The 57,357-nt window shown below is 38.8% G+C and carries 59 protein-coding genes and 2 tRNA genes (2 of these 61 only partly in view); 41 read left to right on the top strand and 20 right to left on the bottom strand.

What is annotated here, in order from left to right; translation table 11 throughout:
* Positions 1-265, top strand: the final stretch of a protein-coding gene (locus tag FGM01_RS09135; protein ID WP_143410867.1) for a M14 family metallopeptidase. The gene continues 1,487 nt to the left of window position 1, outside the view; the window shows 265 of its 1,752 coding nt (coding positions 1,488-1,752); its start codon lies off the left edge, out of view; its stop codon occupies positions 263-265.
* On the opposite strand, the gene FGM01_RS09140 is transcribed toward FGM01_RS09135, so the two are convergent.
* Complete coding sequence (locus tag FGM01_RS09140; protein ID WP_143410868.1) at positions 233-856, bottom strand: NUDIX hydrolase; 624 nt, start codon at positions 854-856, stop codon at positions 233-235. The genes FGM01_RS09135 and FGM01_RS09140 overlap by 33 nt on opposite strands.
* Positions 857-864: 8 nt before the next feature.
* On the opposite strand from FGM01_RS09140, the gene pyrE reads away from it, so the two are divergent.
* Together pyrE and FGM01_RS09150 are read left to right on the top strand one after the other, a co-directional pair.
* Positions 865-1,506 carry an orotate phosphoribosyltransferase gene (gene pyrE, locus FGM01_RS09145; protein WP_143410869.1) on the top strand — a complete coding sequence of 214 codons (642 nt, stop codon included), beginning with the start codon at positions 865-867 and terminating at the stop codon, positions 1,504-1,506.
* A gap of 2 nt (positions 1,507-1,508) precedes the next feature.
* Entirely contained in the window at positions 1,509-1,901 is a 393-nt protein-coding gene (locus tag FGM01_RS09150) for an SRPBCC family protein (RefSeq protein WP_143410870.1), read from the top strand.
* A 49-nt stretch (positions 1,902-1,950) separates the two neighbouring features.
* Here the strand turns inward: FGM01_RS09150 and FGM01_RS09155 are convergent, their stop codons facing one another.
* Entirely contained in the window at positions 1,951-2,682 is a 732-nt protein-coding gene (locus tag FGM01_RS09155; protein WP_143410871.1) for a biotin--[acetyl-CoA-carboxylase] ligase, read from the bottom strand.
* A gap of 92 nt (positions 2,683-2,774) precedes the next feature.
* On the opposite strand from FGM01_RS09155, the gene rsfS reads away from it, so the two are divergent.
* The 6 genes from rsfS to FGM01_RS09185 all read left to right on the top strand — a co-directional run bounded on the left by rsfS (position 2,775) and on the right by FGM01_RS09185 (position 7,700).
* Positions 2,775-3,146, top strand: a complete 372-nt coding sequence (rsfS, locus tag FGM01_RS09160) for a ribosome silencing factor (RefSeq protein WP_143410872.1) — start codon at positions 2,775-2,777, stop codon at positions 3,144-3,146.
* Positions 3,147-3,170: 24 nt separating this feature from the next.
* Complete coding sequence (ftsH, locus tag FGM01_RS09165) at positions 3,171-5,225, top strand: ATP-dependent zinc metalloprotease FtsH (protein ID WP_143410873.1); 2,055 nt, start codon at positions 3,171-3,173, stop codon at positions 5,223-5,225.
* Between the two features lie 96 nt (positions 5,226-5,321).
* Complete coding sequence (locus FGM01_RS09170; RefSeq protein WP_143410874.1) at positions 5,322-5,933, top strand: LUD domain-containing protein; 612 nt, start codon at positions 5,322-5,324, stop codon at positions 5,931-5,933.
* Positions 5,934-5,936: 3 nt separating this feature from the next.
* Entirely contained in the window at positions 5,937-6,773 is an 837-nt protein-coding gene (locus FGM01_RS09175) for a phosphatidate cytidylyltransferase (protein WP_143410875.1), read from the top strand.
* Positions 6,763-7,419: a phosphatidylserine decarboxylase family protein gene (locus tag FGM01_RS09180; RefSeq protein ID WP_143410876.1), complete on the top strand. Its 657-nt coding sequence runs from the start codon at positions 6,763-6,765 to the stop codon at positions 7,417-7,419. Before FGM01_RS09175 ends, FGM01_RS09180 begins: the two co-directional genes overlap by 11 nt.
* 8 nt (positions 7,420-7,427) lie before the next feature.
* The gene (locus FGM01_RS09185; protein WP_166435208.1) at positions 7,428-7,700 is read left to right on the top strand and encodes an acyl-CoA-binding protein; all 273 of its coding nucleotides are present in this window, start codon (positions 7,428-7,430) and stop codon (positions 7,698-7,700) included.
* Between the two features lie 73 nt (positions 7,701-7,773).
* On the opposite strand, the gene FGM01_RS09190 is transcribed toward FGM01_RS09185, so the two are convergent.
* Positions 7,774-10,404, bottom strand: a complete 2,631-nt coding sequence (locus tag FGM01_RS09190) for a valine--tRNA ligase (protein WP_143410878.1) — start codon at positions 10,402-10,404, stop codon at positions 7,774-7,776.
* Positions 10,405-10,538: 134 nt separating this feature from the next.
* Between FGM01_RS09190 and FGM01_RS09195 the strand changes: the two genes are divergently transcribed.
* From FGM01_RS09195 to murB, 3 genes are all read left to right on the top strand, one after another.
* Positions 10,539-10,940, top strand: a complete 402-nt coding sequence (locus tag FGM01_RS09195) for a DUF1573 domain-containing protein (RefSeq protein ID WP_143410879.1) — start codon at positions 10,539-10,541, stop codon at positions 10,938-10,940.
* 166 nt (positions 10,941-11,106) lie between these two features.
* Positions 11,107-12,303 (top strand): pyridoxal phosphate-dependent aminotransferase, encoded by a 1,197-nt coding sequence (locus FGM01_RS09200; RefSeq protein WP_143410880.1) that lies wholly within the window; start codon positions 11,107-11,109, stop codon positions 12,301-12,303.
* The gene (gene murB, locus FGM01_RS09205; RefSeq protein WP_143410881.1) at positions 12,303-13,316 is read left to right on the top strand and encodes a UDP-N-acetylmuramate dehydrogenase; all 1,014 of its coding nucleotides are present in this window, start codon (positions 12,303-12,305) and stop codon (positions 13,314-13,316) included. The genes FGM01_RS09200 and murB overlap by 1 nt, the downstream gene beginning before the upstream one ends.
* A gap of 58 nt (positions 13,317-13,374) precedes the next feature.
* Here murB and FGM01_RS09210 read toward each other — a convergent pair whose 3' ends face one another.
* Positions 13,375-13,998, bottom strand: a complete 624-nt coding sequence (locus FGM01_RS09210; RefSeq protein WP_143410882.1) for a fasciclin domain-containing protein — start codon at positions 13,996-13,998, stop codon at positions 13,375-13,377.
* A gap of 167 nt (positions 13,999-14,165) precedes the next feature.
* Here FGM01_RS09210 and FGM01_RS09215 point away from each other — a divergent pair, with 167 nt between their 5' ends.
* The 6 genes from FGM01_RS09215 (at position 14,166) to FGM01_RS09240 (ending at position 20,283) form a co-directional block, all read left to right on the top strand.
* Positions 14,166-14,372 (top strand): membrane or secreted protein, encoded by a 207-nt coding sequence (locus FGM01_RS09215; protein WP_143410883.1) that lies wholly within the window; start codon positions 14,166-14,168, stop codon positions 14,370-14,372.
* Positions 14,373-14,377: 5 nt separating this feature from the next.
* A complete protein-coding gene (locus FGM01_RS09220) occupies positions 14,378-15,481 on the top strand; it encodes a glycosyltransferase (protein ID WP_143410884.1) in 1,104 nt (367 codons plus the stop codon).
* Complete coding sequence (locus tag FGM01_RS09225; RefSeq protein ID WP_143410885.1) at positions 15,472-16,041, top strand: RNA polymerase sigma factor; 570 nt, start codon at positions 15,472-15,474, stop codon at positions 16,039-16,041. The genes FGM01_RS09220 and FGM01_RS09225 overlap by 10 nt, the downstream gene beginning before the upstream one ends.
* Before the next feature lie 77 nt (positions 16,042-16,118).
* Complete coding sequence (gene lipA, locus FGM01_RS09230) at positions 16,119-17,000, top strand: lipoyl synthase (RefSeq protein ID WP_143410886.1); 882 nt, start codon at positions 16,119-16,121, stop codon at positions 16,998-17,000.
* Between the two features lie 8 nt (positions 17,001-17,008).
* Positions 17,009-18,016: a type I glyceraldehyde-3-phosphate dehydrogenase gene (gene gap, locus FGM01_RS09235; RefSeq protein WP_143410887.1), complete on the top strand. Its 1,008-nt coding sequence runs from the start codon at positions 17,009-17,011 to the stop codon at positions 18,014-18,016.
* Positions 18,017-18,057: 41 nt separating this feature from the next.
* A complete protein-coding gene (locus FGM01_RS09240; protein WP_143410888.1) occupies positions 18,058-20,283 on the top strand; it encodes a tetratricopeptide repeat-containing hybrid sensor histidine kinase/response regulator in 2,226 nt (741 codons plus the stop codon).
* A 95-nt stretch (positions 20,284-20,378) separates the two neighbouring features.
* On the opposite strand, the gene lpxK is transcribed toward FGM01_RS09240, so the two are convergent.
* Positions 20,379-21,392 (bottom strand): tetraacyldisaccharide 4'-kinase, encoded by a 1,014-nt coding sequence (gene lpxK, locus FGM01_RS09245; RefSeq protein ID WP_143410889.1) that lies wholly within the window; start codon positions 21,390-21,392, stop codon positions 20,379-20,381.
* Positions 21,393-21,504: 112 nt separating this feature from the next.
* On the opposite strand from lpxK, the gene FGM01_RS09250 reads away from it, so the two are divergent.
* The 4 genes from FGM01_RS09250 (at position 21,505) to msrA (ending at position 24,820) form a co-directional block, all read left to right on the top strand.
* Positions 21,505-22,599 carry a Nif3-like dinuclear metal center hexameric protein gene (locus FGM01_RS09250; RefSeq protein WP_143410890.1) on the top strand — a complete coding sequence of 365 codons (1,095 nt, stop codon included), beginning with the start codon at positions 21,505-21,507 and terminating at the stop codon, positions 22,597-22,599.
* Position 22,600: 1 nt separating this feature from the next.
* The gene (locus FGM01_RS09255) at positions 22,601-23,380 is read left to right on the top strand and encodes a zinc ribbon domain-containing protein (RefSeq protein WP_143410891.1); all 780 of its coding nucleotides are present in this window, start codon (positions 22,601-22,603) and stop codon (positions 23,378-23,380) included.
* Between the two features lie 181 nt (positions 23,381-23,561).
* Entirely contained in the window at positions 23,562-24,137 is a 576-nt protein-coding gene (locus FGM01_RS09260) for a hypothetical protein (RefSeq protein WP_143410892.1), read from the top strand.
* A gap of 2 nt (positions 24,138-24,139) precedes the next feature.
* Positions 24,140-24,820, top strand: a complete 681-nt coding sequence (gene msrA / locus FGM01_RS09265) for a peptide-methionine (S)-S-oxide reductase MsrA (protein ID WP_143410893.1) — start codon at positions 24,140-24,142, stop codon at positions 24,818-24,820.
* A gap of 70 nt (positions 24,821-24,890) precedes the next feature.
* On the opposite strand, the gene FGM01_RS09270 is transcribed toward msrA, so the two are convergent.
* Complete coding sequence (locus FGM01_RS09270; RefSeq protein WP_143410894.1) at positions 24,891-26,234, bottom strand: FAD-dependent oxidoreductase; 1,344 nt, start codon at positions 26,232-26,234, stop codon at positions 24,891-24,893.
* A gap of 200 nt (positions 26,235-26,434) precedes the next feature.
* On the opposite strand from FGM01_RS09270, the gene FGM01_RS09275 reads away from it, so the two are divergent.
* The 9 genes from FGM01_RS09275 to FGM01_RS09315 all read left to right on the top strand — a co-directional run bounded on the left by FGM01_RS09275 (position 26,435) and on the right by FGM01_RS09315 (position 33,400).
* A complete protein-coding gene (locus FGM01_RS09275; protein WP_143410895.1) occupies positions 26,435-27,547 on the top strand; it encodes an alkene reductase in 1,113 nt (370 codons plus the stop codon).
* An 88-nt stretch (positions 27,548-27,635) separates the two neighbouring features.
* Positions 27,636-27,881: a hypothetical protein gene (locus tag FGM01_RS09280; RefSeq protein WP_143410896.1), complete on the top strand. Its 246-nt coding sequence runs from the start codon at positions 27,636-27,638 to the stop codon at positions 27,879-27,881.
* A 75-nt stretch (positions 27,882-27,956) separates the two neighbouring features.
* On the top strand, positions 27,957-28,598 hold the full coding sequence (locus tag FGM01_RS09285) for a flavin reductase family protein (RefSeq protein ID WP_143410897.1): 642 nt from the start codon (positions 27,957-27,959) through the stop codon (positions 28,596-28,598).
* Positions 28,599-28,603: 5 nt separating this feature from the next.
* Positions 28,604-28,735, top strand: a complete 132-nt coding sequence (locus FGM01_RS09290; RefSeq protein WP_143410898.1) for a DUF2256 domain-containing protein — start codon at positions 28,604-28,606, stop codon at positions 28,733-28,735.
* A complete protein-coding gene (locus FGM01_RS09295; protein WP_143410899.1) occupies positions 28,732-30,018 on the top strand; it encodes a DASH family cryptochrome in 1,287 nt (428 codons plus the stop codon). Before FGM01_RS09290 ends, FGM01_RS09295 begins: the two co-directional genes overlap by 4 nt.
* Positions 30,003-31,550 carry a cryptochrome/photolyase family protein gene (locus tag FGM01_RS09300; protein WP_143410900.1) on the top strand — a complete coding sequence of 516 codons (1,548 nt, stop codon included), beginning with the start codon at positions 30,003-30,005 and terminating at the stop codon, positions 31,548-31,550. The genes FGM01_RS09295 and FGM01_RS09300 overlap by 16 nt, the downstream gene beginning before the upstream one ends.
* 147 nt (positions 31,551-31,697) lie before the next feature.
* The gene (locus FGM01_RS09305; protein ID WP_011710576.1) at positions 31,698-31,853 is read left to right on the top strand and encodes a lmo0937 family membrane protein; all 156 of its coding nucleotides are present in this window, start codon (positions 31,698-31,700) and stop codon (positions 31,851-31,853) included.
* Positions 31,854-31,931: 78 nt separating this feature from the next.
* A complete protein-coding gene (locus tag FGM01_RS09310; RefSeq protein WP_143410901.1) occupies positions 31,932-32,690 on the top strand; it encodes an SDR family oxidoreductase in 759 nt (252 codons plus the stop codon).
* Between the two features lie 38 nt (positions 32,691-32,728).
* On the top strand, positions 32,729-33,400 hold the full coding sequence (locus FGM01_RS09315) for a hypothetical protein (RefSeq protein ID WP_143410902.1): 672 nt from the start codon (positions 32,729-32,731) through the stop codon (positions 33,398-33,400).
* 45 nt (positions 33,401-33,445) lie between these two features.
* On the opposite strand, the gene kynU is transcribed toward FGM01_RS09315, so the two are convergent.
* The gene (gene kynU / locus FGM01_RS09320) at positions 33,446-34,735 is read right to left on the bottom strand and encodes a kynureninase (protein WP_143410903.1); all 1,290 of its coding nucleotides are present in this window, start codon (positions 34,733-34,735) and stop codon (positions 33,446-33,448) included.
* Between the two features lie 94 nt (positions 34,736-34,829).
* Here kynU and FGM01_RS09325 point away from each other — a divergent pair, with 94 nt between their 5' ends.
* The gene (locus FGM01_RS09325) at positions 34,830-35,471 is read left to right on the top strand and encodes an O-methyltransferase (protein ID WP_143410904.1); all 642 of its coding nucleotides are present in this window, start codon (positions 34,830-34,832) and stop codon (positions 35,469-35,471) included.
* On the opposite strand, the gene FGM01_RS09330 is transcribed toward FGM01_RS09325, so the two are convergent.
* The 6 genes from FGM01_RS09330 to FGM01_RS09355 all read right to left on the bottom strand — a co-directional run bounded on the left by FGM01_RS09330 (position 35,472) and on the right by FGM01_RS09355 (position 41,012).
* Entirely contained in the window at positions 35,472-36,029 is a 558-nt protein-coding gene (locus tag FGM01_RS09330; RefSeq protein WP_143410905.1) for a phosphatase PAP2 family protein, read from the bottom strand.
* A gap of 13 nt (positions 36,030-36,042) precedes the next feature.
* A complete protein-coding gene (locus FGM01_RS09335; protein WP_143410906.1) occupies positions 36,043-36,324 on the bottom strand; it encodes a Sec-independent protein translocase subunit TatA/TatB in 282 nt (93 codons plus the stop codon).
* An 82-nt stretch (positions 36,325-36,406) separates the two neighbouring features.
* Positions 36,407-38,704 carry a M1 family metallopeptidase gene (locus tag FGM01_RS09340; RefSeq protein ID WP_143410907.1) on the bottom strand — a complete coding sequence of 766 codons (2,298 nt, stop codon included), beginning with the start codon at positions 38,702-38,704 and terminating at the stop codon, positions 36,407-36,409.
* A 63-nt stretch (positions 38,705-38,767) separates the two neighbouring features.
* A complete protein-coding gene (locus tag FGM01_RS09345) occupies positions 38,768-39,268 on the bottom strand; it encodes a DUF6702 family protein (RefSeq protein WP_143410908.1) in 501 nt (166 codons plus the stop codon).
* Positions 39,269-39,374: 106 nt separating this feature from the next.
* The gene (locus FGM01_RS09350) at positions 39,375-40,226 is read right to left on the bottom strand and encodes a carboxypeptidase-like regulatory domain-containing protein (RefSeq protein ID WP_143410909.1); all 852 of its coding nucleotides are present in this window, start codon (positions 40,224-40,226) and stop codon (positions 39,375-39,377) included.
* Between the two features lie 21 nt (positions 40,227-40,247).
* Positions 40,248-41,012, bottom strand: a complete 765-nt coding sequence (locus FGM01_RS09355) for a hypothetical protein (protein WP_143410910.1) — start codon at positions 41,010-41,012, stop codon at positions 40,248-40,250.
* 109 nt (positions 41,013-41,121) lie between these two features.
* Here FGM01_RS09355 and pepE point away from each other — a divergent pair, with 109 nt between their 5' ends.
* Together pepE and FGM01_RS09365 are read left to right on the top strand one after the other, a co-directional pair.
* On the top strand, positions 41,122-41,829 hold the full coding sequence (pepE, locus tag FGM01_RS09360) for a dipeptidase PepE (RefSeq protein ID WP_143410911.1): 708 nt from the start codon (positions 41,122-41,124) through the stop codon (positions 41,827-41,829).
* Position 41,830: 1 nt separating this feature from the next.
* Positions 41,831-42,745, top strand: a complete 915-nt coding sequence (locus tag FGM01_RS09365; protein WP_143410912.1) for a glutaminase — start codon at positions 41,831-41,833, stop codon at positions 42,743-42,745.
* Positions 42,746-42,814: 69 nt separating this feature from the next.
* Here FGM01_RS09365 and rpsT read toward each other — a convergent pair whose 3' ends face one another.
* From rpsT to proS, 4 genes are all read right to left on the bottom strand, one after another.
* A complete protein-coding gene (rpsT, locus tag FGM01_RS09370; protein ID WP_143410913.1) occupies positions 42,815-43,063 on the bottom strand; it encodes a 30S ribosomal protein S20 in 249 nt (82 codons plus the stop codon).
* 30 nt (positions 43,064-43,093) lie between these two features.
* A tRNA-Glu gene (locus FGM01_RS09375) sits at positions 43,094-43,165 on the bottom strand.
* A gap of 70 nt (positions 43,166-43,235) precedes the next feature.
* Positions 43,236-43,307, bottom strand: a tRNA-Glu gene (locus FGM01_RS09380).
* Between the two features lie 77 nt (positions 43,308-43,384).
* A complete protein-coding gene (proS, locus tag FGM01_RS09385; RefSeq protein WP_143410914.1) occupies positions 43,385-44,863 on the bottom strand; it encodes a proline--tRNA ligase in 1,479 nt (492 codons plus the stop codon).
* Between the two features lie 105 nt (positions 44,864-44,968).
* On the opposite strand from proS, the gene FGM01_RS09390 reads away from it, so the two are divergent.
* On the top strand, positions 44,969-46,060 hold the full coding sequence (locus tag FGM01_RS09390; RefSeq protein ID WP_143410915.1) for a hypothetical protein: 1,092 nt from the start codon (positions 44,969-44,971) through the stop codon (positions 46,058-46,060).
* A gap of 73 nt (positions 46,061-46,133) precedes the next feature.
* A complete protein-coding gene (locus tag FGM01_RS09395; RefSeq protein ID WP_143410916.1) occupies positions 46,134-47,624 on the top strand; it encodes an OmpP1/FadL family transporter in 1,491 nt (496 codons plus the stop codon).
* Positions 47,625-47,659: 35 nt separating this feature from the next.
* Here FGM01_RS09395 and FGM01_RS09400 read toward each other — a convergent pair whose 3' ends face one another.
* The gene (locus FGM01_RS09400) at positions 47,660-49,480 is read right to left on the bottom strand and encodes a T9SS type B sorting domain-containing protein (protein ID WP_208012721.1); all 1,821 of its coding nucleotides are present in this window, start codon (positions 49,478-49,480) and stop codon (positions 47,660-47,662) included.
* A gap of 169 nt (positions 49,481-49,649) precedes the next feature.
* Here FGM01_RS09400 and folE point away from each other — a divergent pair, with 169 nt between their 5' ends.
* The 5 genes from folE to FGM01_RS09425 are packed head-to-tail and all read left to right on the top strand — an operon-like array spanning position 49,650 to position 53,449.
* Positions 49,650-50,327 (top strand): GTP cyclohydrolase I FolE, encoded by a 678-nt coding sequence (gene folE / locus FGM01_RS09405; RefSeq protein WP_143410918.1) that lies wholly within the window; start codon positions 49,650-49,652, stop codon positions 50,325-50,327.
* A 21-nt stretch (positions 50,328-50,348) separates the two neighbouring features.
* Positions 50,349-51,833: a cysteine--tRNA ligase gene (cysS, locus tag FGM01_RS09410; protein ID WP_143410919.1), complete on the top strand. Its 1,485-nt coding sequence runs from the start codon at positions 50,349-50,351 to the stop codon at positions 51,831-51,833.
* Between the two features lie 8 nt (positions 51,834-51,841).
* The gene (yidD, locus tag FGM01_RS09415; RefSeq protein ID WP_208012722.1) at positions 51,842-52,090 is read left to right on the top strand and encodes a membrane protein insertion efficiency factor YidD; all 249 of its coding nucleotides are present in this window, start codon (positions 51,842-51,844) and stop codon (positions 52,088-52,090) included.
* Between the two features lie 46 nt (positions 52,091-52,136).
* A complete protein-coding gene (lgt, locus tag FGM01_RS09420) occupies positions 52,137-52,958 on the top strand; it encodes a prolipoprotein diacylglyceryl transferase (protein ID WP_208012723.1) in 822 nt (273 codons plus the stop codon).
* Entirely contained in the window at positions 52,955-53,449 is a 495-nt protein-coding gene (locus FGM01_RS09425; RefSeq protein ID WP_143410921.1) for a DUF192 domain-containing protein, read from the top strand. Before lgt ends, FGM01_RS09425 begins: the two co-directional genes overlap by 4 nt.
* On the opposite strand, the gene FGM01_RS09430 is transcribed toward FGM01_RS09425, so the two are convergent.
* Both FGM01_RS09430 and secDF read right to left on the bottom strand, forming a co-directional pair.
* On the bottom strand, positions 53,450-54,355 hold the full coding sequence (locus FGM01_RS09430) for a CPBP family intramembrane glutamic endopeptidase (protein ID WP_143410922.1): 906 nt from the start codon (positions 54,353-54,355) through the stop codon (positions 53,450-53,452).
* A 65-nt stretch (positions 54,356-54,420) separates the two neighbouring features.
* Positions 54,421-57,357: the 3' portion of a protein translocase subunit SecDF gene (gene secDF / locus FGM01_RS09435; RefSeq protein WP_143410923.1), read on the bottom strand. 63 nt of this gene lie beyond the right edge of the window; the window shows 2,937 of its 3,000 coding nt (coding positions 64-3,000); the start codon falls outside the window, past its right edge; the stop codon is at positions 54,421-54,423.

Raw genomic sequence — 57,357 nt, forward strand, 5'->3', positions numbered from 1 at the left:
GACCGCGGTGGATTCATTTTTTAACTGGAATTTCTTTGATACCGTCCTACAGCAAAAAGAAGGCTTTTCGCCATACGTTTTTGAAGATATCGCACAAAGAATGCTTGAAGAGGATACGCAGTTAAAAAAGGAATTCGAGGAAAAGAAACTTAAGGATTCAGGATTTAACGAAGATTGGTACGCACAGCTGGAATGGCTTCATAAAAGATCTGAGAATTACGAAGCAGCACATTTACGCTACCCGGTCTTCAGACTTCCCCGCTAAATACTTTTCAGGAAATAACATTTTAATATTGGCGTAGGATTTTTTGAGGGCTTTCTGGCTTTTCTCATAGTTCTTCCATTTCACCTTTTTAATGCCTTCACTATGCTCGGGAACAAGGTCGCCATCGAATTCGGTATACATTTCATACCAGTATGTTTCCTTGAGACGAAGCTTTCCCTTTCTTTTAAAAACATGATACGTCCGGGTAATAAACCTGGTAATTTCCAGATCCCTTACTCCGGTCTCCTCTTCAACTTCACGAATAGCTGACTCTTCAATGCTTTCATTTTTTTCTGTCTTCCCTTTTGGAAGATCCCAGCGATTATTTCTATAGATAAAAAGGATTTCTTTCTTATCGTTTACCACCATTCCTCCAGCAGCTACAACTACTTTCATTTTTTTGAAAAGGAATTTAAGAAGTTTGGTTTCATCTGGATGATATAAATTCACATAAAGCAATTCCCCAATGAGAATTTTCTTGATAACCTTTTTGAGACGAACTGACTTTAACGGGAAAGTGGTATAGTTTTCCCCAATTTCTTTCTTTGTTGAAACAATTATGGGAATATCATTCACAAAAACTTTATACATTTGCAGCTATGATTTTGAATAAAGAAACAGCAAAAAAGACTGCTGAGCTTTTGTTGCAAATTAAAGCAATAAAATTAGAACCACAAGAACCCTTCACCTGGGCTAGCGGTTGGAAGTCGCCAATATATTGCGATAACAGGATCATTCTTTCCTATCCAATGATTAGGAACTATGTACGGGAGAATTTCGCCAGGCAGATCGAGGAAGAATACGGTAAGCCAGATGTGATCGCTGCAGTTGCTACCGGAGCTATAGGAATAGGTATGCTGGTTGCAGAATATCTCAGTCTTCCTTTCGCCTATGTAAGGCCAGAACCTAAAGGGCATGGCAGACAGAACCAAATTGAAGGAAACCTGGAATATGGCCAGAGCGTTGTGGTTATAGAAGACTTAATTAGCACAGGTAACAGTAGCTTAAATGCCGTAAAGGCTTTGAAAGAAGCAGGAGCCCATGTCAAAGGAATGTTTGCAATTTTCACTTATGGATTTGATACTTCGGTGAAAAACTTTGAAGAACATCATATTAATCTGCATACGTTAAGTGATTACGAAAACCTTATAGAAACAGCCCAGAATACAAATTATATAAATACAGAAGAGGCGGCGATCCTGCGCAAATGGAGAGAGAATCCTGCCCACTGGAAACCATAAAGATGAAATTAGAAAGCCCAAAAGTAACCGCCGGAAGAAATCAACAGGAATTATTTGAATTTCTTACCAATGTGGAGAATTACGAAAAGATCATGCCTAGCAGTAAGGAGAAATTCGTTGTAACATCTGATGATACTTTCCTTTTTCAATTGAAGGGAATGCCGGAAATCAAATTAAAAATAGTAGAAACCAAGGAGCCGGAATTAGTGGTACTTGGGTCAACATCAGATAAATTTCCTTTCACCCTGAATACCCATATCGCAGATGCAGGAGAAGGGAAAAGCGAAGTAAATATGGATTTCGAAGGTAAATTTAATCCTATGATGAGTATGATGATCAAAGGACCACTTAAGAAATTCATAACAGCCCTTACCGAGAATATTGGGAAATTATAATTAGCCCTGAAATAAGAATATAAGCCGGATCCTTTCCGGCTTTTTTTATTTAGTACAGAAGCTTCAACTCTTTAAGGTCGTAAGTTTTGAATACTGAATCTTCAATTTCCAGCCTTAATTTACCTGCTGCAGTCACACCACGAATAATCCCGTTAAAATGTTCCCCCGCTGCAGAAGCAAAACTGGAAACCTCATTTAAGCGAAACATATTTTGCTCATACTCAGCTAATACCTCACCAGATACCCTGTAAGGTAATTCCTCCAAATTTGCTTCAATTTGAATTACCAGTTTTTCCAGTATTTCATCCAGATCGAAATGTTTATTGGAAACAGATTTTAAAGAACCAGCCTGTGGAAGATCATTAAATTCTGTTTGATTTACATTTAGTCCAATTCCAATAATACTTGCCACAATCCCTTCGGTCTTTACAATATTTTCTATAAGGATACCTCCAATCTTCCGTTTTGCTGACAGAATGTCGTTAGGCCATTTTACCTTTAAATCAGCGATTTCAAGAGATTTCAAGACCTCCAGAACCGCCATCGACACAGAGGCACTTAATAAAAAATGCTTTGAAATTTCAAGCTTGGTTTGTGGGTAGAGAATACTGAAGGTTAGGTTCTCACCTGCCTTTGTCACCCAGTCTGAACCTCGTTGACCACGGCCTGCCGTTTGGGTTATTGCTCTTACACATACAGGATCAAAATTTTTTCCACCCTCATAAAACTTCCGAACAAAGGAATTCGTACTGTCAATGGCATCAACTTTGATTATACGCATATAAAAGTATAAGAGATAAGGCGTTAATTCTTCTGCAAACAATCTCTTTAAAAGAGCAAAAAATGATAAATTTGCGTAAATAAATTAATTTAATGTCGAAAAAGGAAATAAACAGCGATCAACTTATTGCACATATTATTAAAGGGATAGAGGAAGTTAAGGGTAATGATATTGATATCCTGGACCTTAGAGAAATAGAAAATACAGTTTGTGATTACTTCATAATTTGCAACGGTACTTCCAATACACAGGTTAATGCCATAGTCAATTCCATACAAAAAACAGTTAGTAAAAACCTTAAAGATAAACCCTGGCATATTGAAGGTAGTGACAATGCCGAATGGGTACTTATGGATTACGTGAATGTAGTAGTACACGTATTCCAGAAGCATATCAGGGAATTTTACGATATTGAAAGCCTATGGGGTGATGCGAAGATCACTTCCATAGAAACCAGTTATTAAATCCAAATCATTTAGAACGACATAATGGCGAATCAAAAACCGAAGAAAAAATTAGATCCCAAAAAACCTAAATTCAGTGCCTACTGGATTTATGCGGCGATCATCATTATATTTTTAGGCCTTAATCTTTTTGGAGATGGTGGGTTCTCTGAGCCTGCCAAAACAAATCCGGCAGAATTCAAGGATTATCTGAGCAACGGTGATATAGAGAAAGTTGAGATCATTAACCGTAATCAAGCCAGAGTTTATCTTACCAGCGAAGCCAAGGAAAAAGAGATCCATAAGAAAAATATCGAACCTGGATTTTTGTCAACGGGTGACTCTCCAACCTATACTTTCCAATTTGGGGATCTCCAGAATTTCGAGAATGATATTAATGAGATAAAAAAGGAAAACAATCTTAATACAGTGGTTACCTATGACACCTCGAGTGATGTTATAGGGGAACTTTTCTGGGCATTGCTTCCCTTTATCCTAATCATTGGTGTCTGGATCTTTATAATGCGTAAAATGAGTTCAGGAGCCGGCGGTGGTGCGGGCGGACAGATTTTTAACATTGGTAAATCCAAAGCAAAATTATTCGATCAGAATACAGATGTAAAAACATCTTTTAAGGATGTTGCAGGACTGGAAGGCGCTAAAGAAGAAGTACAGGAAATAGTTGACTTTTTAAAACAGCCTGAAAAATATACCGCTCTTGGTGGGAAAATCCCAAAAGGAGCATTACTGGTAGGACCTCCGGGAACTGGTAAAACATTACTTGCAAAAGCTGTTGCCGGGGAAGCTAAAGTTCCTTTCTTCTCATTATCAGGATCAGATTTTGTTGAAATGTTCGTAGGGGTTGGTGCTTCCAGAGTACGTGACCTTTTTAAACAGGCTAAAGAGAAGTCTCCTTCGATCATATTTATCGATGAGATCGATGCGATTGGTAGAGCTAGAGGTAAAAGTAATTTCTCCGGATCTAATGATGAGCGTGAGAATACTTTAAACCAGTTATTAACCGAAATGGACGGTTTTGGCACCAATACCAATGTAATTGTAATCGCGGCTACCAACCGTGCAGATGTACTTGATAAGGCATTAATGCGTGCTGGTCGTTTTGACAGACAGATCTATGTTGACCTGCCAGACCTTAATGAGAGAAAAGAAATTTTTGAAGTTCATCTAGGTCCGCTTAAAAAAGTTGCCGATGAATTAGATACCGAATTTTTAGCGAAGCAAACTCCGGGATTCTCGGGGGCAGATATCGCTAATGTTTGTAATGAAGCTGCTCTTATCGCTGCCAGAAAAGGCAATAAAGCTGTTGGGAAGCAAGATTTCCTTGATGCTGTAGATCGTATTGTAGGTGGTTTGGAGAAGAAGAACAAAATTATTACTCCTTCAGAAAAGAAAGCCATTGCTTTTCATGAAGCCGGTCATGCTACAGTTAGCTGGATGCTGGAACATGCAGCTCCATTGGTCAAGGTTACTATCGTACCCCGTGGGCAATCTCTTGGTGCGGCCTGGTATTTACCTGAAGAACGACTTATTGTTAGGCCAGAACAGATGCTGGATGAGATGTGTGCTGCCTTAGGTGGACGTGCTGCTGAAAAAGTAATCTTTAATAAGATCTCTACCGGCGCACTTAGTGACCTGGAAAAAGTTACTAAGCAGGCCCGAGCTATGGTTACCATTTATGGTCTTAATGACGCAGTAGGGAATATTACTTATTATGATTCCTCAGGACAGAGCGAATATAATTTCACCAAACCTTATAGTGAAAAGACTTCTGAACTTATAGATAAGGAAATATCGAATCTTATTGAGGAGCAGTATAAACGTGCTATAGACCTCCTGGAACATAACAAGGATAAACTAAGCCAGTTAGCTGAAATTCTTCTGGATAAAGAAGTTATCTTTAAGGATGACCTTGAAAAGATCTTTGGAAAACGCCCTTTTGATAAGGAAATAGCAGAAACTAAACCTGTAAAGAAAAAGAATTCTTTACCTGTAGAAAATGGTCAGGACATTAAATCTTCTGATGGAAAAGATACAGACGAAGAAGGAGAATTAACTGAAAACGATTCGGTTAATAAGTAGTGTAGAAGTCGAAGTAAAAAATCTGAAATTAAACAATGGTTAATTTCAGATTTTTTAACTTTGATAAATTGACTGTAAGAATCACACCCAAACCCTATGAATCTATTCAAAAGGTTTCTTAATCCCAAATCTAAAGCCGATCAGGAGCAGGAAGCTCCGGAGAAAGCAGATAGAGGGAAATATATGCCGGAGGTAAAACTACCTACCGACGAGCGTTTTATGCTCAACTTTAAGAATAATGGGGGTAAATTCTTATACTGCGTGGATGATTCTGAGATCCGGGAAGCATTTGACAATATTCTGATGGAAAATGACTGGTATGAGAAACAATGTTGTTGCTTCGATGAAAAACTGATTAGCAAATTCAAAGGTTTCAACCTTGCTTTCAACAAATCGGCAGATGCTGAATTTTATCTTTCAACCTGTGAGTTTCTGGTAGCCAATGACGGTTCTATATTAATTTCTTCCAATCAGATAAAGGAGAGAAAACTTCACGAACTTCCCGCAAATTTTATTATCCTCGCCTCTACAAGTCAGTTAATTGACACGATTGGAGAAGGCTTAAGAGGCATCAAATTTAAAAACAAACAGCAGATCCCTTCCAATATTACCACGATTAAAAATTTTGAAACCCAAAAAGAAGGTGATTTCATGACTTATGGAAGTAGTACAAAAAACTTATATTTGCTGCTGCTGGAAGATCTGTAATTTATGAGGGAAACCATTATTCGTGCTGTTTCGGGATTATTGTATACCGCTATACTGGTTGCTTCAATCCTGTCTTCCGAAATCATATTCATAATTCTTTTTTATCTGTTAAGTCTGGTCTGCCTGGTGGAGATGCAAAAACTTCTAAGGCTTAAAAGCTATGCGCTATATATTGTACAGGCGCTATTCTTTTATCTTTTCAGCTTTTTAAAATTCAATCAGGATGCTACCATCCTGCTTCTTTTTATTACCATTTTCGTCAATTTATTTCTGGTAAAAGACCTTATTGTGGTGAAGAAGATCCCGGTCTTCGAAAAGAAGAAGTATATCATTATTATCTTTTATCTAATTTCCTCAACCATATTTCTCACCCTTATTCCAACAATTGAGGGGGTATTCATTCCAAAACTGGTTATAGGCATATTCTTCCTTATCTGGACGAATGACACCTTCGCCTACCTGGTGGGAAAGAATTTCGGTAAACGAAAATTATATGAAAAGATCTCACCTAATAAGACTATAGAAGGCTTTTTGGGAGGGCTTATCTTTAGTTTACTCATGGCATATGCTATCTGGTATTACAGCCCTTATTTACCCGCAAGTATCTCTGAACACAGTCGCTTTAACACGCCATTGATCTGGTTAGGCATGGCTATAATACTTAGTATTTTTGGTACGTTAGGAGATTTAATACAATCTAAATTCAAGCGACAGGCAGGAGTAAAAGATAGCGGAAAATTAATGCCAGGGCACGGGGGATTGTTTGATAGACTAGATAGTATTATCTTTGCAAGCCCATTTATTTATGCCTATTTATATATATTAAATTATGTTTCATAAAGAAGGATACAAGATAATGACGGTTACTGCGATCATTTTGATCGCAATTAACATGATAAGCTATAATTTAATAGATACCTACTGGATTAAATTTGCCATTCTGGTATTATCCATCCTGTTTTTTCTATTGATAATCCAGTTTTTCAGAAACCCAAAGAGAGCCGCAGTCCACAATAATGAGCACATAGTTTCTCCCGTAGATGGAAAGGTTGTAGCCATTGAAGAGGTTTACGAAAAGGAATACTTTAAGGACAAGAGACTTCAGATCTCCATTTTCATGTCACCTATCAATGTACACGTAACCCGTCATCCTGTTGGTGGAAAAGTGACCTATAGCAAATATCACCCCGGTAAGTTCCTTGTTGCGTGGCATCCAAAATCCAGCGAAGAGAATGAAAGAACAACGGTGGTGGTCAAAAATGAAGTGGCTGGTGAAATCCTATACCGCCAGATAGCCGGAGCACTGGCTAAAAGAATTGTAAATTATGCCGAAGTAGATACCGAAGTTGTTCAGGGAAGCGACAGTGGCTTTATAAAATTTGGTAGCCGTGTAGATGTGTTTGTTCCAATTGGAACAAAAGTGAAGGTTGAGATTAACCAAAAAGTAAAAGGTGCAGTTAGCGTGATCGCTGATGTAGCCTCATAATTAATATTATGGCAGAAGAAAATTCAAAATTTCTAAAGGCCTATGACATGGCAAGCAATACTGCGCAGCAGTTTCCGCCAGATGTGCTTTTACATTTTTACGCCCTTTATAAACGAGCGACAGAGAGAAATGGATTTTATATTCCTCCAACCAATGAAGGAGATCTTAGAAGCGCGTTTAAGATCAATGCCCTGGTACAGGTTAAAAACCTTAGCAAGGAAGAAGCTATGAATCGCTATATATCAATGGTCGAACAATATATTGGAGAGATCCCTGAGTAAAACTGAGGAAATTTCCATAAAAAAAAGAGGACTTGCTGTCCTCTTTTTTATGTCTTAACTATTTCAAGCTATATTAATTTAAACTTTTCAAGCTGGCCTTAAGGGCTTCTATTTTCGCCTCAGCATCGGCTTTTTTGGTTTTTTCCACCTCCACTACTTTTTCCGGGGCATTGTTTACAAAGCGCTCGTTAGAAAGTTTCTTATCTACAGTTTTTAAAAAGCCTTCAGTATAACTTAGTTCTTCCTGAATTTTCTTCTTTTCGGCATCAACGTCAATAGCTCCCACAATCGGTATAAAATATTCGTTTGATCTTACTCTAAAGGAAAGAGCTCCATCTACAGAACCATCCACATATTCAAGAGTTCCAACATTCCCCATTTTTACAATTACAGAATCAAATGTCTTTGAAGTATTCTCATTATTAAGAACGCTAAGATCTATTTCATTCTTGAAGGAAATATTCTTGTCTTTTCTAATTTTTCTTACACCAGCAATAACATCAGCCGCGTGAGAGAATTCTTTTATGATCTTTTCATCATAATCCAACTCTTCCGGCCAACGGGAAATAATCAAGGCCTCTTCAGGTGTCCGGGTAGTTATCTCCTGCCATATCTCTTCGGTTACAAAAGGCATAAAAGGATGTAGTATTTTGAGATTGTCTTCAAGAATATCGATGATCTCGTCAAAAGTCTTTTTATCCATTGGCTGACCGTAAGCCGGTTTTACCATTTCCAGAAACCAGCTACAGTAATCATCCCAGATCAATTTATAGGTTGCCATCAAAGCATCGCTTATCCTGTATTTAGAATAATGATCTTCGATCTCTCTAACAGTCATTTGAAACTTAGCCTTATACCAGTCTATAGCCATTCTTGCGGTCTCCGGCTGACTGATCTCCTCTGATATCTCCCAACCCTTTACAAGTTTAAAGGCATTCCATATCTTATTGGTAAAGCCGCTTCCCTGCTTACAAAGGTCTTCATCAAACATAAGATCATTTCCAGCAGGTGAACTCAAAAGCATACCTACCCGAACTCCGTCTGCACCGTACTGCTCAATAAGCAACAAAGGATCTGGAGAGTTCCCTAACGATTTTGACATTTTTCGTCTTTGCTTATCCCGAACTATACCCGTTAGATAAACATTTTTGAAAGGTCGTTCCCCCCTGTATTCATATCCGGCCATAATCATCCTGGCCACCCAGAAAAAAAGAATTTCCGGAGCGGTTACAAGATCATTGGTAGGATAGTAATATTGAATTTCTTTATTTTCCGGCTCAAGAATACCATTGAAGACACTCATAGGCCATAGCCAGGAGGAAAACCAGGTATCCAGCACATCCTTATCCTGAGTAAGATCTGATGCCTGTAAATCATCATTCCCACTTGCTTTTCTGGCTTCAGCTAAAGCCTCTTCCCCAGATGTCGCTACTACAAAATCGTTTTTCCCGGACCCATAGTAATAAGCTGGAATTTGATGTCCCCACCATAATTGACGGGATATATTCCAATCTCTTACATTCTCCATCCAGTGACGGTAGGTATTCAGGAATTTTTCCGGAACAAGATTAATATCATCTCCAATAACGGCGGCCAGTGCAGGCTCTGCCATTTCCTTCATTTTCAAAAACCATTGATCACTGAGTTTAGGTTCTATAACTGCCCCGGTACGTTCACTGGTTCCAACCTTGTTTAAGTGATCTTCCACCTTGTCCAGAAAACCGGAAAGTTCAAGCTCTTCAACTATTTCAGCACGAACTACAAATCGATCTTTACCTTCATAATGAAGCCCGTAATGATTCAGTGTAGCATCATCATTAAAAATGTCTATAACATCCAGAATGTGCTTATCCCCTAAATTCTTATCATTTTCGTCATGTGCCGGGGTTACCTTAAGACAACCTGTACCAAATTCCATATCCACGTATTCATCCTCAATAATGGGAATTGTACGGTTACAAATAGGCACGATCGCTTTTTTACCTTTAAGGTGCTCAAACCTTTCATCATTAGGGTTAATACAAATTGCCGTATCACCTAAAATAGTCTCTGGTCTGGTAGTGGCAATCGTTAGATCCTCATTGGTTCCATCGATCTTATATTTAAGGTAATAGAGCTTACCATTTCTTTCTTCATAATTCACCTCTTCATCAGAAAGGGTGGTCTTTGCCTGGGGATCCCAGTTTACCATGCGGTAACCGCGGTAAACAAGGCCTTTCTTATAAAGATCAACAAAAACCTTTATTACAGATTCAGACATATCATCATCCATGGTGAATTTGGTTCTGTCCCAATCACATGAAGCACCTAGGGTTTTTAACTGTTGTAAAATAATTCCACCGTGCTTGTGTGTCCAGTCCCACGCGTGTTGTAGAAATTCCTCACGGGTAAGATCATTTTTATCTATTCCCTCAGATTTTAATTTTGCAACCACTTTTGCTTCAGTAGCAATAGAAGCGTGATCTGTCCCCGGCACCCAACAGGCATTATAGCCTTTTAACCTTGCTCTTCTAACCAGTACATCCTGAATAGTATTATTCAGCATATGCCCCATATGAAGAACTCCGGTGACGTTAGGCGGAGGGATCACGATAGTATAAGGCTCCCGTTCATCTACACTGGAATGAAAATATTTGTTCTTCATCCAGTAGTCGTACCACTTATCCTCTACTTTTTTCGCATTGTATTGTGAAGCAATTGCCATTTCTTGGTCTGATTTTTGAAATAATGGCAAAAGTAATTATTAATGAAGGATTATGAAAGCTGCTGAAATGATATAAATTTTGAGAAATGAAATATTTCAGCTTATCTTTACTATTCCGCTAAAATTTTAAAATTATGAAAAAACTAATCGCAATCGCCATATTCGTTTTTGCAGGAATGTCTGTCGCTCAGGCTCAGAAAGTAGCAAAAATGGAATTCAAGTCGGAGACCATCGACTACGGCGAAATAAAAAAAGGCAGTGATGGTGTTCGTGTATTCGAAGTGAAGAATATAGGCGATGCCCCGCTGATCATTGAGGATGTTAAATCCAGCTGTGGATGCACGGTGCCAAAAAAACCTGAGAACCCTATCATGCCGGGTGAAACCGGAGAGATCCAGGTTAAGTATGACACGAAACGCGTAGGTCCTATCAGGAAAACTGTAACTGTTTATTCGAATTCAAATGAACCGGTGAAAGCCCTTAAGATTAAAGGTGCTGTTATTGATGTTCCAGGTACTACCGACGGAGACAGCTAGGAAAATGCATATAATTTATAAAAAAGCCTTCCATACAGGAAGGCTTTTTTGTTTCTATTAATTTTTAAGCAGCATCCATTTTCGAAACAAAAACGCTGGATAATTAGCAGATAATTATTGAATGATAGTTTAATTTTGCAATTTTGCACTCCATAAATAATAAGCTATGCCTAAAATCTCAAATAAGGGGCTCAAAATGCCTGAATCACCTATACGAAAACTGGTTCCATTTGCAGAGGCCGCTAAGAAAAAAGGTCGCAAAATATACCAGCTTAACATTGGACAGCCAGACATAAAAACTCCTAAGGTTGCCCTGGATGCAGTTAGGAATCACAATATAGAAGTTTTATCCTATAGTCATTCTGCGGGATTTGAAGCTTACAGAGAAAAGCTTGCCGGCTACTACCAGAAAACTTCTTTACCGGTAGAAAAGGATGATATCATTATTACAACCGGCGGCTCTGAAGCTTTACTTTTTACCATGGGTAGTATAACAGATCCCGGAGATGAAGTGATCATTCCGGAACCATTCTATGCAAATTACAATGGTTTTGCTACTGCTTCAGGGGTTGAAATAAAGCCAATTCAGGCTAATATAGATGACGGGTTTGCCCTTCCTCCTATTGCTGAATTTGAAAAATTAATCACAGATAAAACAAAGGCTATTCTCATTTGCAATCCTGGAAATCCAACAGGATACTTATATACCAAGGAAGAGGTAAAACAACTGGCAGATCTTGCTTTAAAACATGACCTGTTCATAGTTTCAGACGAAGTTTATCGTGAGTTCGCTTATGAAGGAGCAGAACATCATTCCATTATGAGTATTCCGGAATTAGCCCAGAATGCGATTATGGTAGATTCTGTATCTAAGCGTTATAGCATGTGCGGCGCCCGCATTGGATGCCTGGTTTCAAAAAACAAAGAAGTGATCGCTACTGCCATGAAATTTGCTCAGGCCAGGTTAAGCCCTCCTACTTTCGCACAGATAGCGAGCGAAGCTGCTTTGGACACCCCACAGGAATATTTTGACGAGGTGATAGAGCAGTATACTTACCGTAGAAATTTATTAGTTGAGGGCCTGGAAAAGATCGACGGTGTAAAGGTCGCTAAGCCAAAAGGTGCTTTCTATTGCATCGCCGAACTACCCGTGGATGATGCCGATGATTTCGCAAGGTGGTTGCTGGAAGATTTTGAGGATGACAATGAAACAATCATGGTTGCACCTGCTGCCGGATTTTACTCTACTCCAGACACCGGTAAGAACCAGGTTAGGATCGCTTATGTATTGAAAAAAGAAAATCTGGAAAGAGCAATTATAATTCTGGATAAGGCACTAAAGCAATACAAGCAGCAAAATTAATGCAGATACTGCGCAATTATTCACTCCGGGAATACAACAGCTTTGGCATTGATGTAAAAGCTGATAAATTCATTTCTATTGAAAATGTTGCAGATCTGAAGGAAGTTCTCCGAAAAAACTATTCTTCAGAATTATTCGTTCTGGGTGGTGGCAGTAATATGCTATTAACTGGTGATATTCATAAAACCGTTGTGCATATTGCTCTAAAAGGGAAACGCATAATTTCTGAAACAGATGAGGAAGTTATTGTAGAAGCAGAGGCAGGTGAAAATTGGCATCAGTTTGTACTTTGGACGCTTGAACAGAATTTTGGCGGATTGGAAAACCTTTCTCTTATCCCTGGAAATGTGGGTACTGCACCCATTCAGAATATTGGAGCTTATGGTGTTGAGCTAAAGGACACATTTTATAGTTGCCGGGCAATGAATGTCCAGACGCTTGAGGAAAAAAAATTCAGCCTGGAGGATTGTGATTTCGAATACAGGAATTCAGTTTTTAAACATAAACTCAAGGGACAATATATAATTACTTCGGTTCAGTTCAGGTTAAGCAAGAAGGATCACCGGTTAAATACCGATTATGGCGCTATAACTTCTGAACTTGAAAAGAATAAAATTACCAGTCCCACTATTCAGGATATTTCTAAAGCGGTTATCGCTATAAGAAACTCGAAATTACCCGATCCCAAGAAGATAGGCAATAGCGGTAGTTTTTTCAAAAATCCGGTAGTCAATGCAGAAAAGTATAAGGAACTTATCACTGAATTTCCGGAGATGCCTTCCTATAAAATATCAGAAGATGTGGTAAAAATACCAGCTGGCTGGCTAATAGAAAAAGCAGGATTTAAAGGATATAGAAACGGGGATGCCGGAGTACATAAGAATCAGGCGCTTGTCCTTGTGAACTACGGCGCTGCTACCGGAGAAGAAATCTTCTATCTGTCCAGGAAAATACAAAGTGCTATTAAAGACAAATTCGATATTGAACTTGAAGCAGAAGTAAATATCATATAATAAAAAGGGAAATACTTAAAGTATTTCCCTTTCAAATTTTTATCTAAAACCTGTTAGTCTATGCTTTTTTCATTACTACGGCATCGATCACATGCACTACTCCATTAGAAGCATCAACATCTGTCATTACCACAGTTGCTTTTTTACCATTTTCATCGGTAAGAACCACTTTATCGCCCTCTAAAGAGGCAACAAGTTTTCCTCCACCTACAGTATCGATTTCAACTTTACCATTATTATCCTGAATCATTTGCATCAACTGCTGAGCTGTAACTTCTCCAGATACAACATGGTATTTCAATACATCTGCTAATTGACTTTTATTTTCTTCTTTCAACAGGCTTTCCAGGGTTGCCTTATCTACTTTGTTAAAAGCAGCATTGTGTGGAGCGAAAACCGTAAATGGTCCTTCTTCTGTTTTAAACATCTCAGCAAGTTCTGCCGCTTGTAATGCAGTAACCAGTGTGCTAAGAGTATCAGTTTGCATAGCTTTAGCTGCTATACTATTAGACTCCATCTCCATTTTTTCTTTTTCGGCTTTCATTTCAGCCTCTTTTTCGGCCTCCATTTGTTCCATTCTTTCCTTTTCAGCCGCCTCTTCTTCCTTCTTCTTTCCATCTTCACAAGCTGTGAATATAAAAGCAGAGAGAGCAAGCACTGTAAATAACATTCTAAATTTCATAATTGTAGTTTTTTTTGTCATTAACGATGCAAGATATTGTGCAAAAGCCAATTATACCCCACGATTCGATTAAAGTTTAGTTAAATATTGTAAACGTTATACTAATGACATTCGGGATTTTTAGTTGCTTTTATTTATTCTTATTTTTGCATCTGAATATTTAGATCATGAAGCTATTAATTTTAAGTATCATATTACTGGGTCTTGCTTTCGCGGGAATCGCAATTAAGATCTGGGGTAAAAAAGATGGTAAGTTTGCCGGCACCTGTGCCAGCCAAAACCCGTATCTGAATAAATCTGGTGAACCATGCAGTTTCTGCGGAAAATTACCGGATGAAATGGAAAATTGTTCCGAAACGCCTAAGACCACTTAGGCTAAATGGGGACAACATTTATAGGTTTATTCATACTGGTTAGTTTAGTTAACCTCTTATACTTTTTCTCCTTCTTCTCTTTCGCAACGACGAACTTTAAGAATAAACTACATCCTGAAGTTCCGGTATCGGTAATTATTTGCGCCAAAAACGAAGAAGAGAATCTTAGAAATTTTCTTCCTGCAATTCTGGACCAGGATTATCCCGATTTTGAAGTTATTGTGATCAACGATGCTTCTGCCGATAATACGTTGGAAGTAATAGAGAGTTTTCAAAAAATTGACCCGAGAGTCCAGCTGGTTAACGTGCAGAACAATGAAGCTTTCTGGGCCAATAAAAAATACGCCCTTACACTTGGGATCAAAAAGGCTGTAAATAAGCATCTATTATTTACCGATGCAGATTGTGCTCCACAATCCAGTAACTGGATTAAAGAAATGTCACGAAACTTCCAGCCCGGAAATTCGATTGTATTAGGCTATGGGGGATATTTTCAGCAATCGGGCTCCCTGCTAAATAAATTGATTCGCTTTGAAACCTTGCTCACAGCTATTCAGTACTTTTCTTACGCGAAACTTGGCACACCTTATATGGGGGTAGGTAGAAACCTGGCCTATACTTCCACTCAATTTTACGAAATGAAGGGATTCGCCAATCATTTACATTTAAGATCTGGCGATGACGACCTCTTTGTGAATGAAGCATCTACTTCAGATAATACTGCGATCTGTTTTCATCCAGATTCTATCACGAGAAGTGTTCCGAAGAAAAAGTTTTCAGAATGGTTTCACCAGAAAAGACGTCATGTCTCGGTAGCCGGGCATTATAAAACAAAGCATAAAGCACTTCTGGGTGCCTTTTATATCTTCAGAGTATTATTCTGGATAATGCTGGCGGGACTTCTAATATTTCAGGTATATCCGCAAATTGTTTTAAGCATTTTAGGCCTTAAACTTATTACGGAAGCCTTTGTTTATATTAAAGCCGGTAAGAAATTGAAAGAAACAGATGTTATCTGGTTATTCCCATTTTTTGACCTGTTTTTAATATTCATGCAATTAGCTATCTTTATAGCTAACCTCATTTCAAAACCTAAGCATTGGAAATAAATCCGGACCATCTCCTGGAGAAGATCAGGGAGGCAAAAAAAGGAAGCCAGGCTGCTTTCAATTATCTTCTGGACAGGTACTGGAATGATGTTTATGGGTTTCAGCTTAAGAAAACCAGAAATGAGTATGAATCTGAGGATATTACGATCCAGACCTTTTCCAAGGCATTCAACAAAATAGATACTTTTGATGAAAATTACTCATTTTCTACCTGGTTAATTGCAATCTCCAAGAACATTCATATAGACCAGGTTCGCAAGAAAAATACCTCAATACGATCCAAAACTTCTATGCACGAAGAAAATCGCGTCTATGAGATCGTAGATGAAACCCCGGGAATAGAAGACAAACTGATAAAAGAGCAGAATTTAGAACAGTTACTTTCAGATATTAAGCAATTGAAACCACATTATCAAGAAGTGATCAATCTTCGGTTTTTTCAGGAAAAATCTTATAAAGAAATAGCCAGGTTCCTGGACGAACCCATGAATAATATAAAAGTAAAATTACTAAGGGCCAAGAAGTTACTGGCAGGTATCATCGAAGCCAGAAATATCTAAGTAAGGATAAGCATACTTGCGAGTCTAATTTATGCAATTCCCTATATTATTGTATCTTTGAACTTCAGATTTTTGCTATGAATACAGACGTTGCGCCCGTTAAATCAAAAACCGAAAGACAGCCAAAACCTAAATGGCTTCGTGTAAAACTTCCAACCGGTAAAAAATACACCGAATTAAGGAGCCTGGTAGACAAGTATGACTTACATACTATTTGTACTTCTGGGAGCTGCCCTAATATGGGTGAATGCTGGAGCGAAGGAACTGCTACCTTTATGATCCTGGGAAATATTTGTACACGATCATGTGGTTTTTGTGGCGTAAAAACCGGAAGACCGGAAACGGTAGATTGGGATGAACCTGAAAAAGTAGCCAGATCCATAAAACTAATGCAGATAAAACACGCCGTGGTAACGAGTGTGGATCGTGATGATCTAAAAGATATGGGATCGATCATCTGGGCTGAAACCGTAAAAGCAATCCGCAGGATGAACCCTGAGACTACTTTAGAAACCCTCATTCCAGATTTCCAGGGTAATGAAAGAAATATCGACCGTATTGTAGAAGTAATGCCAGAAGTTGTTTCTCATAATATGGAAACGGTAAAAAGACTTACCCGCGAAGTTAGAATTCAGGCAAAATACGACCGCAGCCTTGCTGTTTTAAAATATCTGAAGGACAGCGGTATTAGAAGAACCAAATCTGGTATCATGCTCGGCCTTGGCGAACAGGAAGAAGAAGTTATACAGACTTTGAATGATCTTCGTGATGCCGGCGTAGATGTGGTAACTATAGGGCAGTATCTGCAGCCAAGTAAAAAACACTTACCGGTAAAGCAATTTATCACTCCAGATCAATTTAAAAAGTACGAAGAGATAGGGCTGGATCTAGGTTTCAGACATGTTGAAAGCAGCGCCCTGGTTAGATCTTCTTACAAAGCACAAAAGCACATAAACTAGTCTCTTAAATGGCTAAAACAATTAATATTGCCATTAATGGTTTTGGCAGAATAGGACGAAATCTTTTCAGAATTCTCCTGCATCATCCAACCATTAGGGTGGTAGCGATCAATGATATTCATGATGCTAAAAGCCTCGCGCACCTCTTAAAGTACGATAGTATTCACCGCACATTAAAAGCCGAGGTTACCTCTACAGAATCTGCCATTGTGGTAAATGGAAATGAAATTCCTTTACTGAACTATGATCAACCCGCAGATATACCATGGAATGAACATAAGGTAGATTACGTAGTCGAGTCTTCCGGAAAATTTAAAACCGAAAGAGAACTGGAAGGCCATTTAAAAGAAGGAGTTAAGAAAGTAATTCTTTCTCTTCCGGCGCAGGATGACCATATTAAAATGGTGGTATTAGGAGTTAATGAACATATACTGGACGGTTCTGAAAGAATAATTTCCAATGCTTCCTGCACTACGAATAACGCCGCTCCTATGCTGAAGATAATCCATGATCACCTGGAAGTTACGCAAGCATATATCACTACAGTGCATTCTTATACCTCAGATCAAAGCTTACATGATAAACCTCACCGCGATCTGAGACGCAGCAGGGCTGCAGCTCAATCTATCATACCCACTACAACCGGTGCGGCTAAAGCCCTTACCAGTATATTTCCAGATCTGAGTGAAGTCATTGGCGGGTGTGGCATAAGAGTTCCTGTACCTAATGGATCTCTAACAGATATGACTCTTAATGTGAAAAAAGATACTAGTATTGAGGAGGTTAACGCACTTTTTAAAGAAGCATCTCACGGTAAAATGAAAAATATTATTCAATATACCGAGGATCCCATTGTATCCATAGATATTTTAGACAACCCTAACAGTTGTATTTTCGACGCCCAGATGACCTCTGTTATTGGGGGCAAACTTGTTAAATTAATTGGCTGGTATGATAATGAAATTGGCTATTCTAATCGTCTTATCGATTTAATTTCACTCATTAACGATAAATAGCTATATTTAACCGCATTAACAGCTTCTAGCTATTTTCCCGAATGAAGAACCTAAAGCTTTTCTTTTTATCAATCTGTTGTTTTATTCTATTTGGATTCCAGGATTCATCTATAAGCGAGACAGAACCTAAGCCTGAACAAATAAAGCAACTGCTAAAACAGGCAGAAAGCTCTATTGACCAGATGCTTTTTGACAAAGCACATAATCAGCTAAACAAATCTCTTGAACTGGCTAAGCGCATCAAGCATGATCGCTATGTGGCACTTTCCAGCAGTATTCTGGCCAGGATGTACAGCGTACGACATGAGTACGACAAGGGAATCACTCAACTGGAAAGAGCAATTTCCATTCAAAGAGAGATCGATGACCAGGAAGGTTTGAATTACTCATACATTATGTATGGTAAATTGTTGACCGCGAAGGAAGATAACGACAGGGCCCTCAAATACCTTAACCTGGCACAGAAATATTACCAAAAAAAGGATAATGAGGATAAGCTGGGAATAATTGCTCTGAACAAAGCGATTATTTTTCTAGACCAGGGTAATTTAGACCGGGCTAAAGCAGAATTAAGTAATGCTAAAATATATTTGGAAAGCACCACCAATGGATATGAGCTAACCAGACTATATTATTTTATTGCCCGTGTAAATGAAAGAGAAGGCGATTTTAGAAAAGCTGAAGAAGCTGCTCAAAAGTCTTTAAACATCGCCATCGAGGGAGGTTTCACCGGCATGTCGATGTATTCTTATGGAATTTTAAGTGAAATTGAAGAAAAAAGGAATAACCTGCCCATGGCCTTATTTTATCTTAAAAAGAAAAATGAGATAAGAGCTGCTGTATTTGATGTCAACAAGGAAGCTTTAGCCACAGAAATAGATGCCCGGATAGGAGTAAAAGCATTAAAGTCTACCGTAGAAGATCTAACACAGCAAAATGCTGAACAGGAACGCACCCTGAAGGTTAATAAACTTACCACTATACTAAGTGTCGCGTTAATTACCATACTATCATTATTAACCCTCTCCTTATACAAGAACAATAATTTAAGAGCACGAGCTAACGAATTACTTCAAAAAAAGAATACAGAACTGGTACTGGCCAAGGAAAATGCTGAGAAAGCATCAATGGCCAAGGCTCAATTCCTTACCACGATTACCCACGAACTAAGAACACCTTTGTATGCTGTGACCGGGTTGACGCATTTGCTATTAGAAGAAAGCCCTACCGAAAGTCAAAAGGAACATCTAAATTCCCTGAAATTTTCAGGGGAATACCTGCTTTCCCTTATTAACAACATTCTGGACCTTAACAAGCTTGAGGCTAACAAGGTCGAGATCGTAAACTCTAGTTTCGACCTTAAAAAGCGAATTTCAGATGTTTTGATAGCATTGAAAAATTCAGCTGATGAAAGGAACACCAAACTACACTTTGAATTCGATAATTCCATACCGGAGAAATTATCTGGCGACCCTCTTAAAATATCTCAGATCCTTATTAACCTGATAGGAAACTCCATCAAGTTTACCGAAGACGGTGACATCTGGATCGATGTTAAAAAAACCGGGCAGGTCGGTAAAAAAATTAAGCTGGAATTTCAGATCCGGGATAATGGAGAAGGAATTGGCAAGGAGAAACAGAAAGCTATTTTTGATAATTTCACCCAGGGCTCTACTCAGATCAACAGGAAGTTTGGAGGTACCGGTCTTGGACTTTCCATTGTTAAGAACCTGTTGAGCTTGCTAGGTAGTGAGATCGATTTGGAAAGTGAATTAGGCGAAGGATCAAAATTCACATTCGAACTGGAATTCGAAGCACCTGAGGCAGAATTCGCGAAAGCTAATGCAACTCCAAAAATTGACGAGGCGAAACTCACCAACGACATCATGGAGAATAAACGCATCCTGGTCGTGGAAGACAATAAGATCAACCAGATGATCACGCGCAAGATCCTGGAAAAAAACAAAGTGATCTGCGATGTTGCGGATAATGGAACCATTGCTATTGAAAAAGTTCAGAATAATGCATTCGACCTTATTCTTATGGACATCCACATGCCGGGAATTAGCGGAATTGAGGCGACCATAGAGATCAGGAAATTTGATGGTTCTATCCCAATTATTGCACTTACTGCCGTAACTCTGGATGATAATCTTGATGAATTTTACCTGAACGGTTTCAACGATATTATCCCTAAACCGTATAAAACTGAAGAATTCTTTCACAAGATCAATAAATATCTTGCTGCAAAAGAAGCTGCCGTTTAACTTCTGGCACGTGCTTTGTAAAAGAATTGGCAAATTGAATTATATACTAGACTTTTATATAATTTGAATTAGCCAGAAAGAAAAAGAGGTGTTTTTTACACCTCTTTTTTATTTACATATAATTTAATCTTCTCTGTAAACTGCTTCTCTCCCCGCTCCAGAAATTCTACTTCTATAGGCAGATAGTATAACTTCTCTGCTGGTATTTTGTCCCGTAACCTCATATAATCCTTTTCTGTAGTTAGTATCGCTGGTTCCTGCTGAAGCTGTTCCAGTTCACTTTTGGAAAAATTATGATGATCTGAGAATTTATAATGCTTAGGCTGAAAATTTTTAGACTTTAAAAATTCAAGTAAAGGAGCAGGATTAGCAATTCCGGTAACCAAGACAAAATCTCGGGATTTAAGACCCTCCAAAGATCTTTCACCCACTTTGGAAATCACATTATCTGAATATTTGATAGAACTAAAAAATACCGCCTGATGAGATTCGGGTTTGAGTCTATTACATATCTTTTTTTGCTCTGCTTCACTTAGATCATTTGGGCATTTGGTAACAATTATAACATCTGCTCTCCTGGCTCCTGAAGATGATTCCCTTAAATTACCTGCCGGTAAAATAAGATCATCCACAAACAGATCTCCATAAGCCGTAAGAAGTATATAGAACCCGGCTTTAACCTTTCTGTGTTGAAAAGCATCATCCAAGAGAATTACATCGGGTTTAAATTTCAACAATTCCCTGATTCCCTCCTGCCTGTCAGCATCCACAGCTACGATCACATCTGGATATTTATTTTTGAACTGTAAGGGTTCATCCCCGCTTTTCGATACCGAATCTGATTCTGCGACGAGTTGAAAGCCCTTACTTTCCCGCTTATAGCCACGACTTAAAGTAGCAACCTTTAAATGCTCATTTAAAATCCTCAAAAGAAATTCGATCATCGGTGATTTTCCTGTACCACCCATGTTAAGGTTCCCCACCGCAATAACCGGCAGGTCGTAAGATCTGAATTTCAGTATATTATTATCATATAGTTTATTCCGAACCCTGGTCACTCCATGGTATATTAGAGAAAATGGGTAAAGTAATTTTCTTGGATTCGGCATAAAAGGCTTAGTATTTTTATATTTGGATTGTTTGCAGATAAAATGCAAATTTTGCAGATTTCTACACAAATGGAGGAACTGCATCCAATCCCGGAAGCTAAAATATTAAATTATGATCATACAGGAAGTAATTGACCTTATAGAAGATTTTGCACCCACAAAATATGCTGAAAGCTTTGATAACGTGGGCCTTTTGGTAGGTAATCGTTCCGCAGAAATAACGGGTGCCCTTATTACCCTGGATACACTTGAGGCCACAGTGGACGAGGCCATAGCAAAAAACTGTAACCTGATCATTAGTTTTCATCCAATCATTTTCTCCGGGCTTAAAAAACTCACCGGAAGCAACTATGTTGAAAGAACAGTTCTAAAAGCGATTAAAAATGATATCGCGATCTATGCTATTCACACCGCCCTCGATAATCAGCATAAAGGAGTGAATGATATTATCTGCGAAAAATTAGGACTTATAAACCGCGAAATCCTCATTCCCAGAACCGATTCAATAAAAAAGCTTACGACCTTTGCACCTCTGGAGCAAGCTGATAAAATAAGAGAGGCATTATTTAATGCGGGAGCCGGAAATATTGGCAATTATGACAATTGCAGTTTCAATATCAATGGCAAGGGTAGTTTTAAAGGAAATGAGGCCTCCAACCCGGTAATTGGTAAAAAGGGAGAAATACATTATGAAGATGAAACACAAATAGGGGTCACTTATGCCGCTCATCTGGAATCTAAGATTTTGAAAGCATTATTCAGCAGTCATCCATATGAAGAAGTAGCTTACGAAATTCATAGTCTTGAAAATAAAAATCAGCAATTAGGCATGGGAATGATTGGTGAACTGGAAAATGAGACTGATGAACTCAACTTTTTAGAAAACCTCAAACAAACTTTCAAATCCGGTTGTGTGAGACATTCCCGGTTCCTGAACAAACCTATAAAAAAAGTGGCTGTTTTAGGTGGCAGCGGTGCCTTTGCGATCGATAATGCCAAAGCTGCGGGCGCTAATATCTTCATTACCGCAGATCTGAAATATCATGACTTCTATAAAGCCGAGCAAAAACTGGTGCTAGCAGATATTGGACACTATGAAAGTGAACAGTTTACAAAAAATTTACTATATTCTTTTCTTAGCAAAAAAATTAGTAGTTTTGCACTTATTTTAGCAGACACAAATACCAATCCAATACATTATTTATAATATGGCGAAAAAAAACGATGTTACTGTAGAAGAGAAGTTAAGATCACTGTACGATCTTCAGTTGGTGGATTCGCGAATCGATGAAATTAGAAACGTACGTGGTGAATTACCTCTGGAAGTTGAAGATCTGGAAGACGAAGTAGCAGGTTTGAACAGACGCCTGGAGAAACTGGATGCAGATATCGAAGTAATCGAGAATGACATCAAGAATAAGAAGAACCAGATTGAGGAGTCAAAGACTACCATCAAGAAATATTCTGAGCAGCAGAAAAATGTTCGTAACAACAGGGAATTCAACGCTCTAAGTAAAGAAGTAGAATTTCAGGAATTAGAAATAGAGCTTTCAGAAAAGCATATCAAAGAGTACAAGGTTAAGATCGAGCAGAAGAAAGAGATCATTGCTAAGACTAAAGAAAAGCTTGCGGAACGTGAAGCTCACCTTAAACACAAAAAGAGTGAACTTGACGAGATCCTTAAGGAAACTGAAAAAGAAGAGCAGGCTTTAATCGAAAAATCTCAGGAATATGAGAAAAATATCGAAGACAGGCTTGTTAAGGCTTATAAGAGAATCAGAAGTAATGTAAAGAATGGTTTAGCCGTAGTACCCGTAGAGCGTGGTGCCTCTGGTGGTTCATTCTTCACTATTCCTCCGCAGGTAATTATGGAAATTGCCGGTCGTAAGAAGATTATCACAGATGAACATAGCGGTAGAATCCTTGTAGACGAGGAGCTAGCCAAAGAAGAACAGGAAAAAATGGAAGGAATGTTCAAGAAGTTCTAAACTTCCTCCAATTTTAATTTTTAGACTGCCTGGAAAATAACAGTAAGATCTCCGGATCTGAAGCAAAAGTTTTTCAGGCAGTTTTTTTATGCCTTAAATTAAAGCCTCTGCCGGATTAACAAGTATTTCACATTAATCGATCATATATGGGCTATCTTTAGAGGACCCAATTCAAATGAATATGAGAACTTTGATAATCCTATTATGCTTCACCGCATGCCTAATGGCCTGCAACAATTCCGGCAAGGAGAAAGATGATTTTTCTGCTGAAAATGATTCTAAAGAATTTAAAAATGACCCCGGCTCTTCTATACAGGACCAACACATAGTTGCAGAGGAAAAGAAGAAAACTGAGATAGATCGAACTGAGAATTCTAATTCTGCTACGGCAATTCCCGGTACTTATTTTAATACGGAACATCAGGAAGATACTTCCTGCAAATGTTATTGTCTAGAGGTTGCAACCAATGGTACTTCAGAATTATGTCTCAAAGAAAACGAGATGTATATAAATGCCCGTTTTCAGCAAGATGGAAATAATATCAATATTTTCTATAACGGCAGAACTGCAAAAACAACTGCTGAAAAAATTCCGTGGGAAAAGTTTGAGACTGGTATGCCAATTGCAGTCTTAAGCCCGGAGACCAATGGTGATCTAAAGCTAGACTGGAAAGGATTTAGAATAGATGGCGAGATCGCGATAGACTACGCGTTACTTGGAAAGAAAACTCTCGAAGGAACTTATAAAAAGAAATAATTATGAAATTTTTACTATTAAACTTTATCAGTCTAATTTTCCTGGCGTGTGGAAATCAAACTAAAGATAATAATAGCAATCCTCAGAAAGAAATCGCCAATGCAGAGCCTGTAGAAGCTTCATCTCAAAATGGACTGGAGAAGGCTTATTTTGCCAGTGGTTGCTTTTGGTGTGTTGAAGCCATTTATGAAAGCGTTGAAGGTGTAGAAGAGGCTATTTCCGGGTATTCTGGAGGTCACACTAAGAACCCGACCTATAAATCCAGTAATACAGGCAGGACCGGTCATGCAGAAGCTGTAGAGGTAATTTACGATCCTGAAGTCGTAGATTTTAAAACACTGGTAGAAATATTTTTTGGATCCCAGGACCCTACACAGGTGAATGGTCAGGGTCCAGACAGGGGTTCACAATATCGATCGATCATCTTTTACCAGAATGAAGAACAGAAAAATATAATCGAGGAGGTAAAAGCTAAGGTTGCTGAGAAATATGATGAGCCAATCGCGGCCGAAATATTACCTTTTCAGAAATTTTGGAAAGCAGAGGACTACCATCAGAATTATGAAAAGAACAATCCTAATAATCCTTACATCAGGAATGTTTCGATCCCAAGACTTAACAGGTTCAAATCGAAATTTCCTGAGCTATTGAAAGAGAATCAACACTCTAATTCGAGCGAATAAAAAATGCATATTTAAATAAACATTAGCTCTTTAGAAGTAATATAATTATAAGCCTGCTTTTCAGCGGGCTTTATTTTTTGATGAGTTTTATAATCTCCTTTTCCACCTCTTCACTATCCCACTTTTCTTCTATCTGCGGAATTTCCATCACCTGATCCATGATCCCTCGCTGGTAATCTCCAATTTTCAGGGCATCTGCATAGGCTTTATCTGAAAAGGTAACTCTGGAATATAGAGGTGTCCATAGCTCCGGGTGATCCTGGGCAAATTTCTTTTCGATCTTTTTCCGGAGAAGGAATGAAGGATCTGCCGTTTTACTGCTCATCTCAACAAAATTTCTATAACTTAATTCTGCAATAGCATCGGCATTAGGTTTCCTTTCATTCTGATATTCCTCAAAGATCAATTGCCAGTCATTACCATATTTATTGATCTTATCATTTAATACTGAAATATCTTCAAAGCCGGCATTCATCCCCTGCCCGTAAAAAGGAACAATAGCGTGCGCAGAGTCTCCAACCAGGGTGATCTTATCGTAATAAGACCAGGGAAAACATTTTATAGTCACCATGGCACTTGTGGGATTCCTGAAAAAATCCTTTTTCAGATTAGAAATCTCATCCTTTATATCCGGAAAATATTTCTCAAAAAAGGTATCAGCTTCCTGTTCGGTTTTAATGGTTTCAAATGAAACTTCGCCTTCAAAAGGCATAAACAAGGTACATGTAAACGTACCATCAAGATTAGGCATCGCTATTAACATGAAATTACCCCTGGGCCATATATGGAATGATGAATTATCAAGTTTATGAGACCCATCCTCATTGGCGAGAATGGTTAATTCTTTGTATCCTACGTCGATAAAATGCTGGGAGTAATTAAATCTGCTCTGGCGTTGCATTTTATGCCTTACCCTTGAGAAGGCACCGTCTGCTCCAAATATGAGATCAAATTTATATTCTTTCCAGACACTTTTTTCAGATTCTCCGGTATAAAGTCTGGCTTCTTTCATATCCACATCCCAGATCTTTTCCTCGAATTTGAATTTTGCTCCGGCAGTTTCAGCCAGATCGATCATTTTCCGGTTCAGCACACCCCGGGAGATAGAATAAATCGCCTCACCTTCTTCTCCATATTTCTGAAAATAAACCGGCTGCCCTTCAACATGCATCGCTCTTTTATCCAATGGCAGTGCCAGCTCTCTTATCTCCTCCTCTATTCCGGCTTCACGCAAAGCTTTCCAGCCACGATTGGACATCGCCAAATTTATAGACCTGCCCGAGAACTGAACTTTACGAACGTCTGGCCTACGGTCAAAAACGGTAACTTTAAAACCTTGTTTTCTCAGGAAAATAGCCAGCAGGGATCCCACGAGTCCAGATCCTACAATTGCCACATCTTTTTCTTCTTGCATGTATCGGTTTGAAAAGTATATCCTATTAACAAGACCAAAATCTGCTAAAAGATGATACTTTATTCTTCCTGCGAAATTACTTAAATAATATGAAAATCACCTGTATAAGCTGATTTAACAGATATCAAGCCGACATTCATTTATCAGTTTCTTAACAGCAGAAACTAATGATATCAGGTATTTTTAGGCAAAAAAGGAATATGACAAAAGAAAACCAACCATTACTTCAGGAATATAAACTGGGTAACATTACTCTGAAGAACAGAGTTATAATGGCACCCATGACCCGGAGTAGAGCAGACAATCCTGATAATGCTCCAACAGAAATGCATGTAGAATATTACACCCAGCGTGCCGGCGCCGGATTGATCATCTCTGAAGGTTCACAAGTTTCCAAGCGTGCTGTAGGCTATGTGCACACCCCTGGCATATATACCAAAAAACAGGTGGAAGGATGGAAAAAAGTTACGGAAGCAGTTCACAACGAGGGCGGTAAAATTTTTATTCAGCTTTGGCATGTGGGCCGGATCTCACATCCAAAATTTCATGGGGGAGACAAACCACTGGCTCCAAGCGCAGTTAACCCGAACGCCAAAGTATATACACCCGATGGTTTTGAACAAACAACAGATCCTAAGGAAATGAGCATGCAGGAAATACAGGAAACTATCCAGGAATTCAGACATGCCGCTCAAATGGCCAAAGAAGCCGGCTTTGATGGTATCGAATTACATTCTTCAAACGGATATCTCTTTCATCAGTTTTTCAATAAAAACGCTAACCGTAGAACCGACGACTACGGAGGAAGTATACCCAACCGGGCAAGATTCTTTTTCGATGTCCTGGAAGCTGTAAGTGAGATCTGGCCTGAAAACCAAATAGGATGCAGGTTCAACCCTTCCCTGCACGAGTCCTTCGGAATAATTGCCACAGAAGATAGTATTGCCACCTTCGACTACATAATTGATAAATTAAATGCCTACGATCTGGCTTACGTCCACCTTTCAGAACCCTTTACAGATGTAAGTGATATACCTTATCTGGAAACACAGATCGCGAAACGATACAGAAAGATCTATAAAGGAACTTTAATGATCAATAACGAATTTGACCGTGAATCAGGTAACAAGGTGATCAAAGAAGGTGATGCAGATCTTGTAGCCTACGGGAAGCTGTTTATCTCTAACCCAGACCTGCCTAAGCGTTTTGAAAACGATTGGCCCATTGCAGATTATGATAAGGATACTTTTTATACCCAGGGAAAAGAAGGCTATATAGATTATCCGGCTTACGAAGCTGAAAAAGTTTCATAATATTATTATAAAGCTCTTTAAAATGCTGTTAAGAATTTTGGTTCAGATGATTGATGAGGTAACTTGTAGTAACTAAAAACTATAAATTATGGATCAGGAGAAACTTGACCACATGAGGTCTACGTTAAACAAGCTGGAAGATATCAAGAATACCCAGCACAGTCTCATTGATAAAATTAATCATGTGATTACAGACCTTTTTCAACATCCGGATAAGAATCTTGAAAAGGTTATGGAAGATGCTCACCAAAAAGCTTCAGATAATATTGATGCAGTACGTGAGGCCATGGAAGAATATGAGATGGCCATCAATAAAATGGAGAATCAGAATTAATTTAAAGGTACATTAACAGGCGTTTACGCAAGCATTTAATAAATTGAGGTCAGTCAAAAAAACTGACCTTTTTTTATGAAACATATTGATTCCACCGATATAAAAAAGATGGAAAAAATTTTCCGCCTGAACCTGATCAACAGTTGCACCGGTTTTAAATCTGCCAATCTTATCGCTACCAAATCCAGGGATGGAAATCCCAACGTGGCAGTCTTCAGCTCGGTTACTCACATGGGAAGCAATCCGGCGATGCTGGGTTTTGTTACCAGGCCTTTGAGCGTGGCCAGAAATACCTATAAGAATATAAAAGAAACCTCTTATTTCACAGTGAACCACGTTCATGAAAAAATGATAGAACAGGCTCATCATACCGCCGCCAAATATGAAGAAGATATATCTGAATTCAATAAAACAGGCCTTACTGAAGAATACCTGAATGATTTTCATGCGCCCTATGTAAAGCAATCTGAAATCAAATTAGGTTGTAAATTTCTTAATGAATACCATATAGAGGAAAATGACACATTACTGGTAGTTGCGGCAATAGAACATATCTATTTTGATGAGGGAATACAAATGCCTGATGGGTGGCTGCGCCTTGACGATGCCGGAACTGTAGCTATTAACGGGCTCGATGGTTATTCACTCCCAAGTCTCATTGACCGTTTTCATTATGCCAGGCCTAACCAGGTAGTTAAGTCTTTTTTCAGCAATTAAATTTAATGAAGAAAGAAAATCTTCCCGAAAAAATTTGTCCGGTTTGTGAGCGCCCTTTCAGGTGGCGTAAAAAATGGAAGAAGGATTGGGAAAATGTAAAATATTGTAGTGAGAAATGCAGAAAAAATAAAGGATGAATACAGGCCTGGTATGGTTTAGAAACGATTTGAGAGTAGAAGATCATGAAGCTTTAAAAATCGCATGTGAAAAGCATAAAAGAGTTATTGGTCTTTATTGCTTCGATCCCAGACAATTTCAGAAAACACCCTATGGCTTTCACAAAACCGGGAAATTCCGGGCTAAATTTCTAATAGAAACTATTGAAGATTTAAGGAATAACTTGCGAGATCTTCATATACCGCTGCTAGTCTACCATACGCAGCCTGAAAATATTTTTCCGGAACTGGTTTCAAATTATGAAATAAAAGCCGTTTACTTTCAGAAGGAATGGACGCAGGAAGAGAAAGAGGTGGAAAATGCAGTAAAAGGAAATTGCCGGGATTTAGAATTTAATTCTTTCTACCAGCAATTTTTATATCACCCTGAAGATATACCTTTCGACTCATTTAATGAAATACCAAAAGTATTTACCGAATTCAGAAAAGCCTGTGAAAAGAAATCTCAGGTAAGAGATCTAATTGACACACCCTCTGGGAACATACCAGATGATACTTTTGAAAACACCGAAATCCCTACTCTAAACGACCTCGGCTTTGAAAATTTTCAGCAGGATGAAAGATCTGCTTTTCCTTTTAAGGGTGGAGAAAATAATGCAATGAAGAGAGTACGGGAGTACTTCTGGGAATCCCGGAACCTTTTAGACTATAAAAATACCAGGAATGGACTTATAGGGACTGCATACAGCTCGAAGTTATCTGCCTGGCTGGCGAATGGCAGTATTTCACCTCGAACCATTTACCATGAAGTAAAAAAATTTGAAAAAGAACATACCAGTAATCAAAGTACATACTGGTTAATATTTGAGTTGATCTGGAGAGACTTTTTCAAATATGTATCCCTAAAGCATGGGAATAATATATTTAAACCGGGAGGTATACTGGAAAGATCTTATACATGGGAAAGCAATAAAGAAAGTTTGGAAAACTGGATTGCAGGAAATACAAAATATGACTTTGTAAATGCCAATATGAAAGAGATCGCTGCTACAGGATTTATGAGCAACCGTGGCCGGCAGAATGTAAATAGCTTCTGGGCAAAAGAACTAAAACAGGACTGGCGCATTGGAGCTGCCTATTTTGAAAGTCTCCTCATAGATTATGATGTGCACAGTAATTGGGGAAACTGGATGTATAATAGCGGGGTTGGTAATGATCCCCGGGACCGAAAATTCAATATAGAAAGTCAGGCAGATCGTTATGATCCTGACGGTGAATACCAAAATTTATGGCTGAAAAATTAAAAACGCTTAGACTTATCCTTGGAGACCAGTTAAATCACAAACATAGCTGGTATAATGGCGACCAGGATCACATCACTTACCTGATCATGGAAATGCGACAGGAAACAGACTACGTGACCCATCATATTCAAAAAGTGATTGGATTTTTTAGCGCCATGAGAAATTTTGCAGATTATTTATCTGAGCGTGACCATACTGTGATCTATTACCGAATTAACGATAAGGAAAACCAGCAGGACCTCAAAAAGAATATCAAAGAACTAATTTCAGATAAAGGCTTCGAAAAATTTGAGTATCAGTTACCTGATGAATATCGTCTTGATGAGCAATTAAAGGAACTTACAAAAGAGCTCGAAATTGAAACACAAAATTATGACACCGAACATTTCCTCACCGGCAGAGATGAACTTACTAAGATTTATGAGGGGAAAAAGCAGCTCACGATGGAATATTTTTACCGTCACCTTAGAAAGAAATTCAAGGTTCTTATGGAAACAGATTCCAATCCTGAAGGCGGCAAATGGAATTTTGATAAATCCAACCGCAAGAAATGGAAAGGTGAACCAGAAATTCCGCACGAAAGAGGCTTTAGAAAAGACGTAAGCGATCTGAACCGGGAATTAGAAAAAGCAGGTATTTCAACCATCGGTACAGTTGAAGAAAAAAATTTTAACTGGCCTACCTCCAGGGAAGATTCACTTTCTGTACTCAATTATTTTTGCAAAAACCTGTTGGTACATTTCGGGGATTATCAGGATGCACTTCATACAGACGAAGAATATCTGTTTCATTCCCGTTTATCATTCAGTATGAATACAAAAATGCTGTCGCCTAAAGAGGTCATAGATTCTGTGATTGATCATTATTATGAGAATAAGGATGAAATAGATATCTCCCAGGTAGAAGGTTTTGTAAGACAGATCCTGGGCTGGAGGGAGTATATGCGGGGTATATACTGGAAAGAAATGCCGGGCTATAGAAAATCTAATAAATTAAGAAACCAAAATGAACTTCCTCCATTTTACTGGGATGCCAAAACCAAAATGAATTGCCTGCACCATTCTATTAAAAACAGTCTTGAAAATGCTTACGCTCACCATATTCAGCGTTTAATGATTACAGGAAATTTTGCCTTGCTTACAGAAACCCACCCAGACGAAGTAGATAGATGGTACCTGGGAATTTATATAGATGCCATAGAATGGGTGGAAATAACCAATACGCGAGGAATGAGCCAGTTCGCTGATGGAGGAATTGTAGCTACCAAACCCTATGTTTCCAGCGGAAGCTATATCAATAAAATGAGTAATTATTGCAAAGGCTGTCATTATAAGGTAAGTAAGAAAACAGAGGAAGACGCCTGTCCTTTTAATAGTCTATACTGGAATTTTCTGGATTCTAACCAGGAAAGATTCCGGGATAACCAACGTATGAACATGATGCTCAGTCTTCTGGATAAGAAAGATTCTGAAGAAATGGAAAAGATCAGAAGCAGGGCAAAGAAAATAATTGATAACCCCTCTGATTTTTAGGAAGTAAAGTTAAATCAAGGTTAAATGAGAAGTTGCGGGTAATTCTATTATCTAACTTTATATTGGAATTAATCAACATACTTAACAACTTAACATTTAATATTAACCATAGGCAAGCTTAAAGGCCTGCCTTAAATTTAACCTGACATGAGAGATTTAATTTGGCTTATTATCGTTTTACTGGTCATTGGATGGCTTGTTGGATATTTTGCATTTCCAGACCTTGGAAGCATTATCCATATTTTAATAGTTTTAGCCGTTATTTTAATTCTATATAAGCTTCTTACTGGAAGACGGCTGTAATATTTTATAGAACAATCACCACCCTTTGAGTAATCAAAGGGTTTTTTTGTTTATACTCATTAACTTAAAATCCAAAAAATGTGGAAACTTGAAGGCAAAAAAGCATTAATTACAGGAGGTACCAAAGGAATTGGGCAGGCGACAGTTTTAGAATTTGCTGAACTTGGAGCCCAAGTTCTTTTCACCTCAAGAAGTAAGGAAGACATTATTGCTTTTGAAAAAGAATTACAACAACAGGGATTTGCAGCAAAAGGAATGGTTGCAGATTCTGCGAGTGAACAAGATCGGAATAAAATAAAATCCTGGATCGATGAGAACTGGAGGAACCTGGACATCCTGGTGAATAACGCAGGGATCAATATTCGGAAAAAGGCAACAGAATATACCGAGGATGAATTTAGAAAAGTGATGGAAATTAACCTGATGGCGCCGTTTCAATTCTGCCGGTTGCTATACCCCAATTTAAAGGAATCGGGTACGTCTGCCATTGTGAACGTAGCTTCTTCTGCCGCCCTTCAGGATGTGGGAACGGGGACTCCTTATGCCATGTCCAAGGCCGGGTTATTGCAACAATCACGAAGTCTTGCCGTAGAATGGGCCGGAGATAACATCCGGGTAAATTCGGTATCGCCATGGTTCACCAAAACACCCCTGACTGAAGGTTATCTGCACAATGAAGAAAAAATGAATTCTATCTTAAGCCGGACTCCGCTCAACCGGGTTGCTGAGGCAAGTGAAATTTCGGCAATTATCGCCTTTCTGACCATGGAGAAATCCTCATTTATCACCGGCCATAACATCATTGCCGATGGCGGGATGAGTATAACCGCGTTGTAAATATGATTATTTACTACCTTTAGAAAAAAATTAGCCAAATGAAAAAACTATTCATCTTATCAATTCTGGGAATTTTATTCTATTCGTGTAACGACAAGAAAAAAGAACAGGAAATCATTTCTGAGGAGCAGAACCTGGAAATTCATGAAAAAATTGCTCTGGCCAATGGGCTTGAGGAATTTGACAGTATCAATAAAATTGAATTCACTTTTAATGTTAGTGTAAATGATACGCTGAGGTCTGAAAGAAAATGGACCTGGGATACCAGAACAGATAGGATAACTCTTATTGAAAAAGATTCTACGATGAGCTATATACGGCAGGATAGTATTGAAGAGGCGAACCAATATATAGATCAAAGATTTATCAATGATTCCTACTGGTTATTGTTTCCATTTCAGTTAGAATGGTCAGATGCTAATTTTAGTGAGGTAAAGACCGCTACGGCACCAATCAGTAAGAAGGATATGCAAATGCTTACCGTAAATTATCGTTCAGAAGGAGGTTATACCCCCGGGGACAGTTACGATATCTATTTTGACGATGAATTTATGATCAGGGAGTGGGTATATCATTCAGCAGATGGAAACAACCAAATGGCAACTACCTGGGAAGATTATGACGAATTCAAAGATATTAAGGTTGCCAAAATGCATAAATCTGAAGATGGATCCTTTAAACTATTCTTTACAGATATCGCAGTAGAATAGACTTTGATATTTTAAAAATAAAAAAGGAGGCGATCGCCTCCTTTTTTATTGTATAGTTTCTTTAGTTAAAATTCCTTTTTTAAGGATCTGCCCAAATTCATACATGTCTTCAAAAGAACAGTAAAATGGTGCAGGAGCAAGTCGTATTACATTTGGCTCCCGCCAGTCTGTAATTACCCCAGCTTCCATCAAATATTTAAAAAGTTCTCTACCCTCTCCATGGAGAAATACAGACAATTGCGTACCTCTCTGGTCCTGATCTGCTGGTGTAATGATTTCAAAAGAACTGTCCACTTCCTTATCGATCTCATGAAGTACAAATTCCAGGTAAGCCACGATCTTATTTCGTTTTTCGATCAAGGCAGGCATACCCACCTCAGCGAACATCTCCAGTGAGGCCAGGTAAGGAGCCATAGCCAAAATTGGAGCATTGCTTATTTGCCATGCTTCTGCCGTAGGCTCAGGCTGAAACTCAGGTTCCATAAGAAATCTTCTTTCCTTATTATGTCCCCACCATCCTTCGAATCTTGGAATATCTTTAGTATCGTGATATTTCTCATTTATAAAGCATCCCGAAGCATTTCCCGGGCCGGAATTCATGTATTTATAACTGCACCATGCGGCAAAATCCACATTCCATTCACTTAATTTTAATTCAATATTTCCGGCAGCATGAGCTAGATCCCAGCCAACAAAAGCTCCAACCTCATGTCCCGCTTTGGTAATGGTTTCCATATCGAAAACCTGACCTGTATAATAATTCACTCCACCAATAAGTACCAGGGCGCACTCCTCTCCTACCTCTTTTATTTTTTTGAGTACATCATCTGTCCTGAAATTGTTCTCACCATCGCGTTTTTTAATTTCTACAATGGCATCTTTCGGGTCATAGCCATGGAATCTTACCTGGCTGGAGATCATGTACTGGTCACTTGGAAAAGCTTTTTCTTCGCAAATAATCTTGTATCTTTTTCCCGAAGGTCGGTAAAAAGAAACCATAAGCAGGTGCAGGTTCACCGTTAGCGTATTCATCACAGTGACCTCAGATGGCTTGGCACCTACCACCTTCGCAAGTTTTTCTGAAAATCGTTCATGATAATCCCACCATGATTTCTCAGCATAGAAATGTCCTTCTACGGCAAGTTCAGCCCAGTCTTTCATGATCTCGTCGACATACTTCTGAGCAGTTTTGGGTTGCAGTCCTAAAGAATTTCCAACAAAATAAATGACCTCTTTCCCATTAACTTTTGGAAAGATGAATTCATTGCGATATTTAGAAAGTTTATCTTCTTTATCTAATTGCCTGGCAAATTCTCTGGAATTCTCGAACTGCATATTTCTATTTTTTCGTAAAAATACAATTTCGTTTTAAAAGAGATAAGGTCTCCAGCCCGCTTAAAATCTTTAATTTTGTCGGAAATTTGAACAAATGCATTTCTTACCAGAGGATATTGATGAATATATAGTTGCGCATTCTCAAAATGAACCAGACCTGCTCTCCCAGTTAAACCGGGAGACGAATCAAAAGGTAATGCAACCAAGAATGTTAAGCGGCCATTACCAGGGCAGGGTTTTAAGCCTCTTATCCAAAATGAAAAATCCAGAAACTATACTGGAAATTGGCACTTACACAGGTTATTCAGCGCTCTGTCTTGCAGAAGGACTTGCAAAGAATGGGGTTCTGCATACTATCGATGTTAATGAAGAACTTTTTGATCTTCAGAAAAAATATTTCGATAAATCCGCTTATGCCGGGCAGATAGTTCAGCATCTTGGCGATGCGACCGAAATTATCCCGGGGATCGATGCGAAGTTCGACCTGGTATTTATTGATGCAGATAAGCCCAATTATCCCAAATACTTCGAACAGATCATTGAAAAGATGAATTCCGGAGGCCTCATACTTTCAGATAATGTATTATGGTCTGGAAAGGTTGTGAAAAAGGCAAAGAAAGATGATGAGTCTACTTTAGCTCTTTTGGAATATAACAGGCTACTCGTAATAGATGACCGCGTAGAGACCGTTATTTTACCAATTAGGGATGGTCTTACCCTTACCCGGGTAAAATGATCAATATAAACGACGTCCTGCCTTATTATATAACTTAAAGAATAATATGGCCATTAAAATACCCACGATCATACCCACAAGAATGTCGCCGGGATAGTGAACCCCAACATATATTCTACTCATTACAAAAATTATGGGCCAGATATAGGCCAGATAGATCCACTTGGTTTTCTTGGCGATCACCAGGACCAGGAAAGTTGTGGCCGCAAAAGATGTGGAAGAATGTCCCGAGAAAAAACTATAATTAGTTGGCTCCTGGAGGATTCTTATTAGTTCTGTAAGTTCCGGGGTGTTATTGGGCCTTAACCTTAAAGCAATCCCTTTTACGAGATTGGTAAAACCCCAGGTGGTGAAAACGGTGGCGAGCAGGAATAACGTTGAAAATACTGCTTTTTTCCAATGAAAGGCCATAAAGAAAAAAGCGAAAAAAAGAAAGTAAAGCGGTATCCAGTGGCGGGGATTAGTAACAAAGATCCAGAAAGCATCATATTGCTCGATCCCAAGATTGTTCAGGTATACAAATAAATCCCGGTCCCATTGTTCAATTTTCTCCCACATACTCTAAAGTAAATTAGCGTTTGCGTCGAACAGATCCGGTGATTTCTTCTATATCTTCTTTTACTTTATCTATCTCTCCCCGAACATCTTTGGTGAAGTCTGTATCAATCCCCTGCTTTTCAGCACTTTTCTGGATTTCACTTTTAATATCATTGGAGGCATTTCTAACGGCTTTCATGCCTTTTCCCAATCCTCTGGCAATATCAGGGATCTTATCGGCTCCAAATACCATTACCAGAATGAACATGATAAAGGCAATTTCAGCTCCACTAATAAATAAAGGTAGCATATACATAGCAGGACAAATATAATTACAAATCTAAGCATAAAAAAAGCCGACTCGTTAAAGTCGGCTTAAATATTATTCATGAAAATTACTAGTCCTGGGACGAATCCTTGAACTCTTCAAATTCATTTTTATCCTCATTTTTAGGCCAGCTATTATTGTCTACATCGACATCTGCCGTTTCTAAATCAGGGTCCAGAGTTATCTTAACGATCTCTTTATTTGTAGGGATCACTTTGCTCACTGTTTTATCATTTTTTCTCCAAATTTGCACAGGATAAGTAACCTTTTCTGAAGTACCATCAGCATAAGTCAATTCTGCAATTATTGGCATTACCAGTCCACCCGGCTTTTCAAAAACAACCTGATAAAAGTATTTAGGAGTTTGAAGATTTTTTCTTTCTTCCTCGCTGAAATTATCCATTACGTAAGCCTGTAGAGTTTCAGAATTTTCCAATAGAGATCTTTCTTTCATCTCAGCGCTAAACTCTTCATCTTCTTCGCTAATTACATATAGAGCATCTATCTTTTCAGGGCTTGTACCATATCTTTCCAGCATATCTCTACCTGCTTTGGTAGGAGTATCTGTCACATAATACTTATTTACTTCTTTAATCCCGATATCCACGTTATCTGTGGTATAGAACCAACCTCTCCAGAACCAGTCCAGATCCACACTGGAAGCATCTTCCATAGTTCTGAAGAAATCTTCAGGAGTTGGGTGTTTAAACATCCATCTCTGGGAATAGGTAGCAAATGCATAATCAAACAGCTCACGCCCCATGATAGTTTCACGAAGGATATTTAAAGCTGTTGCAGGTTTTCCGTAGGCGTTATTACCTAATTGATGAACCTGTTCCGGGTTGGACATAATTGGAGATATATAAGCCTGGTTACCCTTCATATAAGGCACGATCTTACTAGGCTCTCCACGTCTTGACGGATATTTCTCCAGCGGAGCAATAGCTTCCGGATATTCAGTGGCGAACTCCTGTTCAGCCACATATTGTACGAAAGTATTAATACCTTCATCCATCCATCCCCACTGGCGCTCATCTGAATTTACGATCATTGGAAAGAAATTATGCCCTACTTCATGAATGATCACGCTTATCATTCCAAATTTTACACGGTCACTATAATTACCATCCTCATCTGGTCGGCCATAGTTCCAGCAGATCATAGGATATTCCATCCCCTGGTTTTTCGCATGTACAGAAACTGCTTTATGGTAAGGATACTGGAAAGTATGCTCTGAATAACTCTTCAGGGTGCTGGCTACAGCTCTGGTAGACCATTGTTCCCATAGAGGATTACCTTCCTTGGGATATACCGATACTGCCATTACATCTTTTCCCATAACATCTACTGCCATCATATCGATGATGAACTTCCTTGAGGTTGAAAAAGCAAAGTCACGCACCATCTCGGCCTTATAGGTCCAGGTTTTGGTTTTTGTTGAAAAACCTTTTTCAGCAGCCTCAGCCTCTTCCTGCGTTACGATCATTACCGGCTTATCATAGCTTTTCTTAGCCTTTTCGTAACGTTTCATCATCTCTTTCGTGTAAACTTCTTTTCTATTCTGAAGTTCACCGGTAGCCTCCATCACATGATCTGCAGGAACCGTAATATTCACCTCGTAATCACCAAATGGTAAAGCAAATTCACCATTGCCCCAGAACTGGTAATTCTGCCAGCCTTCCACATCGTTATAAACCGCCATTCTTGGAAAAAACTGGGCGATCACATAAGCCTTGTTTCCATTTTCAGGAAATAGCTCATATCCCGAACGGGCACGGTTTGTCACGTGGTTATTCACATTGTAAGACCATTTTATATCAAAAGAATAACTCTCTCCGGCCTTTAATGGCTTAGGAAGATCTATTCTCATCATTGTCTGGTGTATCGTATACTTTAAAGCTGTTCCGTTAGCAGATACTTCTTTAATATTGAAACCACCATCAAAGGGAGCTTCCATATATTTACTGGCAAATCCTGCCGGTGTGGCTACAGGCGCCATTCCGTCACCATCTTTTTGCGGTGCATCCTTCTTTCTTATGTTCTGGTCTAACTGCACCCATAGATATTCAAGATCCTGAGGTGAATTGTTATGATAGGTGATAGTTTCATCACCAGTAATTACTGAATTCTTATCATCCAGCACGATATCCATCTTATAATCGGCTTCGTTCTGGTAGTAGGCCGGACCCGGAGCGCCGGATGCAGTTCTATATTGGTTAGGGGTGGCAAATTCCTGATATAATTGCCTGAATTTGTTCTGGTTTGTGTGACCTTCCTGCCGCGTTTCGGTTTGTTCGGTTTCCTGCGCAGATACACCTGCAAAAACGAACATTAGAAACACAGAGCATAGCATATTTAATCTCTTCATGTACTTGGTTTTAATTTAAGGTTGCTAAAAATAAGTATTTTAAACTCCATGGGAAAAAGCATTCTAAAAATTTATTGTCTTACTGCTGTTTTCTTTCAATAGCAGCATGCTTTCAATATCCTCACCCTTCTTTACATGGACTATATTCTTCTGGCTATCGAAAAGATCTGTAAGAATAAGATTCTCGACCTTTATCTTGCTAAAATTCTCAGTATTTACACTTTCAATAAATAGAACGATTTGATCTGCATCGAATTTACTACCTAGAAAATTTAATTTGAGTTCCTTCCCGTTAACAGAAATATTAAGTTTTTTGGCTAAATATTTTTCGATAAGTGGTTTATTGGAAATCAGATCTTCCTTATAAGACAAACTTATCTTTTTTTGATATCTCTTAGAAAGCACATCCTCAAAATCATCTATGAAAACACGGGAAATTATTTGAAGACTTTTTTGTTCCTTTTTATATTCTATTTCGGTAACACTTAAATAGGTTTCGTGGTCTGCATTCGTAAAAGAACATAAGGAAATAATAGCAAACAGAAGAACTAAAGTCTTTTTCATAGTCATTTTTGGTGCTTCAAAAGCAAATATTGAACCAGAAATCAAATGATTCACATCTGCATGTTTTGGATTGTTTTATATTAAAAAGGTTTAATCAAGGAATAGATTATCCTGGCAATTGTGAAGATTGATTTAAAGCACTACCTCTTCTTTGCCTGAAATCTTCGATGCGAGTCTGAAAATATTCTATGAGTACAAAGGCATTATCATTGAGCACCAGTTGCCTGAATACCGAATCTTCTGTACAGAAATAAACAAAGTTGCAAACCTCATTAGCATTGAGATCGAGATCTTCCCGAAAAAATTCGTTACCTACGATCGCTATGCTCTTATTCGCCAGATCACGGGGAGTATAGGTTCTAGGTTTTTGCTTATCGCCAGATAATTTATCTATGACCGCACCCGCGATCTTATCTAATCTTATTCCGCCATTAGACATTGCCTTCTCATATGGATTCATCTCCCTGTCTTTCCTAATGAAGTCATTCAGATTATTCTGAAGTTCATACTTTTTTTCGACCTCGGTGATCGAGATCCTGGAAAGATCATTAGCAAGGTGACCAGATAATTTAATATCGTCTATCACCACTTCTGCAAGCTCATTCATCTTATCCTGAAGCTGAATATTCAGGCTTTTATTCTCTATCATTTTCCGGGTTACAATAACCGTCGTGTTATAGAATTGTACTGAAGAAACATATAAACTGTCATTTTCATTAGCGAAGATCTCAAATTCACCTTCTGTATTCGTGACTGCACCCTTTTCAAGATTCAGGTTGATAATGTGGATCTTCTCAATGTCGGGATTACTAGCCTCTACCTTTCCTTTTAGTAAAACTGATTCCTGCGCCTGAGCTGAAAGTCCCACGAGGCAAAAGAAAAAGATCAAACCCAGTAGGCCTTTATTTTTATTGAACTTATATTTCAAATTATAAATATTGTAATTCTTGATATTCATGATTTTACAAAAAAAAGGAATTTAATCTATTTCACGCAATGCTCTGAAAGAATCTACTTTAAGTTCAAAATAATCAATTAGCTGTAAAACTCTTTTTTCACTTACAAGCCTGTTGTATTCATCATCATCCACACAATAGAAAAGAAAATTAATTATTTCAGATTCTTCAATATTCAGTTGCGAGACGAAGAAAAATTTTCCTACAAGGTTAAGGCCTTTATTAACCATTATAGAACTTTCATTATTTTCTTTCGCTTTTTCCAGCTGTCTGAACTTTCCATTCAATTTATTAAGGAGGGTCACGATATTACCACCATTATATGCCGAATGAGTCTCGAGTTCCAGGCTCGTCCGACGTGGTTTAGGAAAAGGAATTCCGAGTTTTTCATAAATAGATTTCGGCACTAAATCAATATCTTTTGCAATGTTACCCGTAAGCCGAATATCATCCAGCTGCACCTCATCCAGCTCATTGAATTTTTTCCGCAATTGAACGATCAGATTCTTTTCAAAATCAGATTCACTCACTACGAGCTTAATGTGCTCATGTTGAATAGATGAAAAAAACAGCGTATCTCCAGGCTCAGCCGGAATTTTAAAAATTCCTTTCTCATTAGTAGTTGTGCCCGTTTCACCGGTAAGATTTACTACGTGTATATCTGAAATATTCTGGAGGCTGTCCCCAATGAATACCTGTCCCTGCAGTATTTCTCTTTCCTGCCCCGTTAGAGTTTGAGAAGAAAATATCAAGAAAACTATGAGTTTAAAGAATAACCTGATTTTCAAAGATATTGGTTAGCGCTGGAATTAATAACGATCGAATTTTGGTTTTAGCTTTTCAGGGGCTATAAAATTTTTAGAATAGTCCTGAATCTCTAAATTTACAGTAAAAAATATGATGCGAGCAATTCTTGCCAGTACCTCAACACTTCACAACCAGGAATACCTGGAATACCTTCTACCTTACCTGCCAGATTTATTTAAAAACGTACAGGAGATATTATTTATACCATTTGCAAGACCGGGTGGAATATCACATGATGAATATACAGCCAGGGCCGCGGAGGCTTTTTCTAAGGCAGGTATTAAGGTCAAAGGAGTTCATGAATATAATGATCCAGTGGAGGCGGTGAGAAATGCAGAAGGAATTTTTACAGGTGGTGGCAATACTTTTTTACTCGTATCTGAACTTTACAGGAATAAGTTAATGAACGTGATTAGGGAGGTGGTAAAAAATGGGACACCTTATATGGGAACAAGCGCGGGAACTAATATTGCGGGGTTAAGCATGCAAACAACTAACGATATGCCAATAGTATACCCTCCATCCTTTCAAACGTTAAGCCTGGTGCCATTTAATATCAATCCGCATTACCTGGATCCAGATCCAAATTCAGAACATAAAGGAGAGACCAGGGAGACCAGGATCAAAGAATTTCACGGTCTTAATTCGCAACCGGTGATTGGCCTAAGGGAAGGCAGCTGGCTGGAAATAAAAGATAATAAAGTTACGTTAAAAGGCATGCTGCAGGCAAGGGTTTTCAAAAAGGAAAAATTACCTTTCGAAATAGAGACAGAAACAGATCTAACCGATTTAAACTAGTATGGATTACCAGCAAATACTGAACACCATTCAGGAAGAAATGAGTTACAGGGATGTAACCGGGAAAGTGGCATCCTACATTCCAGAACTGGCAAAAGTAGACCAGAAGAAATTTGGGATGCATGTATATTGTGGTGACCAGAAAAATTTCTCGTTTGGTGATAGCGAAGAAAAATTTTCAATTCAAAGTATTTCCAAAGTCTTCACCCTGGCCATAGCCATGCGTTTAATGGGTGAAGATCTGTGGGATCGTTTAAATGTAGAGCCATCTGGCGACCCTTTTAACAGTCTTACCCAGCTTGAATATGAAAGCGGAATACCCAGAAACCCTTTTATTAATGCCGGCGCCCTGGTAATTTCAGACATTTTACTGGATCAATTAGACGACCCTAAGCAGGAATTGCTGGATTTTGTTAGAAAGATCACGGGAGACGATGATATTCATTACGATAAAAAAGTGGCCAGTTCAGAAAAATCTACCGGATACCGAAACATCGCTTTAGTGAATTACATTAAAGCCTTAGGAAATATTAAATGTGATGTGGAACCAATTGTAGATTTTTATTTCCACCAATGTTCGCTTGCTATGTCCTGTAAGCAACTTTCCAGAGCCTTTATGATCTTCGCTAATAGAGGAAAGATCCTGGAAACCAATGAAAAGATCTTAAAACCTAAAACGGTAAAAAGAATAAATGCGCTTATGCAAACCTGCGGATTTTATGATGAAGCGGGAGAATTCAGTTTTCAGGTAGGCCTACCCGGGAAAAGTGGTGTTGGAGGTGGGATTGTAGCCATACATCCCGATAATTATTCGGTGGCGGTATGGAGCCCAATACTCAATGAAAAAGGCAACTCAGAGCTTGGAATGAAAGCACTGGAAAGATTTACAACTTTAACCGGTGTCTCAGTCTTTTAAATTCCAGCAACAAAAAAATGCCTTCCGAAGACCGGAAAGCATTCCTTTATAAATTGAACACTGCTAAAATTAAAGTGCTGCGACGTGCTTAGTCAAATTTGACTTTAGGTTAGCAGCTTTATTATCATGAATGATATTTTTCTTAGCCAATTTGTCGATCATAGAAATAACAGAAGGCAACATAGCCTCAGCCTCTTTCTTATCGGCATCACGCAATTTTTTGATCGCGTTCCTTGTAGTTTTATGCTGGTAGCGATTTCTAAGACGCTTAGTCTCATTGCTACGAATCCTCTTCAACGCTGACTTATGATTTGCCATTTCAATTATTATTTAAAAGTTTTTTAAAAGTAGTCCGTAGGGGAATCGAACCCCTGTTACCAGGATGAAAACCTGGCGTCCTAACCCCTAGACGAACGGACCAAAAATTATTTCAAAGTGCAACTTAAATTGTTGCTAAAAACAAACACAATTCTTTCAGTGTTTCTTTTCGTAGTCCGTAGGGGAATCGAACCCCTGTTACCAGGATGAAAACCTGGCGTCCTAACCCCTAGACGAACGGACCATTTTGTTTCAAATGCGGATGCAAAAATACAACTTTTTTGGAATGCCGCAAATGTTCTCCAATTTTTTTTAAAATTTTTAATAGGCCTTAGCAAAAAGCACTCTCCCATTTGATGGCTTACCCGTTAAAACACAAGCTCCTGCCTCTTCTTTCCTGTCAAAAGGAATACATCTGATAGTTGCTTTTGTAAGATCCTTGATCTTATTTTCTGTTTCTGAAGTACCATCCCAATGTGCAGAAATAAATCCGCCTTTTTCCTTTAATACGCTTTTAAATTCGTCAAAAGATTCAACTTCAGTAATATGTGAATCTCGGTAATCTTTTGCTTTTGTATAAAGACTATCCTGGATCTCGGTCATTAATGCCTTCACCTTCTCTACTACTTCTTCATTTTTCACAAATTCCTTGGTAAGCGTATCTCTTCTGGCAAGCTCCACCGTTCCTTTCTCAAGGTCTTTTGGTCCAATAGCCAATCTTACCGGAACTCCCTGCAATTCATACTGGGCAAATTTCCAGCCGGGTTTTTGGTTGTCGTTATCGTCAAATTTAACCGAGACTCCTACCGCCCTGAGATCCCTTACAAGATCTTTGGCAACTTCAGATATCTGTTGAAACTGTTCTTCTCCTTTATATATGGGAACAATTACTACCTGTACCGGGGCAAGATTTGGAGGCAAAACCAATCCCTTATCATCACTATGGGTCATGATCAAAGCGCCCATTAATCTGGTAGAAACACCCCAGGAGGTAGCCCAGACATGTTCTAAGCCACCTTCTTTAGTAGCAAATTTAACATCAAAGGCCTTGGCAAAATTCTGACCCAGGAAATGAGAAGTTCCTGCCTGTAATGCTTTACCATCCTGCATTAGCGCTTCAATACAATATGTTTCTAAAGCACCTGCAAAACGCTCGCTTTTTGTTTTCGCACCCTTCACCACTGGAATAGCCATGAAATTTTCCGCGAATTCTGCATAAATATTATTCATAAGCTCTGTTTCTTCAAGAGCTTCCTGTCTGGTAGTATGAGCTGTGTGCCCTTCCTGCCATAAAAATTCTGCAGTTCTTAAAAACAATCTCGTTCTCATCTCCCAGCGAACCACGTTTGCCCACTGATTGATTTTTATGGGTAGGTCCCTGTAAGACTGGATCCAGTTTTTGTAGGTATTCCATATAATAGCTTCAGAGGTTGGCCTTACCACCAGTTCCTCTTCAAGTTTTGCATCGGGATCTACCATTAATTTACCCGGCTTATCCGGATCGTTCTTTAAACGATAATGTGTGACGATAGCACACTCTTTCGCAAATCCTTCAGCATTTTTTTCTTCTGCTTCAAATAAACTTTTGGGAACAAATAGCGGGAAGTATGCATTTTGATGTCCTGTTTCTTTAAACATTCTATCCAGTTCAGCCTGCATTTTTTCCCAAATAGCATATCCGTAAGGTTTGATCACCATACACCCGCGAACTGCTGAGTTTTCAGCCAGATCGGCCTTCACCACCAATTCATTATACCATTTAGAATAGTCTTCGCTTCTCGTCGTTAGATTCTTCCCCATTTCTTTATATTTGGCATAAAACTTGTATCTTTTTCGGTAGTTCGTACTAACCGTTCGGGCAAAACTAACCATTTTTGCAATGCCCAACAATAAAAAGAATTACCAATGAATCTTTACTACACCTTACGAAATAAATTAAATCTACTGTTCGTTCCGGTGGTACTTTTCACTTTGGTCTCCTGTGGTTCATACCAGTATTCAGGTTATGAAGCAGATGGAATTTATGGTGAGTCAAGACCGGGAATTTGGGAGCAGCAAGATCCTCAGGAAAATGAGGTCAAGCCTAATGGAAATAATTCCTACTATAAAAATCTTTTTGCACAGCAATCTCAAATGGTTGGACAGGCCCTGGAAAATGATATTTTCACAGATGTTGAAGATTACACTTCTAACGATGGATATGAAAATTATTCAGACCTGGGTGGAGATGTAGTATATGTAGGTGGAAATGCTCCCTGGGGAGAAGACCCAGATTCTTACTCGATAAATATCATAAATACCGGTTTCTGGGGTGGTGGATTTTATTCACCCTGGGGATTTGGAAACCCATGGGGATTCGGAAATCCATATTTTGGCAGATGGGGATTTGGCAATCCATATTTTGGTGGATGGTATGATCCATTCTGGCCAGGTGGTTTTTGGGGAGGCTACGGGCCTTACGCCTATGGAGATCCATTCTGGAATTTCGGTTTTGGATTTGGCTTTGCTAATAGATTCGGTTTTGGATATGGCAGATATAATTACCCTTTCTTTTATCGTAATAACCATTACCATTATTATAACAATATTGCCTACAATAACGGAAGAAGAAACACTTCGTCTTATAGAAGTGACGAAGCAAGGAGAAGCTCATATGCCAGAAGCATAAGAAGTATTAGAAACTCAAGGTATGATACAGACCGTTCTTCAAGAACTTACAGGAATGGTGATGATAACACCAGAAGGTATACCAGAACAGTGAGAAGAACAGATTCTGGCAGGTCGTACGACTCAGCAAACAGAAGCAGAAGCAATTCACCGGCTTATCGACGCTCTGGACAAAGCAGCAACAACAGGGCTTACAGAACATCTTCACCTACAAGAAGCTCTGGTAGTTCAGGCTCTGTGAGAAGTTCCAGCAGCTCCCGAAGCTCTGGCAGCTCCAGAAGTTCAGGTGGCGGAGGCAGATCATCCCGAGGAGGAGGTCGTGGTAACTAATAATAATATTTAAGACCAATAAAGACCTTGCGGAAATTCCGTGAGGTTTTTTTATACCGAAAACAGAATCATTATGAAAAAAGTTATAACCCTACTTATCGCAATAGTAAGTATTCCTGCCTTAACGGCTCAGGACTTGAGAGATGCTTACCGTTATTCTAATAACGATCTTTCTGGTACAGCTAGATTTATGGGAATGAGCGGAGCCTTTGGAGCTTTGGGAGGAGATATTTCTGCAATATCCCTTAACCCGGCATCCTCTGCTGTTTTTCTTTCTAGCGGTGCTTCTATCACCCTTGGTTTTCGCGGATTAGACAACGACATTCGCTTTAATGACGGCAGAAGTTTGGTCGAGGAAAATAATGTAGACCTTAATAATGTAGGGGGAGTATTTGTATTTAAGGATACAGGAGACAGTGACTGGAGAAAGTTTTCACTTGGAATTAATTACACCACGAATTCGAATTATGAAGAAAATTATCGTGTGCGTGGAAATTCCAGTAATTCTATAGACCAGTATTTTCTGAATTTTGCCCAAGGTATACCCTTAGACCTTTTACAATTAAGGGATAACGAGAATATTTCTAACCTGTATTCCTTTCTCGGCGAAACTGAAGGTTTTGGGGCACAACAGGCATTTCTTGGATACCAGGGATTCGTTATTGACCCGGAGTTTGACGACCCCGATAATACAGAATATTTCTCCCTGATTGCACCGGGTAATTTTGACCAGCGTTATCGCTATGCGGCCACCGGCTTAAACGGGCAATTAACTTTTAATTTAGGGACACAGTATAAAGATTTTCTTTACCTGGGATTGAATCTGAATTCCCATTTTATAAATTATGAGAATTCAACAGAATTCATCGAGTTTAATAATAATACCGGAAGTGAAACTACAGAAGTTTATTTTGGAAATTCTCTAGTGACCAATGGAGACGGATTTTCTTTCCAATTAGGAGGTATTGCGAAAGTTAGCGATAATGTTAGATTAGGTTTAACCTATGATTCTCCTACCTGGTTCAATTTAAGGGAAGAAGCTTCACAATTCCTGGAAACCAATAGTGCGCTGGATGAATTTGTTAGTGTTTCGCCACAGGTTATCAATGTTTATCCGGAATACCGCTTGAGGCTACCGGCAAAGTTTAATGGTAGTTTCGCTTATTTATTCGGAAAGCAGGGCCTTATTAGTTTTGATTATAGCTGGAAGGATTTTTCAAACCTACAATTTAGCTCAGGCTTTAATGTGGAATATGCAGATTTAAATGACCTCGTCTCTAATGAAATGAAAGCTGCTTCTACCTATAGATTTGGTGGTGAATACAGAATCGCTAATTTTAGCTTAAGGGCCGGTTACAGGTTCGAGGAAGGACCTTTCCAGAATGATGATTCAGGTGATCTCACCGGTTACAGTGGTGGCCTGGGATATACTTTTGGAAACCTAAATATAGATCTCGCCTATTCTTTTGCTAATTACGAAGATTCCAGCACAGGATTTATTAACCCAACGGTCATTGACCGCGATCTGTCCCAGGTTGTTATGTCTCTAACCTTCGGATTATAGAAAAAATATTTAAGCGCCATCCCTGGCGCTTTTTTTTATCTAACCAATGAGAAATTAGACATATATTCCCGGTAGATCCCGGTTTTCTCGTCTATGAATTCCACCCGGAACCAGTAATCATCTGCCGGCAGATCTGAACCATTAAAGGTTCCATCCCAACCCCGGCTGGAAGGATTAAGCTTTACGATCAGTTTACCGTAACGATCAAAAACGTATAGATTTTGAATACTGATATTACTGTCTGTAATTAAATTCCAGTTATCATTGAAACCGTCTGCATTAGGCGTGAAAAACCTAGGATAACCTACCAGAAAAAAACTCTCACTCGTGGTCATACCACAACCATTTACTTCCCTGGCACTAACCGTATGACTCCCAGGCGGAACATTCCTGAAGTTATTATCTGCTTGCCAGCTGCCGTTGTCCAGCCGATATTCGAATGCTGCATTTTCCTCCCCGATAGCCCCTTCAGGCTTTACCAAAACTGAATACCCATCCCCGAAATCTGAACCAGATACTTCAAATAGTACTTCTTCAGGTCTTGAAACCGCTACTGGATTGGTAATAAATTCTAATTCACAACCCGAGGCTGGATGACTAATAACCACACTTATTTCTGAGGCTTCAGGCAATTGATCAAAACTTATAATTGCTTCTGTACCTACCGTAACCTCACCGTCCTTCCATTCATAGAAATAACCATCTCCAAGATCATCCCCTAAACTTACTGAACCAATCAAGTTCATATCCAGGTCAACACAAAAAATGGTAGTTTCCTCTAATTCAAAATCAGGAAAATCGAAGACACTCAGTTCAAAATCTTCCGCAGGAGACTTGCAGCCACTTTCCCGGTTAATAACTTCAGCATAGATAATAGCGCCTTCCTGAAATGGATAGTTAAAAGGCTGGTCTATATTAACTCCTTCTGCCAGATCATCTTCGCCCGCATAATATAAAACTTCATAATCTGAAGAATTACCGTTATTGGGAGCAATAAGTTCTTCAAACTTTTCGGTTAGATCAACGATTTCTGCCTCTACACTACATACCGAAAGGTTTGAGACCTCCCCTACCAATGGGCTTTGATAAAAGGTGACATTTACATCATCTTCTTCGGTTTTATTTTCAACTTCATCGGTTACAATCAATTTATAATTACCCGAAACGGTAACAGTTAAAGTAGGCCCTCGCTCACCGGGAATGAGATCATATGCTGAAGTATTTTCATTAAAAACAAACCATTCATATTTACTCGCTTCAGCAGTGCTACCATCAATAACATACTGGGATTCATCGCAAACTGCTATATTATCACCGAGATCGAGGTCCAGAATAGAACAATCTGTAGAGCCGCCACTATTATTTACCTGTTCCAGGCTAATAAAACCGGGAATTTGTTCAAAATTAGTGATGACCACCACATAAATCTCATTGGCCAGAGCACCGGGAATGGTCATAGATTCAATGGCATCGGGGAGGTAGCTGCAATCGACGATCTTTTCAAAAGAAAGGGAAGTTCCATCACAAAATTCGTCTCCTCTTGCAAAAGGTCCCCAAACCACAAAATCCACATCTAATGGTGCACCGGTATTATTGGAATTCTCGTATTGTGAGATCCGGAAATTAAGATTCCCGGAATCTTCTACCTGTAAAAAAAACCAGGCAGGATAGGGTTGTTCCTCCAGGCATCCATAATTTGGGCCCGGCTCGCCTCTTATTTGAGTACTGTTAGTAAAATTTGAATTAGGAAATGTAAGGCGTTCGTCGCCGGCACAAAATGGCTCTATGTCTGAACATAGTGCTCCTTGCGCAAAGGAAGAATTTACTGCAAGCATTCCAAAAATTGAAATGAGCATTAATTTTATGATCATTCTCATACCAGCCTTCACCTTAACCTATGCAAAATATAAAATTTAAAGCAGACCTCCACTTCAGTCTATTTGATTTTTGAATACTGTGAAAACCTTATAAATATGTATCTTTGCAAGCCAATACGGTTTTAACCGACTATTATTGCAAAAAAGCATGAAAATAGACAAAATATTGAACGAAATTGAAGAGATGGGCGATGCCCATGCCGGTAGCAGTGCTAATACTCCATTACGAGAAAATGCTTTCGAGAAAACAGACCAGGAAAAGATCGATCTTATCAAAGAAGACGTAAAAAGTATTTTAGATACTTTAGGTCTGGATCTTACTGATGATAGTTTGAAAGGCACTCCATTAAGAGTAGCAAAAATGTTCGTAAATGAAGTTTTCGCCGGTCTTCATCCAAAAAGAAAACCCAAGGCCTCAACCTTTGAAAACAAATACAAATATGGTGAAATGCTTGTAGAGAAGAATATCACCGTATATTCTACCTGCGAACATCACCTGCTCCCAATAGTTGGAAAAGCTCATGTAGCCTATATATCCAACGGTACGGTAGTTGGTCTTTCTAAAATGAACCGCATTGTGGATTACTTCGCAAAAAGGCCACAGGTACAGGAAAGAATGACCATGCAAATTGTTCATGAATTACAAAATGTCCTTGGAACTCCAGATGTTGCCTGTGTTGTAGATGCAAAACATCTATGCGTAAATAGCAGAGGGATTCGTGATATTGAAAGCAGTACCGTAACCAGCGAATTTGGAGGAGCATTTAAAAAGAAAGAAGTTCGCAGAGAATTTCTGGATTATATTAAATTAGACACTTCGTTCTAATAAATCAAAACATCATTTTACATGGCGCTTTACCAGGAACAAAGCCTGAAATTTTATAATTCCATGAGCGGTGAAAAGGAAATTTTCACCCCGATCAATGAAGGAAATGTGGGAATGTATGTCTGTGGGCCTACCGTTTACAGTAATGTACATTTGGGCAATTGCCGTACTTTTATTTCTTTTGATCTGGTATTCAGATATCTGAAACACCTGGGTTATAAAGTACGCTATGTAAGAAATATAACCGATGCTGGTCACCTGGAAAATGACGCCGATAGCGGTGAAGATCGTATTTCCAAAAAAGCCAGGCTGGAGCAGATCGAACCTATGGAAGTTGTGCAGAAGTATACTGTAGATTTTCATAATATCCTGCAGAAATTCAACAATTTACCTCCAAGTATTGAGCCCACGGCAACCGGGCATATCGTAGAACAGATCGAGATCATTAAAACCATATTAGAAAAAGGCTATGCCTATGAAGCTAATGGATCTGTTTATTTTGATGTTCTGAAATTTAACGAGGATCACTCCTATGGTAAATTAAGTGGAAGAGCTATAGAAGACATGATCGCTAATACCAGGGAACTGGCTGCGCAAAGTGACAAACGAAATCCTCAGGATTTTGCTCTCTGGAAGAAAGCTGAACCACAACATATCATGAGATGGCCTTCACCATGGAGCGATGGATTCCCTGGATGGCATTTGGAGTGTACGGTAATGAGTACCAAATATCTGGGAGAAGAGTTTGATATCCATGGCGGCGGGATGGACCTAAAGTTTCCCCACCATGAATGTGAAATTGCCCAGGGCGAGGCTGCAACCGGTAAATCACCGGTCAATTACTGGCTGCATGCAAATATGCTTACCCTTAATGGCAAGAAAATGGCCAAGAGTACGGGTAATTTCATTTTACCTGAACAGATCTTTACCGGGGAAAATGATATTCTAACCAAAGCCTTTTCACCAAACGTAGTTCGATTTTTCATACTACAGGCACATTACAGAAGTATCCTTGATTTTTCCAGTGACGCTTTGCTAGGTAGCGAAAAAGGCTTTAACAGGCTAATGGAAGCATATTATTCCATCGATGAATTGCCGATTTCAGATAAATCTACCTTTGATCTTGCTTCCTGGAAACAGTCTTGCTATGATGCAATGAACGATGATTTTAACAGCCCTATCGTCATTGCAAAATTGTTTGATGCTGTTAAGATAATTAATAGCATTAAGGAAGGCACCGTTAAAATTAGCAAGCAGCATAGTACTGAGTTGAAAGCAACAATGAATGCTTTTATGTTCGATATTCTTGGTTTAACAGACAGTGTTTCAGAAAATGAGAATGGCGAAGAAAAACTTACCGGTACTATTGAATTATTGATCAGGTTGAGGGCAGAAGCGAGAAATAATAAGAATTTTGCCTTAAGCGACCAGATCAGGGATCAGTTGCAGGAAATTGGCATTCAACTTAAGGATGGCAAGGAAGGTACTTCTTTTTCAATAAAATAAATTGTTTTATGCTGGACCGATGGTTGAGTAAAATATTGACCTCTGTAGTTCAGTTTTACAAAAAATATATTTCTCCATTAACCCCGGCATCCTGTCGTTACCAGCCTACATGTTCCAGTTATATGCTGGAGGCCATAAAAATTCATGGAGGTTTCAAGGGATTCTGGCTTGGGTTAAAACGAATCTTAAAATGCCATCCGTGGGGAGGATCCGGCTATGATCCCGTTCCCCGAAAATCCAATACTAAAAACAGCTAAAGAAGGTGCAAATATGTATATTTACGCCTGATCAAAAAAAATAAATATGTTGCTTAATGCCATTCACTGGAATCCTTCGGAAGGTCTGAATCTTGGATTCTTTACTCTTCACTATTACAGCCTAATGTTCCTTATTGCTTTTACCCTTGGCTGGTATATCATGAAAAGTATTTATACCCGTGAAGGTATTGCTATAGAAAAGCTGGATTCTCTATTTATATATACCGTGCTAGCCACGTTAATTGGTGCACGACTGGGACATGTGATCTTTTATGACTGGGAATATTTTCAGAATCATCTTTTGGAGATCTTCCTTCCGGTCAAATTTGAACCCGAGTTTGAATTTACAGGTTTCAGAGGACTGGCCAGTCACGGTGCTGCCATTGGGATCATAATTGCCATGTACCTTTACGCAAAGAGGGTGCTTGAAAAGCCTGTTCTCTGGATCCTGGACAGGATAGTTATTCCGGTTGCCAGTGGAGCAATCTTTGTAAGGATAGGAAATTTTATAAATTCAGAGATCATAGGCAAACCCACTAATTCAGATTATGGGGTGATTTTTGAAAAATTAGGTGAAGATTTCCCACGACACCCGGCACAGTTATACGAATCTGCCTGCTACCTGGGTATCTTTCTAATTCTTTGGTTCCTTTACTGGAAAACTGAGAAGCGCTTTAAGACCGGATATCTTTTTGGGCTGTTTCTAGTTTTATTATGGACAGTGCGATTTTTTATAGAGTTCATGAAAGAGCCCCAGGTAGGTGAACGTGCGAACTGGTTATTTAATACCGGGCAATGGTTAAGTATACCTTTCGTGATCGCTGGACTATACTTTATGTATAAGCCCACAAAGCAAAAAACGGTATGAAAAATTTTTTAATTCTTTTTGTTCTTGCTACTGTTCTAAGCACCGTTTTTACTTCCTGCGAAAACGATAAAAAAGCGGAAGCTATAGAAACTGAAGCTATCACTTTTACCAAAGAAGGAGAAGTATTTCTAATAAAATCTTCCGGAGATACGTTGCAGCGACTGGATGTGGAACTGGCAGAAACAGATTACGAACACCAAACGGGACTTATGTACCGCGATAGCATGGAAGATAACCAGGGAATGCTGTTTATTTACACCTCAGAGCGCAACAGAAGCTTCTATATGAAAAACACCTATATTCCCCTGGATATAATTTATTATGATGCAGACAGCAGCCTGGTAAGTATCCAGAAAAATGCGACTCCGCGAGATGAAACTTCTTTACCCTCTGAAGATCCTGCTCAGTATATACTTGAAATTAACGGCGGTCTTTCAGACCAGTGGGGTATTGAAAAAGGAGATAAATTCAGCTTTAAGACAACAGACTGATCAATTTTCGAGAAAGTAGATTAATTTCTTCTCAAATAAAAAATCCGTAACTCCTTTCTTGAGATCATTATCGTCGCTAGTCTTAATAACAGCCTTAAAATTATAGCGCATATAATTTTCGGTTTGTAATAACCTGAGGTTTTCACTTCTCATTTCCTCCTTATCAAAACCATTCAGAAATTTATAGAGGTATCTTGCCTCCACGTGCCGGCCAATTAATGTATCATTATTAACATTCTGTACAAAAGTATTATGGCTGTCAAATCTGGGACTTCTGTTCCATTCTACATAAACCCTCGAATTTTCATATTTATGCAATTCCTCACCGGGATATTGTATTGCAAGGAGCATTATAATCATCATAGTACCATTCCAGGCCGAATGGAATAATATGGATTTTAAGATACCATAATTAAGAACCAGCCAGGTAAAAATAGCCCCCAGACCAAATTGAAAAAATGCCAGGAAGAAAAGATCAGGATCGATAAGTTCCTCCATCTTATAATGAACAACGGTAAACAGCAAAATATTTAAAAGGATAGCAAAATCATAAAAGCTGTTTATCTGAAATTTCACGTAAGCAAAATAACAGGTTAAAAAGCCAAGCAATAAGCCTATTGCCAGGAGGTTCAATTCCCCCAGCAGAACAAACAGGAAAAGACCTGTGACTCCAGTCCATTTAAGCCAGTTTTTACCAGTAAAGAAACCCCTGAAAAATAATTCTTCAAATAAGGGAGCAACTATAATCGCTGCAAACATCATCACACCGATAGAAATATCTGAATGATTCCTGGAACTCTGAACAAATTCAGCACTAAGAAACAGGAGAAAAGCGAAACCAAATAACAGGCTGGATAAACCCATAATAGGCAACCAGCTTTTTTTAGTATGAAATAATTTTCTCAAATACAGACAATAAAAAAGGCTTTCCAAACAGAAAGCCTTTTATTACAATGAATATATCCCATTACCTATGCTGTAGCAGCTTCCTCGGTAACCGGTTTCTTTTTCTTTTCAATAGAAGACTTTTTCTTTACACTATCGAACATTACAGGAGTTGCAATGAATAGAGAAGAATAAGTACCTACGATCACACCTACGATAAGTGCGAACATGAATCCTCTGATACTTTCACCTCCAAAGATGAAGATAGCAAGTAGTACTACCAAAGTAGTAAGCGAGGTGTTCAGGGTTCTGCTAATTGTGCTGTTTAAAGCAGCATTTACAGTTTTATCCAGATTCCAGCTGGTATGTTCGTTCACATATTCTCTAATCCTGTCAAATACTACCACAGTATCATTCAGAGAGTATCCAATTACCGTCAAAATAGCCGCGATAAACGCCTGGTCTATTTCCATGTTAAATGGCATCACTTTGTATAGAAGTGAGAAAATACCTAATACCACAAGTACATCGTGGAATACGGCTGTTACGGCACCTAAACTAAACTGCCATTTTCTAAATCGCAGCAGGATGTAAAGGAATACCACGATCAATGATCCTAATACTGCCCAGAATGATGCATTTTTAATATCATCGGCGATAGTTGCTCCAACCTTCATAGATTGCATTACTCCCACCTGCTTATCATCTGCACCATCCACAAATTCTTCATAAGTCAATTCTGCAGGCAGATATGCACCTAAAGCGTCATAAAGAGATCTCTGGATTTCCTCATCAACTTCAGCACCTTCTTCACCTACCTTATATTTAGTAGTAATTTTCAACTGGTTGTCTGGTCCAAAAGTTTTAGCTTCAGCACTTCCAAAGGTCGCTACAAGGTCGTTTTGAACAGCTGTAGGATTCACATCCTCAGCAAATCTTACGGTATAAGTTCTACCACCAACAAAATCCACACCCTGGTTAAGTCCCTGTACAAAAAGAGACCCAATACTAATCACTATGAACAGACCGGAAACGATATAAGCAACTTTCCTTTTCTTAAGGAAGTCGATATTCATATTAGTGAACAGGTTCTTGGTTAAAGAAGTAGAGAAATCCAGAGACTTTCCTTTTTTACCATATCCATCAATGAATAATCTTGTAATAAAGATGGCTGTAAATAGTGAAGTTGCAATACCAATCAATAATGTTGTTGCAAATCCTTTGATAGGACCAGTACCAAGAATGAATAATATAAGCCCCGTTAAACCAGTAGTTATATTCGCATCGAGAATAGAAGATAAGGCGTTGTTAAAACCATCTTTGATGGCATCACGCTGTATCTTCCCTTTAGCAAGTTCTTCCTTGATCCTTTCAAAGATAAGTACGTTCGCATCTACAGACATACCAATGGTCAATACAATACCGGCAATACCAGGTAAAGTAAGTACCGCTCCTAGACCTGCTAGAATTCCGAAGATGAAAAGTATGTTTACTACAAGAGCAACATCTGCAAAAAGACCTGCTTTACCATAATACAATACCATCCAGATCAAAACAAGGATAAGTGCAATCCCAAAAGAATTGATACCACTGTCAATCGCTTCCTGTCCTAAAGACGGACCTACCACCTCACTCTGAATAATATCTGCTGAAGCCGGAAGTTTACCAGCTCTTAATACGTTTGCTAAATCCTGTCCTTCTGTAATTGAAAAATCACCGGTGATCTCACTTCTTCCGCCAGAAATAGCTCCTGAAGAAACTCCAGGTGCAGAGTATACTATATTGTCAAGTACAATGGCGATCTGGCTTTGCTCGTTCGAAGCCTTACCGGTCATATCTTCCCAGATCTTTGCTCCGGTACCGTCCATTTGCATACTAACGGCAATACGACCTAACTGATCATATGTTTGTTGTGCGTCTGTAATCACACTACCACTTAATGGTGGCTCCATATTGCGGTTTCCTTTTAAAGCATAAAGACCTGTGGTCTGAGTTTCTTCATCTGGAACTCCCCATACAAATTTCGCATATCTTAAATCTGAAGGAAGTAAAGAACGAACCTGAGGCATTTGAAGATAATCTATCACCTTAGCGGTATCCTGAACTTTAAATGTTGCCAGAACAGGACCTCCCTGGAATCCAGGAGAAACCATAAGATCGAAAATAGGATTGTTTCCTGTTTCAACCTCTGTGCTATCCTCAGACTCTGCCAGTAATTCATCGATCTCCTCGTCTCCAGAAGTTGCTGTAGAATCTGCCTCTTCGGTAGTCATTTCTTCAGATCGCTTCATTTCAGCAAGTCTGTTATTAGCCTGAACAAGGAAGTTTCCTAGTTCGTTGCTTTTATAAACATGCCAGAACTCTAACTGAGCTGTACTTTGCAACAGGTTCTTCACCCTGCTGATATCTTTGGCTCCAGGTAATTCTACCAGGATTCTTCCTGAATTTCCTAAACGCTGGATGTTTGGTTGAGTTACACCAAATTTATCTATACGCTTTCTTAGTACTTCAAAAGCTGAAGTTATAGACTCGTCAATCTTCTTTCTGATTATTGGCTCTACTTCTTCATTGCTCATGTTGAAGTTTACCTCATCGCTTAAGGTTTTATTCGCGAAAATATCCGGAGATGCAAGTTTTGCATTTGGGATATTATTAAAGGCTTCAAAAAACAGATCTACATAATTCTCCTGACTATCTTTCTGCGCCTCATCTGCTTCTGCGATCGCTTTTCTAAACGCGGGATCATTGGAATCATTTGCAAGTCCGCTTAAGATATCTCTAACAGAGATCTGCAAGATCACATTGATACCTCCTTTAAGATCAAGTCCTTTATTTAGTTCTTTGTCTTTCGCAGCATTGTAGGTTATCCCTGCAATTACCTCCTCATTACCGATAGAATCCAAATACCTGGCCTCAGCCTGGTCACGAAGCTCAGAGTAATTCTCTACATCATCTCCTACTGCTCTAACGGCAAACTCCTCTGCATCAGTCTCAACATTATTTGTTATAAACGTAAACGAAAG

This window comes from Christiangramia sabulilitoris (assembly GCF_007050985.1).
Classification (GTDB): Bacteria; Bacteroidota; Bacteroidia; order Flavobacteriales; family Flavobacteriaceae; genus Christiangramia; species Christiangramia sabulilitoris.

Excerpts from the sequence above, each read along its gene's own strand:
- cysS (WP_143410919.1), top strand. The coding sequence starts at position 50,349 with ATGGCGCTTTACCAGGAACAAAGCCTGAAATTTTATAATTCCATGAGC.
- FGM01_RS09260 (WP_143410892.1), top strand. The coding sequence starts at position 23,562 with ATGAGAACTTTGATAATCCTATTATGCTTCACCGCATGCCTAATGGCC.
- FGM01_RS09195 (WP_143410879.1), top strand. The coding sequence starts at position 10,539 with ATGAAAAAACTAATCGCAATCGCCATATTCGTTTTTGCAGGAATGTCT.
- pepE (WP_143410911.1), top strand. The coding sequence starts at position 41,122 with ATGATGCGAGCAATTCTTGCCAGTACCTCAACACTTCACAACCAGGAA.
- FGM01_RS09305 (WP_011710576.1), top strand. The coding sequence starts at position 31,698 with ATGAGAGATTTAATTTGGCTTATTATCGTTTTACTGGTCATTGGATGG.
- FGM01_RS09325 (WP_143410904.1), top strand. The coding sequence starts at position 34,830 with ATGCATTTCTTACCAGAGGATATTGATGAATATATAGTTGCGCATTCT.
- pyrE (WP_143410869.1), top strand. The coding sequence starts at position 865 with ATGATTTTGAATAAAGAAACAGCAAAAAAGACTGCTGAGCTTTTGTTG.
- FGM01_RS09220 (WP_143410884.1), top strand. The coding sequence starts at position 14,378 with ATGGGGACAACATTTATAGGTTTATTCATACTGGTTAGTTTAGTTAAC.
- FGM01_RS09290 (WP_143410898.1), top strand. The coding sequence starts at position 28,604 with ATGAAGAAAGAAAATCTTCCCGAAAAAATTTGTCCGGTTTGTGAGCGC.
- folE (WP_143410918.1), top strand. The coding sequence starts at position 49,650 with ATGAAAATAGACAAAATATTGAACGAAATTGAAGAGATGGGCGATGCC.
- FGM01_RS09190 (WP_143410878.1), bottom strand. The coding sequence starts at position 10,404 with ATGGCAATTGCTTCACAATACAATGCGAAAAAAGTAGAGGATAAGTGG.
- rpsT (WP_143410913.1), bottom strand. The coding sequence starts at position 43,063 with ATGGCAAATCATAAGTCAGCGTTGAAGAGGATTCGTAGCAATGAGACT.
- FGM01_RS09395 (WP_143410916.1), top strand. The coding sequence starts at position 46,134 with ATGAAAAAAGTTATAACCCTACTTATCGCAATAGTAAGTATTCCTGCC.
- rsfS (WP_143410872.1), top strand. The coding sequence starts at position 2,775 with ATGTCGAAAAAGGAAATAAACAGCGATCAACTTATTGCACATATTATT.
- ftsH (WP_143410873.1), top strand. The coding sequence starts at position 3,171 with ATGGCGAATCAAAAACCGAAGAAAAAATTAGATCCCAAAAAACCTAAA.
- lipA (WP_143410886.1), top strand. The coding sequence starts at position 16,119 with ATGAATACAGACGTTGCGCCCGTTAAATCAAAAACCGAAAGACAGCCA.
- FGM01_RS09335 (WP_143410906.1), bottom strand. The coding sequence starts at position 36,324 with ATGTATATGCTACCTTTATTTATTAGTGGAGCTGAAATTGCCTTTATC.
- FGM01_RS09295 (WP_143410899.1), top strand. The coding sequence starts at position 28,732 with ATGAATACAGGCCTGGTATGGTTTAGAAACGATTTGAGAGTAGAAGAT.
- kynU (WP_143410903.1), bottom strand. The coding sequence starts at position 34,735 with ATGCAGTTCGAGAATTCCAGAGAATTTGCCAGGCAATTAGATAAAGAA.
- FGM01_RS09400 (WP_208012721.1), bottom strand. The coding sequence starts at position 49,480 with ATGCTCATTTCAATTTTTGGAATGCTTGCAGTAAATTCTTCCTTTGCG.
- FGM01_RS09250 (WP_143410890.1), top strand. The coding sequence starts at position 21,505 with ATGATCATACAGGAAGTAATTGACCTTATAGAAGATTTTGCACCCACA.
- FGM01_RS09365 (WP_143410912.1), top strand. The coding sequence starts at position 41,831 with ATGGATTACCAGCAAATACTGAACACCATTCAGGAAGAAATGAGTTAC.
- FGM01_RS09240 (WP_143410888.1), top strand. The coding sequence starts at position 18,058 with ATGAAGAACCTAAAGCTTTTCTTTTTATCAATCTGTTGTTTTATTCTA.
- FGM01_RS09185 (WP_166435208.1), top strand. The coding sequence starts at position 7,428 with ATGGCAGAAGAAAATTCAAAATTTCTAAAGGCCTATGACATGGCAAGC.
- gap (WP_143410887.1), top strand. The coding sequence starts at position 17,009 with ATGGCTAAAACAATTAATATTGCCATTAATGGTTTTGGCAGAATAGGA.
- FGM01_RS09255 (WP_143410891.1), top strand. The coding sequence starts at position 22,601 with ATGGCGAAAAAAAACGATGTTACTGTAGAAGAGAAGTTAAGATCACTG.
- msrA (WP_143410893.1), top strand. The coding sequence starts at position 24,140 with ATGAAATTTTTACTATTAAACTTTATCAGTCTAATTTTCCTGGCGTGT.
- lpxK (WP_143410889.1), bottom strand. The coding sequence starts at position 21,392 with ATGCCGAATCCAAGAAAATTACTTTACCCATTTTCTCTAATATACCAT.
- FGM01_RS09390 (WP_143410915.1), top strand. The coding sequence starts at position 44,969 with ATGAATCTTTACTACACCTTACGAAATAAATTAAATCTACTGTTCGTT.
- FGM01_RS09280 (WP_143410896.1), top strand. The coding sequence starts at position 27,636 with ATGGATCAGGAGAAACTTGACCACATGAGGTCTACGTTAAACAAGCTG.
- FGM01_RS09215 (WP_143410883.1), top strand. The coding sequence starts at position 14,166 with ATGAAGCTATTAATTTTAAGTATCATATTACTGGGTCTTGCTTTCGCG.
- FGM01_RS09340 (WP_143410907.1), bottom strand. The coding sequence starts at position 38,704 with ATGAAGAGATTAAATATGCTATGCTCTGTGTTTCTAATGTTCGTTTTT.
- FGM01_RS09345 (WP_143410908.1), bottom strand. The coding sequence starts at position 39,268 with ATGAAAAAGACTTTAGTTCTTCTGTTTGCTATTATTTCCTTATGTTCT.
- FGM01_RS09170 (WP_143410874.1), top strand. The coding sequence starts at position 5,322 with ATGAATCTATTCAAAAGGTTTCTTAATCCCAAATCTAAAGCCGATCAG.
- FGM01_RS09350 (WP_143410909.1), bottom strand. The coding sequence starts at position 40,226 with ATGAATATCAAGAATTACAATATTTATAATTTGAAATATAAGTTCAAT.
- FGM01_RS09140 (WP_143410868.1), bottom strand. The coding sequence starts at position 856 with ATGTATAAAGTTTTTGTGAATGATATTCCCATAATTGTTTCAACAAAG.
- proS (WP_143410914.1), bottom strand. The coding sequence starts at position 44,863 with ATGGGGAAGAATCTAACGACGAGAAGCGAAGACTATTCTAAATGGTAT.
- FGM01_RS09300 (WP_143410900.1), top strand. The coding sequence starts at position 30,003 with ATGGCTGAAAAATTAAAAACGCTTAGACTTATCCTTGGAGACCAGTTA.
- FGM01_RS09180 (WP_143410876.1), top strand. The coding sequence starts at position 6,763 with ATGTTTCATAAAGAAGGATACAAGATAATGACGGTTACTGCGATCATT.
- FGM01_RS09175 (WP_143410875.1), top strand. The coding sequence starts at position 5,937 with ATGAGGGAAACCATTATTCGTGCTGTTTCGGGATTATTGTATACCGCT.
- yidD (WP_208012722.1), top strand. The coding sequence starts at position 51,842 with ATGCTGGACCGATGGTTGAGTAAAATATTGACCTCTGTAGTTCAGTTT.
- FGM01_RS09285 (WP_143410897.1), top strand. The coding sequence starts at position 27,957 with ATGAAACATATTGATTCCACCGATATAAAAAAGATGGAAAAAATTTTC.
- FGM01_RS09200 (WP_143410880.1), top strand. The coding sequence starts at position 11,107 with ATGCCTAAAATCTCAAATAAGGGGCTCAAAATGCCTGAATCACCTATA.
- FGM01_RS09425 (WP_143410921.1), top strand. The coding sequence starts at position 52,955 with ATGAAAAATTTTTTAATTCTTTTTGTTCTTGCTACTGTTCTAAGCACC.
- FGM01_RS09315 (WP_143410902.1), top strand. The coding sequence starts at position 32,729 with ATGAAAAAACTATTCATCTTATCAATTCTGGGAATTTTATTCTATTCG.
- FGM01_RS09330 (WP_143410905.1), bottom strand. The coding sequence starts at position 36,029 with ATGTGGGAGAAAATTGAACAATGGGACCGGGATTTATTTGTATACCTG.
- FGM01_RS09275 (WP_143410895.1), top strand. The coding sequence starts at position 26,435 with ATGACAAAAGAAAACCAACCATTACTTCAGGAATATAAACTGGGTAAC.
- FGM01_RS09150 (WP_143410870.1), top strand. The coding sequence starts at position 1,509 with ATGAAATTAGAAAGCCCAAAAGTAACCGCCGGAAGAAATCAACAGGAA.
- FGM01_RS09270 (WP_143410894.1), bottom strand. The coding sequence starts at position 26,234 with ATGCAAGAAGAAAAAGATGTGGCAATTGTAGGATCTGGACTCGTGGGA.
- murB (WP_143410881.1), top strand. The coding sequence starts at position 12,303 with ATGCAGATACTGCGCAATTATTCACTCCGGGAATACAACAGCTTTGGC.
- lgt (WP_208012723.1), top strand. The coding sequence starts at position 52,137 with ATGTTGCTTAATGCCATTCACTGGAATCCTTCGGAAGGTCTGAATCTT.
- FGM01_RS09310 (WP_143410901.1), top strand. The coding sequence starts at position 31,932 with ATGTGGAAACTTGAAGGCAAAAAAGCATTAATTACAGGAGGTACCAAA.
- FGM01_RS09210 (WP_143410882.1), bottom strand. The coding sequence starts at position 13,998 with ATGAAATTTAGAATGTTATTTACAGTGCTTGCTCTCTCTGCTTTTATA.
- FGM01_RS09155 (WP_143410871.1), bottom strand. The coding sequence starts at position 2,682 with ATGCGTATAATCAAAGTTGATGCCATTGACAGTACGAATTCCTTTGTT.